Origin of the sequence: Sulfurimonas sp. (genome assembly GCF_029027585.1) — a bacterium.
Classification (GTDB): domain Bacteria; phylum Campylobacterota; class Campylobacteria; order Campylobacterales; family Sulfurimonadaceae; genus Sulfurimonas.
The window spans coordinates 1,903,162-1,960,832 of the sequence record NZ_CP093397.1 but is presented as its reverse complement, the minus strand read 5'-3'; the positions used below and the strand labels follow the sequence as shown (position 1 = coordinate 1,960,832).

The 57,671-nt window shown below is 30.1% G+C and carries 68 protein-coding genes and 1 tRNA gene (2 of these 69 only partly in view); 31 read left to right on the top strand and 38 right to left on the bottom strand.

From position 1 onward, the window contains the following. The 15 genes from MOV50_RS10170 to MOV50_RS10100 all read left to right on the top strand — a co-directional run. Window positions 1-23: the 3' end of a hypothetical protein gene (locus MOV50_RS10170; protein WP_321777798.1), read on the top strand. Its footprint begins 613 nt before the window's first position; the window shows 23 of its 636 coding nt (coding positions 614-636); its start codon lies off the left edge, out of view; its stop codon occupies window positions 21-23. 89 nt (window positions 24-112) lie between these two features. Then, window positions 113-352 (top strand): hypothetical protein, encoded by a 240-nt coding sequence (locus MOV50_RS10165; protein ID WP_321777797.1) that lies wholly within the window; start codon window positions 113-115, stop codon window positions 350-352. After that, a complete protein-coding gene (locus MOV50_RS10160; protein WP_321777796.1) occupies window positions 333-521 on the top strand; it encodes a hypothetical protein in 189 nt (62 codons plus the stop codon). Before MOV50_RS10165 ends, MOV50_RS10160 begins: the two co-directional genes overlap by 20 nt. A 3-nt stretch (window positions 522-524) precedes the next feature. Next, entirely contained in the window at window positions 525-719 is a 195-nt protein-coding gene (locus tag MOV50_RS10155; RefSeq protein ID WP_321777795.1) for a hypothetical protein, read from the top strand. Next, a complete protein-coding gene (locus MOV50_RS10150; protein ID WP_321777794.1) occupies window positions 719-850 on the top strand; it encodes a hypothetical protein in 132 nt (43 codons plus the stop codon). Before MOV50_RS10155 ends, MOV50_RS10150 begins: the two co-directional genes overlap by 1 nt. Window positions 851-964: 114 nt before the next feature. Next, a complete protein-coding gene (locus MOV50_RS10145) occupies window positions 965-2,614 on the top strand; it encodes a hypothetical protein (RefSeq protein ID WP_321777793.1) in 1,650 nt (549 codons plus the stop codon). Between the two features lie 2 nt (window positions 2,615-2,616). Then, window positions 2,617-2,901 (top strand): hypothetical protein, encoded by a 285-nt coding sequence (locus MOV50_RS10140; RefSeq protein WP_321777792.1) that lies wholly within the window; start codon window positions 2,617-2,619, stop codon window positions 2,899-2,901. Window positions 2,902-2,921: 20 nt separating this feature from the next. Then, window positions 2,922-3,371, top strand: a complete 450-nt coding sequence (locus tag MOV50_RS10135) for a hypothetical protein (protein WP_321777791.1) — start codon at window positions 2,922-2,924, stop codon at window positions 3,369-3,371. A 58-nt stretch (window positions 3,372-3,429) separates the two neighbouring features. After that, on the top strand, window positions 3,430-4,635 hold the full coding sequence (locus tag MOV50_RS10130; RefSeq protein WP_321777146.1) for an IS3 family transposase: 1,206 nt from the start codon (window positions 3,430-3,432) through the stop codon (window positions 4,633-4,635). A gap of 90 nt (window positions 4,636-4,725) precedes the next feature. Beyond that, window positions 4,726-6,069: a secretin N-terminal domain-containing protein gene (locus MOV50_RS10125; RefSeq protein ID WP_321777790.1), complete on the top strand. Its 1,344-nt coding sequence runs from the start codon at window positions 4,726-4,728 to the stop codon at window positions 6,067-6,069. Next, a complete protein-coding gene (locus tag MOV50_RS10120; protein ID WP_321777789.1) occupies window positions 6,062-7,252 on the top strand; it encodes a zonular occludens toxin domain-containing protein in 1,191 nt (396 codons plus the stop codon). Before MOV50_RS10125 ends, MOV50_RS10120 begins: the two co-directional genes overlap by 8 nt. A 73-nt stretch (window positions 7,253-7,325) precedes the next feature. Next, the gene (locus tag MOV50_RS10115; protein WP_321777788.1) at window positions 7,326-8,717 is read left to right on the top strand and encodes a hypothetical protein; all 1,392 of its coding nucleotides are present in this window, start codon (window positions 7,326-7,328) and stop codon (window positions 8,715-8,717) included. Between the two features lies 1 nt (window position 8,718). Then, a complete protein-coding gene (locus MOV50_RS10110; RefSeq protein WP_321777787.1) occupies window positions 8,719-8,973 on the top strand; it encodes a hypothetical protein in 255 nt (84 codons plus the stop codon). After that, window positions 8,970-9,194 (top strand): hypothetical protein, encoded by a 225-nt coding sequence (locus tag MOV50_RS10105; protein ID WP_321777786.1) that lies wholly within the window; start codon window positions 8,970-8,972, stop codon window positions 9,192-9,194. The genes MOV50_RS10110 and MOV50_RS10105 overlap by 4 nt, the downstream gene beginning before the upstream one ends. 46 nt (window positions 9,195-9,240) lie before the next feature. Beyond that, a complete protein-coding gene (locus MOV50_RS10100; RefSeq protein ID WP_321777785.1) occupies window positions 9,241-10,119 on the top strand; it encodes a site-specific integrase in 879 nt (292 codons plus the stop codon). A gap of 65 nt (window positions 10,120-10,184) precedes the next feature. Here MOV50_RS10100 and MOV50_RS10095 read toward each other — a convergent pair. Next, window positions 10,185-10,275: transfer RNA gene (locus tag MOV50_RS10095), tRNA-Ser, on the bottom strand. Between the two features lie 135 nt (window positions 10,276-10,410). Between MOV50_RS10095 and MOV50_RS10090 the strand changes: the two genes are divergently transcribed. Next, on the top strand, window positions 10,411-10,998 hold the full coding sequence (locus MOV50_RS10090; RefSeq protein ID WP_321777784.1) for a transglutaminase-like cysteine peptidase: 588 nt from the start codon (window positions 10,411-10,413) through the stop codon (window positions 10,996-10,998). On the opposite strand, the gene pyrF is transcribed toward MOV50_RS10090, so the two are convergent. The 9 genes from pyrF to MOV50_RS10045 all read right to left on the bottom strand — a co-directional run bounded on the left by pyrF (window position 10,995) and on the right by MOV50_RS10045 (window position 20,356). Further along, window positions 10,995-11,678: an orotidine-5'-phosphate decarboxylase gene (pyrF, locus tag MOV50_RS10085; RefSeq protein ID WP_321779661.1), complete on the bottom strand. Its 684-nt coding sequence runs from the start codon at window positions 11,676-11,678 to the stop codon at window positions 10,995-10,997. The genes MOV50_RS10090 and pyrF overlap by 4 nt on opposite strands. 44 nt (window positions 11,679-11,722) lie before the next feature. Beyond that, on the bottom strand, window positions 11,723-13,672 hold the full coding sequence (gene acs / locus MOV50_RS10080; protein ID WP_321777783.1) for an acetate--CoA ligase: 1,950 nt from the start codon (window positions 13,670-13,672) through the stop codon (window positions 11,723-11,725). Next, the gene (locus MOV50_RS10075; RefSeq protein WP_321777782.1) at window positions 13,673-14,221 is read right to left on the bottom strand and encodes a ribonuclease H-like domain-containing protein; all 549 of its coding nucleotides are present in this window, start codon (window positions 14,219-14,221) and stop codon (window positions 13,673-13,675) included. It abuts the gene before it with no gap. A 2-nt stretch (window positions 14,222-14,223) separates the two neighbouring features. Continuing rightward, on the bottom strand, window positions 14,224-14,889 hold the full coding sequence (locus MOV50_RS10070; RefSeq protein WP_321777781.1) for a CBS domain-containing protein: 666 nt from the start codon (window positions 14,887-14,889) through the stop codon (window positions 14,224-14,226). After that, window positions 14,886-16,451 carry a cation acetate symporter gene (locus MOV50_RS10065; RefSeq protein ID WP_321777780.1) on the bottom strand — a complete coding sequence of 522 codons (1,566 nt, stop codon included), beginning with the start codon at window positions 16,449-16,451 and terminating at the stop codon, window positions 14,886-14,888. The genes MOV50_RS10070 and MOV50_RS10065 overlap by 4 nt, the downstream gene beginning before the upstream one ends. Window positions 16,452-16,454: 3 nt before the next feature. Next, window positions 16,455-16,760, bottom strand: a complete 306-nt coding sequence (locus MOV50_RS10060; RefSeq protein WP_321777779.1) for a DUF485 domain-containing protein — start codon at window positions 16,758-16,760, stop codon at window positions 16,455-16,457. Window positions 16,761-16,904: 144 nt separating this feature from the next. Beyond that, on the bottom strand, window positions 16,905-18,311 hold the full coding sequence (locus MOV50_RS10055) for an OprD family outer membrane porin (RefSeq protein WP_321777778.1): 1,407 nt from the start codon (window positions 18,309-18,311) through the stop codon (window positions 16,905-16,907). A gap of 170 nt (window positions 18,312-18,481) precedes the next feature. Next, window positions 18,482-19,138 (bottom strand): response regulator transcription factor, encoded by a 657-nt coding sequence (locus MOV50_RS10050; protein ID WP_321777777.1) that lies wholly within the window; start codon window positions 19,136-19,138, stop codon window positions 18,482-18,484. Continuing rightward, entirely contained in the window at window positions 19,139-20,356 is a 1,218-nt protein-coding gene (locus MOV50_RS10045; RefSeq protein WP_321777776.1) for a HAMP domain-containing sensor histidine kinase, read from the bottom strand. Between the two features lie 66 nt (window positions 20,357-20,422). Between MOV50_RS10045 and MOV50_RS10040 the strand changes: the two genes are divergently transcribed. From MOV50_RS10040 to MOV50_RS09975, 14 genes are all read left to right on the top strand, one after another. Next, window positions 20,423-20,926: a peptidylprolyl isomerase gene (locus MOV50_RS10040; RefSeq protein ID WP_321777775.1), complete on the top strand. Its 504-nt coding sequence runs from the start codon at window positions 20,423-20,425 to the stop codon at window positions 20,924-20,926. A 62-nt stretch (window positions 20,927-20,988) separates the two neighbouring features. Continuing rightward, window positions 20,989-22,005: an META domain-containing protein gene (locus MOV50_RS10035; protein WP_321777774.1), complete on the top strand. Its 1,017-nt coding sequence runs from the start codon at window positions 20,989-20,991 to the stop codon at window positions 22,003-22,005. Window positions 22,006-22,091: 86 nt separating this feature from the next. Further along, complete coding sequence (locus MOV50_RS10030) at window positions 22,092-23,144, top strand: epoxyqueuosine reductase QueH (RefSeq protein WP_321779660.1); 1,053 nt, start codon at window positions 22,092-22,094, stop codon at window positions 23,142-23,144. 47 nt (window positions 23,145-23,191) lie between these two features. Beyond that, complete coding sequence (gene fabZ / locus MOV50_RS10025) at window positions 23,192-23,641, top strand: 3-hydroxyacyl-ACP dehydratase FabZ (RefSeq protein ID WP_321777773.1); 450 nt, start codon at window positions 23,192-23,194, stop codon at window positions 23,639-23,641. Between the two features lie 10 nt (window positions 23,642-23,651). Further along, entirely contained in the window at window positions 23,652-24,449 is a 798-nt protein-coding gene (lpxA, locus tag MOV50_RS10020) for an acyl-ACP--UDP-N-acetylglucosamine O-acyltransferase (protein ID WP_321777772.1), read from the top strand. Continuing rightward, window positions 24,449-25,693 (top strand): ATP-dependent Clp protease ATP-binding subunit ClpX, encoded by a 1,245-nt coding sequence (gene clpX / locus MOV50_RS10015; RefSeq protein WP_321777771.1) that lies wholly within the window; start codon window positions 24,449-24,451, stop codon window positions 25,691-25,693. The genes lpxA and clpX overlap by 1 nt, the downstream gene beginning before the upstream one ends. A gap of 11 nt (window positions 25,694-25,704) precedes the next feature. Continuing rightward, window positions 25,705-26,742, top strand: a complete 1,038-nt coding sequence (locus tag MOV50_RS10010) for a rod shape-determining protein (protein WP_321777770.1) — start codon at window positions 25,705-25,707, stop codon at window positions 26,740-26,742. Beyond that, window positions 26,735-27,496, top strand: coding sequence for a rod shape-determining protein MreC (gene mreC / locus MOV50_RS10005; protein ID WP_321777769.1), 762 nt, complete (start codon window positions 26,735-26,737; stop codon window positions 27,494-27,496). The genes MOV50_RS10010 and mreC overlap by 8 nt, the downstream gene beginning before the upstream one ends. An 8-nt stretch (window positions 27,497-27,504) precedes the next feature. Further along, window positions 27,505-28,233 (top strand): MipA/OmpV family protein, encoded by a 729-nt coding sequence (locus MOV50_RS10000; RefSeq protein WP_321777768.1) that lies wholly within the window; start codon window positions 27,505-27,507, stop codon window positions 28,231-28,233. Window positions 28,234-28,291: 58 nt separating this feature from the next. Beyond that, window positions 28,292-31,549 (top strand): carbamoyl-phosphate synthase large subunit, encoded by a 3,258-nt coding sequence (gene carB / locus MOV50_RS09995; RefSeq protein ID WP_321777767.1) that lies wholly within the window; start codon window positions 28,292-28,294, stop codon window positions 31,547-31,549. Continuing rightward, window positions 31,510-31,977 (top strand): Sua5/YciO/YrdC/YwlC family protein, encoded by a 468-nt coding sequence (locus tag MOV50_RS09990; RefSeq protein ID WP_321777766.1) that lies wholly within the window; start codon window positions 31,510-31,512, stop codon window positions 31,975-31,977. The genes carB and MOV50_RS09990 overlap by 40 nt, the downstream gene beginning before the upstream one ends. Window position 31,978: 1 nt before the next feature. Continuing rightward, window positions 31,979-32,425 carry a hypothetical protein gene (locus tag MOV50_RS09985; RefSeq protein WP_321777765.1) on the top strand — a complete coding sequence of 149 codons (447 nt, stop codon included), beginning with the start codon at window positions 31,979-31,981 and terminating at the stop codon, window positions 32,423-32,425. After that, window positions 32,418-32,990, top strand: coding sequence for a hypothetical protein (locus tag MOV50_RS09980; RefSeq protein ID WP_321777764.1), 573 nt, complete (start codon window positions 32,418-32,420; stop codon window positions 32,988-32,990). Before MOV50_RS09985 ends, MOV50_RS09980 begins: the two co-directional genes overlap by 8 nt. Then, window positions 32,987-34,165 (top strand): glutathionylspermidine synthase family protein, encoded by a 1,179-nt coding sequence (locus MOV50_RS09975; protein ID WP_321777763.1) that lies wholly within the window; start codon window positions 32,987-32,989, stop codon window positions 34,163-34,165. Before MOV50_RS09980 ends, MOV50_RS09975 begins: the two co-directional genes overlap by 4 nt. A gap of 4 nt (window positions 34,166-34,169) precedes the next feature. Here the strand turns inward: MOV50_RS09975 and pglF are convergent, their stop codons facing one another. The 14 genes from pglF to MOV50_RS09905 form a co-directional block, all read right to left on the bottom strand. Continuing rightward, window positions 34,170-35,900: a UDP-N-acetylglucosamine 4,6-dehydratase (configuration-retaining) gene (pglF, locus tag MOV50_RS09970; protein ID WP_321777762.1), complete on the bottom strand. Its 1,731-nt coding sequence runs from the start codon at window positions 35,898-35,900 to the stop codon at window positions 34,170-34,172. Next, window positions 35,891-36,325: a type II toxin-antitoxin system VapC family toxin gene (locus tag MOV50_RS09965; RefSeq protein WP_321777761.1), complete on the bottom strand. Its 435-nt coding sequence runs from the start codon at window positions 36,323-36,325 to the stop codon at window positions 35,891-35,893. The genes pglF and MOV50_RS09965 overlap by 10 nt, the downstream gene beginning before the upstream one ends. Further along, window positions 36,318-36,551 carry a hypothetical protein gene (locus MOV50_RS09960; protein WP_321777760.1) on the bottom strand — a complete coding sequence of 78 codons (234 nt, stop codon included), beginning with the start codon at window positions 36,549-36,551 and terminating at the stop codon, window positions 36,318-36,320. Before MOV50_RS09960 ends, MOV50_RS09965 begins: the two co-directional genes overlap by 8 nt. A gap of 77 nt (window positions 36,552-36,628) precedes the next feature. Beyond that, the gene (locus tag MOV50_RS09955; protein ID WP_321777759.1) at window positions 36,629-37,591 is read right to left on the bottom strand and encodes a glycosyltransferase family 4 protein; all 963 of its coding nucleotides are present in this window, start codon (window positions 37,589-37,591) and stop codon (window positions 36,629-36,631) included. Then, window positions 37,588-38,778: a glycosyltransferase family 4 protein gene (locus tag MOV50_RS09950; protein WP_321777758.1), complete on the bottom strand. Its 1,191-nt coding sequence runs from the start codon at window positions 38,776-38,778 to the stop codon at window positions 37,588-37,590. The genes MOV50_RS09955 and MOV50_RS09950 overlap by 4 nt, the downstream gene beginning before the upstream one ends. Next, window positions 38,771-39,904: a non-hydrolyzing UDP-N-acetylglucosamine 2-epimerase gene (gene wecB / locus MOV50_RS09945; RefSeq protein ID WP_321777757.1), complete on the bottom strand. Its 1,134-nt coding sequence runs from the start codon at window positions 39,902-39,904 to the stop codon at window positions 38,771-38,773. The genes MOV50_RS09950 and wecB overlap by 8 nt, the downstream gene beginning before the upstream one ends. Before the next feature lies 1 nt (window position 39,905). Next, entirely contained in the window at window positions 39,906-40,403 is a 498-nt protein-coding gene (locus MOV50_RS09940; RefSeq protein ID WP_321777756.1) for a WxcM-like domain-containing protein, read from the bottom strand. A gap of 20 nt (window positions 40,404-40,423) precedes the next feature. Next, the gene (locus MOV50_RS09935; protein WP_321777755.1) at window positions 40,424-41,008 is read right to left on the bottom strand and encodes an NAD-dependent epimerase/dehydratase family protein; all 585 of its coding nucleotides are present in this window, start codon (window positions 41,006-41,008) and stop codon (window positions 40,424-40,426) included. Continuing rightward, window positions 41,009-42,031 carry a polysaccharide biosynthesis protein gene (locus MOV50_RS09930; protein WP_321777754.1) on the bottom strand — a complete coding sequence of 341 codons (1,023 nt, stop codon included), beginning with the start codon at window positions 42,029-42,031 and terminating at the stop codon, window positions 41,009-41,011. It abuts the gene before it with no gap. Between the two features lie 47 nt (window positions 42,032-42,078). After that, entirely contained in the window at window positions 42,079-42,867 is a 789-nt protein-coding gene (locus MOV50_RS09925) for a glycosyltransferase (RefSeq protein WP_321777753.1), read from the bottom strand. Window positions 42,868-42,919: 52 nt separating this feature from the next. Continuing rightward, window positions 42,920-43,873: a GDP-mannose 4,6-dehydratase gene (locus MOV50_RS09920; RefSeq protein WP_321777752.1), complete on the bottom strand. Its 954-nt coding sequence runs from the start codon at window positions 43,871-43,873 to the stop codon at window positions 42,920-42,922. After that, the gene (locus MOV50_RS09915; protein WP_321777751.1) at window positions 43,870-44,964 is read right to left on the bottom strand and encodes a glycosyltransferase family 1 protein; all 1,095 of its coding nucleotides are present in this window, start codon (window positions 44,962-44,964) and stop codon (window positions 43,870-43,872) included. The genes MOV50_RS09920 and MOV50_RS09915 overlap by 4 nt, the downstream gene beginning before the upstream one ends. A gap of 17 nt (window positions 44,965-44,981) precedes the next feature. Next, on the bottom strand, window positions 44,982-45,257 hold the full coding sequence (locus tag MOV50_RS09910) for a hypothetical protein (protein ID WP_321777750.1): 276 nt from the start codon (window positions 45,255-45,257) through the stop codon (window positions 44,982-44,984). A gap of 184 nt (window positions 45,258-45,441) precedes the next feature. Next, window positions 45,442-45,930 carry a hypothetical protein gene (locus MOV50_RS09905; RefSeq protein WP_321777749.1) on the bottom strand — a complete coding sequence of 163 codons (489 nt, stop codon included), beginning with the start codon at window positions 45,928-45,930 and terminating at the stop codon, window positions 45,442-45,444. A 123-nt stretch (window positions 45,931-46,053) separates the two neighbouring features. Here MOV50_RS09905 and MOV50_RS09900 point away from each other — a divergent pair, with 123 nt between their 5' ends. After that, complete coding sequence (locus MOV50_RS09900; RefSeq protein WP_321777748.1) at window positions 46,054-47,805, top strand: acyltransferase; 1,752 nt, start codon at window positions 46,054-46,056, stop codon at window positions 47,803-47,805. A 9-nt stretch (window positions 47,806-47,814) separates the two neighbouring features. Here MOV50_RS09900 and MOV50_RS09895 read toward each other — a convergent pair whose 3' ends face one another. From MOV50_RS09895 to MOV50_RS09830, 14 genes are all read right to left on the bottom strand, one after another. Further along, window positions 47,815-48,246: a hypothetical protein gene (locus MOV50_RS09895; protein ID WP_321777747.1), complete on the bottom strand. Its 432-nt coding sequence runs from the start codon at window positions 48,244-48,246 to the stop codon at window positions 47,815-47,817. A 55-nt stretch (window positions 48,247-48,301) separates the two neighbouring features. After that, the gene (locus MOV50_RS09890) at window positions 48,302-48,703 is read right to left on the bottom strand and encodes a glycosyltransferase family A protein (RefSeq protein WP_321777746.1); all 402 of its coding nucleotides are present in this window, start codon (window positions 48,701-48,703) and stop codon (window positions 48,302-48,304) included. A gap of 32 nt (window positions 48,704-48,735) precedes the next feature. Continuing rightward, window positions 48,736-49,482, bottom strand: coding sequence for a cephalosporin hydroxylase family protein (locus tag MOV50_RS09885; RefSeq protein WP_321777745.1), 747 nt, complete (start codon window positions 49,480-49,482; stop codon window positions 48,736-48,738). Window positions 49,483-49,509: 27 nt separating this feature from the next. Further along, window positions 49,510-50,295, bottom strand: coding sequence for a TylF/MycF/NovP-related O-methyltransferase (locus MOV50_RS09880; RefSeq protein WP_321777744.1), 786 nt, complete (start codon window positions 50,293-50,295; stop codon window positions 49,510-49,512). After that, window positions 50,292-51,155: an NAD-dependent epimerase/dehydratase family protein gene (locus MOV50_RS09875; protein ID WP_321777743.1), complete on the bottom strand. Its 864-nt coding sequence runs from the start codon at window positions 51,153-51,155 to the stop codon at window positions 50,292-50,294. Before MOV50_RS09875 ends, MOV50_RS09880 begins: the two co-directional genes overlap by 4 nt. Window positions 51,156-51,157: 2 nt before the next feature. Next, window positions 51,158-51,562: a HEPN domain-containing protein gene (locus tag MOV50_RS09870; RefSeq protein WP_321777742.1), complete on the bottom strand. Its 405-nt coding sequence runs from the start codon at window positions 51,560-51,562 to the stop codon at window positions 51,158-51,160. Next, on the bottom strand, window positions 51,555-51,875 hold the full coding sequence (locus MOV50_RS09865; RefSeq protein ID WP_321777741.1) for a nucleotidyltransferase domain-containing protein: 321 nt from the start codon (window positions 51,873-51,875) through the stop codon (window positions 51,555-51,557). The genes MOV50_RS09870 and MOV50_RS09865 overlap by 8 nt, the downstream gene beginning before the upstream one ends. A 4-nt stretch (window positions 51,876-51,879) precedes the next feature. Then, window positions 51,880-53,094, bottom strand: a complete 1,215-nt coding sequence (locus tag MOV50_RS09860; protein WP_321777740.1) for a class I SAM-dependent methyltransferase — start codon at window positions 53,092-53,094, stop codon at window positions 51,880-51,882. Further along, the gene (rfbC, locus tag MOV50_RS09855; RefSeq protein ID WP_321777739.1) at window positions 53,084-53,653 is read right to left on the bottom strand and encodes a dTDP-4-dehydrorhamnose 3,5-epimerase; all 570 of its coding nucleotides are present in this window, start codon (window positions 53,651-53,653) and stop codon (window positions 53,084-53,086) included. The genes MOV50_RS09860 and rfbC overlap by 11 nt, the downstream gene beginning before the upstream one ends. Next, the gene (rfbG, locus tag MOV50_RS09850) at window positions 53,638-54,762 is read right to left on the bottom strand and encodes a CDP-glucose 4,6-dehydratase (protein WP_321777738.1); all 1,125 of its coding nucleotides are present in this window, start codon (window positions 54,760-54,762) and stop codon (window positions 53,638-53,640) included. Before rfbG ends, rfbC begins: the two co-directional genes overlap by 16 nt. Next, entirely contained in the window at window positions 54,731-55,504 is a 774-nt protein-coding gene (rfbF, locus tag MOV50_RS09845; RefSeq protein ID WP_321777737.1) for a glucose-1-phosphate cytidylyltransferase, read from the bottom strand. Before rfbF ends, rfbG begins: the two co-directional genes overlap by 32 nt. A 1-nt stretch (window position 55,505) precedes the next feature. Then, complete coding sequence (locus MOV50_RS09840; RefSeq protein ID WP_321777736.1) at window positions 55,506-55,883, bottom strand: hypothetical protein; 378 nt, start codon at window positions 55,881-55,883, stop codon at window positions 55,506-55,508. 399 nt (window positions 55,884-56,282) lie between these two features. Next, window positions 56,283-57,104, bottom strand: a complete 822-nt coding sequence (locus MOV50_RS09835) for a hypothetical protein (protein ID WP_321777735.1) — start codon at window positions 57,102-57,104, stop codon at window positions 56,283-56,285. A 57-nt stretch (window positions 57,105-57,161) separates the two neighbouring features. After that, on the bottom strand, window positions 57,162-57,671 hold the 3' portion of the coding sequence (locus MOV50_RS09830) for a GNAT family protein (protein ID WP_321777734.1). It continues 12 nt past the right edge of the window; the window shows 510 of its 522 coding nt (coding positions 13-522); the start codon falls outside the window, past its right edge; it ends in the stop codon at window positions 57,162-57,164.

The following is a 57,671-nucleotide window of genomic DNA, read 5'->3' as shown; positions in this document are numbered from 1 at the left end:
ATAAGTTAGGAAAAGTAGGCTAAAAAGTTTTCAATTTTGCTTTAAATGGGCGTTACACCCTTTAGAGCAGAGTTGTAACGAACTCTTGCAAAATTTAAAACAAGGATTTTTTATGTTTAATTCAATTAAAAAACATATGGCTCAAAATAAAGTTGCAACTGCTGTTGTTGGTTCTGCTCTCTTAAGTACACAATCTTTTGCATTAACTGCAACTGATATTGATTTTGGTACTACACAAGCTGATATAGGTTTAGTTTTAATCGCAATGATTGGTATTGGTGCTGTCGTTTGGGGTGGTCGTAAACTACTTGGTTTTTTTCGGGTAATCAATAGTGAAAAAGTACATCATTAATATTTTTATTTTTTTATTGATTGTTAGTGATGTACAGTCTGCTGTACTTGTTGCAAGTGATATAGACCCCTCAAATGCTAATGAGCAGATGGCTCTTATAGTTACTTCATTAGTTGCTTTTTTAGCCTTTATTATGGGTTCGAAAAGAGTATTAAAGTTTTTAGGATAGATTATGAAAAAGTTTTTTTATATATTTTTATTGTCATTTATATTTAGTACAAATATATATGCTTATGTAAATATGTCAAAAGTTAACGCTCGTGCTCGTGACTTAGGTATGAGAAAAAAAGACTATGTTTATGCTATGGCTATGAGTGGTGTCTTATGTGGTTCTATGTTTGGTCTTTTTCTTTGGAAGTCAAGATAATGCCTAGTTTTTTAGATTTTACAATTATTGGTGACCCTGCTTTTGATTTCTTTTTTTCTATTACAGCATCTATAAATCTTTTAATGTTTATTGCTTTTTCTGTAACGGCTCTTTTTCGTGGTCGAGTTTAAGGTGTTAATATGCGTTTAATTACTCTTATACTATATAGTTTAATATTTAGTTTCACATCACTATATTCATTAAATTTTCTAACTTTTTCTACAACAGATACATATGTTTACCCTTTGACTAAAACTCAGCTTTGTCTTTATTCTGTTTCGCAAAATTATCCAATTATTAGAACATCAGAAGCATTTCAGCAATGTCGTGACCACTTCGGAACTATTGTTGGTGGATATATAGGTTCTTCAATTAGAACTGCAACTAATTCTTTGGACTATTGTACTGATGGCGTATCTTTCTCTGAAACAATTTTACAAGAATGGCAATGTAACATAATATGTAATGACCCTCTTCAAACAGGTTATGAATTTAAAAATGGTACTTGTGAACAAATTCCCGTTGCTCCATCTCCTCCTGAGTGTAAACCTGAAGATAATCAAGATTTAAATACAACTACAAATTCTTGTGATTGTATTGAGGGTTTTGCTAGGCATAATGGTATTTGTGTTACAGATACTGATGGCGATGGTGACCCAGACATTACTGACCCTGACGATGATGATGATGGTATCCTTGATACGGCTGACCTTGATGATGATGGTGATGGTATTCTTGATACGGCTGACCCTGACCATCCTGATTATTCTCCTGTTAGTTTTTGTCAAGGAATGGATTTAACAACTAGAGTTTTCTTTGGAACTAAATTTAATATTCTTGATTATCATCCTAAAGGTTATAAATTTCCAAATACTTGTAGTTTATATTTATCTATATCAACCTATGATAGTGCTTTCGAATATAGTGATTTAAATCCTGAATGTACAGAAAGAAAATATTGTTATGTACATTACTTAAAAGAAGATGATAAAACAAAATGTAGTTATAGTTCTTCTGATGTTAAGCCAAAGGGCTATGTCTATATAAGTAATCTTAGTGAAGATGAATGTAGTGCAAAAGTTGATATGAAAAAATATATTGATAAAAAATATGTTTTTCCAAATTCATTATCTTGCCCTGGTGTCGCATATTGTTTTTTAAAACCAAAGGTTGATTTACCTCCAAATTCAGATTCTGAAGATGATGACCCTACGATGAATAAACAAGATTTGAATACAACTTCACAAGATAATAGAGCATTACTTCAAGCTTCAAATACTACTAATAGTCATTTAAAGGATTTAAAAGATAAAACAGATTTAACAAATAAAAGTTTAGAAAGAATTAATGAAACAAATACTAATTTATTGGCTTCCTCAAAAGATATAAATAAAAATTTATCTAATGTTAATAGTAACTTATCTAGTTCTTTGATTCAACAAAAGCTTATGAATAATACTTTAAGTAATATAAATAAATCTATAAAAGCAAGTACATTAGATACAAAAGGTCTTAAGTCTATTGCATTAAATAATAACTCACAACTTCAAAACATAGCTTCAAACAGTAGGGCTATGAACGAAAATTTACAAGCTGGTTTATTTGGAGATAATCCTTTTTCTGGTGTTGATTTTACTGATGATGGTTCTTCAAAATTTAGTGGCTTTCAAGGCGATGTTTCATCAGCATTTGATATTACAACTTATACTAATATTTTTGGTTTAAGTGGTTTGTCTGGTGGTGCTATCCCTGAGTATAGTGCATATATTATGGGTCATAAAATAATAGTTTTTGAGCCTAGTATGCTCAATGGTTTTCCATTAACTGAAATAAAAGCTTTGATTATGTTTATCTTTGCTCTTATGGGTTTTATACATACATTTAGGAGTGTTTAAAAATGGCTTTACCTTTATTATTTGCGGGATTTAGTGGCTTAGCTTCTTTAGCAGGTTTTATAATGAAACATCCATTTGTTTCTAAGATGATGATTTTTACAGTATTTACAGCGTTACTTACATTAGCTTTTTCACATTTAAAAGGTTTAGTTTCTCCTTATATTGTAGGTAATAGTTTAATGTCTTTGGCTGCTTATTTTGGTGTACTCGATGGAATAAGTATTTATTTAACTATCTTAGTTGCTGGATTTGGAGTTAAACAAGTTTTAGCCTTTGTAAGGTCTTAATTTAAATATAGGAGTGACACATGTTTAGGTATTTATTTGTAGTTTTAATTTTGGTATTTAGTTTAAATGCTAAAACATTGGTAAATGTAAATTTTTCAAATTTAAAAATCAATGAGTTTATAAAAATAGTTTCAAAGTTAGTCAATAAAAATATTTTAGTTACTGACATCATCAATGGTCAAGTAAATTTAGTTAGTAACGCTTCAATCTATGATAATGAGCTTATAGATATTTTATCATCTGTTTTAAAATCAAAAGGTTACACTCTTATTAAAAATGGCTCTTTTTATGAAATTATTAAAATTTCAAAAGCTATTAAAAGTGAAGCTAATTATAAAGGTAGTTTAAAAAATAATACTTTTATAGTGTCACAACTTATTCAAATCAATAATAACGATGTTGATGTCATTGCTTCTAAGCTCAAAAGCTTAACTTCTATGTATAATGAACCCCTAAAACTGAACCAGTAAAATTTGTTTTCTTATTTCAAAAATGATAAAATTGAAATAGAGAATATAGGAATTAAATATGAGTGCAAAAAGAAAAAGTTATAGTGCAAATTTTAAAGCAAAAGTAGTACTGGAAGTTTTAGAGGGTGAAAAAACTGTTAATGAAATAGCTAGTGGATATGAAGTCCTACCTCTAAGTTTAAGAAATTGGAAAAAACAGTTTCTTGAGAATATGTCATTAGCATTTGATAAAAGTACTGTTGTAAAAGAATACAAAGATGAAATTGATACTCTTAAATATGAAAAAGATGCAATTGCAAAAAAACTTGGAGAGACAATTGTTGAGAAGGATTTTCTTGTGGAAAAGCTAAAAAGCTTGGCCTCATCTAAAGAGAGAAAAACTCTACTTGATGCTAAGCATAAATTATCACAGAATAAGCAGTGTCAATTGCTACAGGTAAGTAAGTCGAGTTTGTACTATACTCCAACTAAACCGTTTAGTAGAGGTAAAGACTTGAAAATATTAGATGCTATAAATAATATATATTCAGACTTTCCATCATATGGAAGTAGAAGAATTCATGCTCAACTTTTAAGAGATGGGTATAGCATAGGGAAAAAGTTCGTTAAGAAAGCTATGAAGTATATGGGTATAGAAGCCTTGTATCCTAAGCCTAAGACCACTACAGCAAACAAAGAACATTATAAGTATCCATATCTCCTAAAAGATTTTAGAGATTATGCTGGACGTGTTGTAATTGAAAAAACTAATCAAGTCTGGAGTACAGATATTACTTATATCAAACTGGAAAAAGGCTTTGTATATTTAGCCGCAATAATAGATTGGCATAGTAAAAAAATACTCTCATGGAAACTTTCTAACACAATGGATATTTCCTTAGTTAAAAGTGTGTTAAATGAAGCACTCGCATTTTATCCTAAACCAGAGATATTTAACACAGACCAGGGAAGTCAATATACTTCAAAAGTTCATGTTGATATTCTCAAAAAACACAACATTAAAATTTCAATGGATGGAAAAGGTAGAGCTACTGATAATATTTGCATCGAAAGATTCTGGCGAAGTATTAAGTATGAAGAAATTTATCTGAATGAATATAAGAATATAAAATCTCTCAATCGAGCAATAAAAATATATATGAACTCTTACAACAAAAAAAGATTACATTCGGCGATTGGATATAAAACTCCAAATGAAGTTTATTATAAAGCTGTCAATAATTTAGATCCTAAAGGAGCAAAACTGTTACCACTGGTATCGTAAAGAGGTAAAATAAGAAAACTTGTTTTACTGGTCTTGAAAAAGGGAACCATTATAATGCACTCCACTTTCATAACTATAAAAAGCTCTAATATGATATTTATTAGTGATTATCCAAAGAATATAAAAGTGATAAAAAAGATAATTAAGAAAATAGATGTAAAGTTAAATAATATAGTTGTTATGTATGAAGTCAAACATATAAGAGCTAAAGAACTTTTGACATATCTTAACGAAAGTTCTAAATTTCTTTTTAACATTTCTTTAAAATCTGACAAGGTTAAAATTTTACTTCATGAGGATTTAAACTCTATCATTGTTATTGGTAAAAAATCTAATATTTTAGTAATAGAAAATTTAATAAAAAAGTTTGATGTAGCATCTACGAATAACCAAACATTAAAAGTTTTTAATCTTAAAAATGCTAAAGCTGATGAAGTTTTTAAAGCTCTTATTAATATTATAAATAATCAAAAATTTAGTGATGAATCTTTAAAACCAAATATTTCTAAAAGTGATGATATCAATTCTATTATAGTTGTAGGTGTTCCTCACATTATAAAGGCTCTTGAACCGCTTATAAAAGAGCTAGACAAGGAAAAGTATCAAGTATATGTAGAAGCTCGTATAATAGATATAAATAAAAAAAATTCAGAAGATTTAGGTATTAAATATAATTTTGATGGTGCTAGGCTTCTATCTAGTGGTGGATTGCTTTCTTTTAGTTCTAACTTTAGTGGTATTGTTCCTATTCAAGGTTTGATAGGTAAAAACTTATCATCTTCACTCGTTGGTGATGGTTTGGCTCTTGGTGCATCTATTGATTTTCTTCAAACAAATGGTGCAAGTAAATCAATCTCTAATCCTTCTATTCTTTGTGTTAATAATAAAGAATCATCTATATATGTTGGTAAAACTATTTCTTTACAAAGTGGCTCTGTTTCTGCTTCTGACAATGGTGTCACAAATTCCTATGTCAGAACTGATATAGGACTTACTTTAAAAATAATTCCTCGTGTTTCTTCATCTGACAAAGTCACCTTAGAAGTATCAATAGTTTTAGAAAATATAATTGATGATGGTAGTAATAACGAAACTGGTCAACCAGTAACCTCTAAACAAGAAGTGAAAACACAAACAATATTAAGACATGGCGAAAATATAATTATTGGTGGTTTAGTAAGAAGTTACACTTTGGATTCTAAGTCACAAGTTCCATTATTAGGAGATATTCCTTTTCTTGGTGCATTATTCAGAAGTACATCAACAACAAATGAGCAAGATAATTTAGTGATTATTTTGACTCCATATATTATTGATAATAGTGAGAAATTATCTCAACTTCAAAAGGATTTAGGAACATTATCAAAACTACAAGATGAGTATAATTTAAAAGCTTTTAATAAGTTTGAAAATCAAGGTTTTAAAGATGATTGATTATTTTTTTGGTAAACCTAGAACTGGTAAAACTTATAGAGCTGTTGACATTCTATATACCGATTATTTAAAAGATGAAAATATTTCTCCAAAGTTTACTAACATTATTACTAATATAGGTGGTTTTAAATTTAAAGAAGTAAATCAACTCTTTAGAGATAGAGGTTCTAAATCAGTAGCTTATAAATTAGTTTGGAAGGATTTATATATTCATCTGTCTAAGTTATATGAGATGGCACTTGACGACAAGAGTGATGAAGAATTAAATAGATATGCATATAGTCATAAAATAAATGACGCTCTAATAATTCTTGATGAAGCTTCTTTATTTATGAAGAGATACGATGATGTTATTTCGTGGTGGTTAGCATATCATGGTCATTTTAAAATGAGAATTATAATTATTGCTCAAAGTCCTAAACAGATAAATGCTGAGTACCTTGTACATGCTGAAATATATTATGAGGCTCAACCTCAAAGTAAACAATTAGCCAGTAATAAACTTAGGTATATACACTATAGTGAGCCTTACTTTGTGAAAGATAATAAATTTTCTTCTAATACTATTACTTCTGACAAAAAAATATTTGATTTATATAAAAGTGGAGAAGTTGATAAACCTAAAAAAATGTTAATTAGATTTATTGTATATATTTTATTAGCTCTTTTTATATCTGCTTCTTTTTTTAAATTTTTACTTTATAGACTTACTCCTGATACTCCTGATACAGTAGAAAACCAATCCAATAGTGTTACATCAACCTATGAAGATGTTGATTATCCACCTCCAAAGTCTGATGATTATTTATTGTCTGTTCGTTGCAATAAGCGTTATTGTTGGAATACTGATTCTAAATATGATGGTAACGAGATATCTTTAAACTATTTTAAATTTATAGTTATTAAGCACTCTTTAGAATTAGAATTTAGTGAGATTATAAATGAGGTTTATATACTTACTCCTTATTCAAAAGGTTTAAGTAAATCTACATTATCAAAGCTAACTGATTATTATTATTTCATACCTAAAGAGCTTAAAACAAAAGAGCTAAAACAGTTTTTTATTGCAAAAGAAATAGAAAAAAATAAAAGAAAAGAGTTTAATATCAATCCATTTAATATGAATATGAACGAAGAGAACGCAAGGACGAGCGCCTTAGCGAGGACGAGCAAAAGCGAGTGATAGAGAATTGCTTAGCAATTCTCCTTGGCTATCTATAAAAAGTTATCGTACAAAAATTTAAGGAGTGACACAAATGGAAAATTACGGATTAAGTTCTTATCAAAAAAATAAAGCTTTAAAAAAATTAGAGTTTAACAAAGAGTATATGCTTAGTAATGGCATACAATTAGACAATAAAATAGTTCCTTTTGCTGATTTTGTATGCAATAGCTATACAAATGCTGATAGATATATAGCTGAGTTACAACACAGAGCATGGTCTATCTACGACTATGCAAAAGAAAAAAATCTAAAAAATATATTTTTCTCTCTTACTCTTCCCTCTGTATGGCATTCTATGAAAACTATCAATTATGGCAAAAAGAACGCAAAATTAGTTTTTAATACAAAGTTTGGTGGTCGTAAAATTATCAAAGTTCACACTAAACAAAAAAACAAATATCATTTCTTAAATGCTCATGTAAAGCAAAATATTCCCTTCATTGAGCCTATATTAGATTATACTGATACAGTAGATAAATATTCCCCTCACAATGCTTCTAAAGAATTATCTAAAATGCTTAAAAAACTTTTCAATGAAAGAAGTTATAGGAACATAGAAAAAGATGATAGATGTTACTTTCGTGTTACTGAGCCACACAAGGACGGTACACCTCATTTACATATGAGTTTATATATCCCACAAGATAAAGTCGAAAGCATTGTAAATTCACTAAAAAGATTGTTTCCTTCCCCTCTTGGCGATATTGAAACAAATGTAAAAAGCCCTGTTTCTTATCTTATGAAATATGTTCTAAAAACTCTTGATGATTTAAGAGATGATTCTGAAAAAATAACAAACCTTACATTATGGTATTTGTTTCATGGAATAAGCCGTTTTTATACTTCTCGTACCTTTGTATCTTTAGAGGTGTATAGGAAGCTTAACGGCATGTACACGCTTACAGATTTAACAAAGGGCTATCGGGATGAAAGCTTATCAATCTACACCGATACAACTACTAAAAAAATTGTCCTTATCGAAAATGAGTACGGTACTATTTATGTTCCTAAACCCGTAAATTGGTATGATAAATTAATAGATACTGACCACACTTACTTAGAGGCTGAATTTGAGCCTATTTATCAAGAGCAAAACAAATCTGTTAAACCTATACAGATAAAAATAGATGATGAAGATTACATAATTCACCAGCATACTCTAAAAGAGCATAACCAAGAAAACGAAATACTCATTAAAAACAATAAAACTCCGTTATCTCTTAATGATGTGCTTATTAAACCAAAGATACAACCTTACCAGATGAAAGACTATCAGATTATACAATACTACGAAAATATCGACATGCAAAGTGTCAATCCCGCTCATTATGGTGTTACATATAACTTAATGGTAGAACGAGGCTTAATAGTGGGTGAGTTGCTGAAACCATTTAGCATGTATGAAGCTTTTGAGGTGTTTTAAGATGAGTATTAATAAAGAGTTTTTAGCATATATGGATATACATGAGTGTAATGGTCAATATGAGACTTGTTTAGAAGTACTTCATATTTCTTTAGTAATAAACAAAAAAAAATATATGAAAGTAAAAAGTGAAATAATATATAGCGTTGATATGCTTGATTTACACAACAATAAATATATTTATGAAAGAAATTTTATAAAGTACAGACATGCAAAAAAAGCATACAAAAAAATGATGAGAGGTATTTTAACATGATAGATGAAAAATTATTCTATAAAAGACATACTTGCATTATATGCAAAAGAAAACGATATGAGTACTATATGAAGTCTGTTCTAAAAAGTTCTTGGGCTTGTAAAGACAAATATCATTTTCAATATTGTTGTGATAATAAAGAAATCGAAATTGCTGAAAATATTAGACAAGAATTAAAAAAATTAAAATTTATAAAAATACAACATATTATAGGAAAATAACTCTAGTTATTGTCACTCCTGAACGGACAACATCTCAAGGATAAAAATGAAATTTTTTCACTACTCAAAACTATATTTAGAGTTTAAAAAGCATGAATTAAAATTCTCTACTTTAGACAAATATACTAATATAGTAAGAGATAGACTAAATCCTACTTTTGGTAATTTAGATATATCAGATATTAAACCTAGTGATATTAAAAAATGGCTTTATGATATTAATGATGTAGGTGGTAAATCTAAACGAATATATCTTAGTATCTTATCTGGTATCTTACAAGAAGCTCTTTATGATGAAGTTATTACTCGTAATCCCGTTAGACTTGTAAGGCTTCCTAAATTTGACACTCCAAAGATAAAACCTTTTACAGCTGATGAAGTAAAACAAATCATGTCCTTATCTAAAAACGACAACTATCGTTATTATCTAGCTATTGCATTTTATACGGGTATGCGTTCGGGCGAAATAATTGCACTCAAGAAGAGTGATATAGATTTTAAAAAGCAAATTATAACTGTACAGCGTACACGCTCACGCTATGGAGAAAGTACACCTAAAACAAAATATAGTATAAGAGATATTCCTATTATAAAACTCTTGGAGCCATACATCACAGAACTATACAAAAAACATGATAGTGAGTATCTATTTATTACTCAATATAAGAAACCTTATAAAGATAATCATGTGTTCGCTGAAAACTTTTGGAAGAAAGCACTTAAAGAGTTAAATTTAGAGTATAGACGACCTTACAACGCTAGACATACTTATGCTACAAATATGCTTTATAACAATTTAGTTACACCTTTGCAACTTGCTCAATTATTAGGTCATGCAAACGCTCAAATGGTCTTTGATGTGTATGTAAATTATATAGATTCGTTTAACGAAAATTTTGATAGGTCGATAAATATTTACATTTGAGGGGTACGCTAAGAAAAAAAGTGATTTTCAAAAAGGTTCTTCAAACCCCTAAATATAGGGCTTTATGGTGGACAAGGAGAGATTCGAACTCTCGGTAGGATTACTCCTACGCATCCTTAGCAGAGATGTGGTTTCAGCCAGCTCACCCACTTGTCCATTGTTTGAAGGCTGAAATTATATTCATATATTCATAATAATTAGCTTAAATAAAAGAAGTTTGTATTATAATATTTTAACTTCATAAAGGATTCAGCCATTAAACTCTTTATTTGCCTTTTTTTAACCACTTTATTGTTCTCAAATACTTATCCAAGCTTTAGTAAAAAAGAGCTGTCATCTATAAAAAAAGTTTCTGGAAATATCGCAAAAAATAGAGTACAAGACTATCAAAAAAACATAAACTCATACAAGCATCTACAAAAGAATAAACAACTTTTAAAAGTAAATTTTTATCTAAATCAACTTCTTCCTCAGTATGATGATGTTATACAAAAACAAGAGGATTACTGGGCATCTCCTAAAGAATTTCTTATAACAGGCTATGGGGACTGTGAAGATTATGTCATCATAAAATATTTCACCCTTTTAAAGCTTGGATTTGATAAAGACAAGCTCTACTTTACAACAGTTTATGAAAAATATATTGGAGGATATCACATGGTTTTGAGTTATTTTGAAGCAGATGGAAAGTCACCACTTGTTTTAGACAACCTAAGCTTTAGAATTTTACCTTTAAATATCAGAAAAGATTTAAAGGCAGATATATTCATAAACTCAACTGGCATCTACAAAATAAACAAAAACAACAAACTTTTTAAAGTTCAAAACAACTCTATAAAATTTCAAGAACTTATGAAAAAAGTAAAAAAAGAACGCTAAAGTTTTTTTAAAATCTTCTCTACTACTTCTGCAGGATTTTCAGCTTGATAAATCGGGCGACCAACAACTATGAAATCTACTTGAGCATCTTTTGCAAACTCTATATTTGCTACTCTTTTCTGATCACCAGCATCTTCTCCAAAAGGACGAATTCCTGGAGTTAAGGTCATAAAACTACTTGCAGTTACATCTTTTATAGAAGCACTCTCAAAAGCACTACAAACTACTCCATCTAAGCCACTTTCATGTGCATCTATCCCAAATTGGTCAGCTTTTTCATTTATACCCTTTTCATAAACTCTAACAAATTCATCTTCACTAAACGATGTAAGAGCTGTGACAGCTAAAACTATTGGTCTAGATGCATAAGCGTCCAATCTTTTCATAACTTCACTCATTGCTCGTTTTCCTGCACTTGCATGTACATTAAACATATCAACACCAAGCCCCATTATCGATTGGGCAGCATCTGCCATAGTATTTGGAATATCATATAGTTTTAAATCTAAAAATATTTTAAAATCAGGATTTATTTGTTTTATTTCAAGCAGGAAATCTTCTCCATCTCTTATGAAAGTTCTTAGTCCGACTTTTAGCCAAACATCATACTCTTTTATTTTGTGGATTAAATCTAGGTTTTCTTGTTTTGTGGGTAAATCGAGGGCAACGCATAATTCCATCATATCTCTTTATATTAAAGTGATGGAATTATAACATTTTTGTACTAGGAGTTAACCATCTTATTTATTGTATCAACTACACCTGGATCTTCAAGTGTTGAGATATCTTGAGTAATTTCTTCACCTTTTGCGATTGAACGAAGGATTCTTCTCATAATTTTACCTGAACGAGTTTTAGGAAGTCCTGGAACAAAAACCATATCATCACAAAGAGCAATATTACCTATCTCTATTTTAATGATTGCATTGATAGCTTTCATTTCTTCAAGCTCATCAGCTACACCGTCATCTTCTTTTAAAAGAATATAAGCAAAAATACCTTCACCTTTAAGTGGATGTGGTTTACCAACTACTGCAACTTCTGCTACATTATCATGTTTTTTGATAGCCGCTTCAACTTCAGCAGTTCCCATTCTGTGTCCAGAAACATTGATAACATCATCCGTACGACCTGTTATAGTGATATATCCATCATCATCATAAACAGCACCATCACCTGTAAAGTAAACTGGTTTACCATCTTTTTTAACATCACCAAAGTATGCTTTTATAAATCTTTCTTTATCTCCCCAAACACCACGAATCATCGCTGGCCATGGACGAGTTATACACATAAGACCTTTTTCTCCAACTGGAGCTTTATTGCCTTCATCATCTAAGATTTCTGCCATGATTCCTGGAAGTGGGAATGTAGCACAACCTGGTTTAATAGGAGTTGCACCTGGAAGTGGAGATATAACATGTCCACCTGTTTCAGTTTGCCAGTAAGTATCAACGATGGCACAGTTATTATTTCCAACTGCTTCATAGTACCATTTCCATGCTGGAGGGTCAATAGGCTCACCAACTGTTCCTAAAACTTTTAGAGATGATAAGTCATATTTTCCTGGCTCATCTTCACCCATTTTATGAAGTACACGAATAGCAGTAGGTGCAGTGTAAAATTGGTTAATTCTATACTCTTCAACCATTTTCCAAGGACGACCAGCATCTGGATAAGTTGGGACACCTTCAAACATTACTGTTGTCGCACCCATTGCAAGTGGTCCATAAACTATGTATGTATGACCTGTAATCCAACCAACATCAGCAGTACACCAGTAAGTATCGTTTTCTTTAACATCGAAAACCCATTCCATAGTCATTTGAGCCCAAAGTATATAACCAGCTGAATTATGTTGAACACCTTTTGGTTTTCCTGTCGAACCTGATGTATAAAGTAAGAAGAGTGGATCTTCACTATCCATAGGTTCAGGGTCACAGTGAGAACTTTCTAAATCAATAAGTTCGTTATAAGAGTAATCTCTTCCCGCTACCCACTCTACATCTTCAAAGTTTCTTTGAACAACTAGAACTTTTTTAACAGGTGTTGCACCTTCTAGTGCCTTATCAACAACTGGCTTAAGCATATAAGGCTTATCTTTACGAAATGCTCCATCCGCTGTGATAATAATTTTAGCATCTGCATCTTTAACTCTATCTTTTATAGCTTCAGCAGAGAAACCACCAAAAATTACAGAGTGAATAGCACCAAGTCTAGCACAAGCAAGCATAGCATAAGCAGCTTCTGGAATCATTGGCATATAGATGATAACTCTATCACCTTTTTTAACATCAAACTTATTTTTTAGTAAATTAGCAAATTTATTTACATTATAGTAAAGTTCAAGATAAGTAACTATTTGCTTATCTCCACGGTCACCTTCAAAAATAATAGCTGCTTTGTTCTTTTTAGTATCTAAATGACGGTCAATACACTGAGAAGAAACATTTAGTTTACCACCCTCAAACCAATTAACAAACGGAAAGTTTGAATCGTCCATTACTTTTGTAAATGGTTCCATCCAATCCAGTTTTTCTTTACCATAGCTTCCCCAAAAGCCTTCATAATCTTCAGTAGCCCAATCCTGTAAATCTTGGTATTCACACATATTTTTAATGAGTGCATTTTTTGCAAACTCTTTGTTTGGTTTAAAAACTTGTTTTTCTGACATCTATCTTTCCTTTGTTAATTTTAAATATATCATTGCCATCATTATTGCATCGTTAACAGCATTATGAGCACCCATATATGGAATACCACATCTGCCTAGTATTGTATCGAATCGTAAATCAATATTACCTTGTGGAATAGATTTTATTGTCTTATTATAATAAATTTCTGACACTTCAATCATTTTATTTGGTAAAACTATACCAATTTTCTTCTTTATATACTTGTTAATCATAGCTACATCAAACTCCAGATAGAAGCCTATTAAAGGGCGTGAACCTATGAAATATAAAAAATCTTTTACCGCTTCATCTATTGTTTTTTCTTCATTTATTACTGCTTCAAAAGTATGTGAAGTTATTACACGGTTACCTTTTATTTTTACTGCTCCTATTGATAAAATATCATCTTTTCTTATATTATAACCTGTGGTTTGAGTATCAAAAACAATAAATTCTTCACTTTTGTCTTTTTCAAACAAAAAATTGTACTCTCTTTCTTTAAGACCCGCATGATTTGATTTGGTTTTAAACTCGGAAAAAAAAGACAATATTATGCTCCCACATGTGAGTTATTTGAAAAGTAACTAAGTAAATCTAACTGTTCTAAGATATCCACAATCTTTCCATCTTTTGTTACTACAACTCTATTTGTTGCATTATTTACCATTATAAGAAGCGCATTAAATAAAAAATCATCGGCATCTATACTTACTATCTCTTTTTGTTTAACTAATGCTTCATATATTGTTCTATCTTTTTCAGTCATACAAACTTTATACGAAACTATATCAGACACTTTTAAGCTTAAATAATCATCTTTTGAATTATTATGTCTTGTTACTAAATCTTGTAAAAAATAACTTTGCACTTTTTTACACTGCATAAGCTCTAAAAAGTCATATTTTTGTATCTCATAACAGATAAGGTCATTATCTACCACAAACTTACCTTCACATTTTGAGTATATGAGAGCATCTGCATCAAAACTATCTCCTGGTGAGTAAACATTGTGAACTTCATCGTCAATATACTCAGTGACACAACCTTTTATAATGATATAAAAAGCTATAGAAGGAAGTTTTTTAGACATAAGTAGCGTTCCAATTGGATAATACGCTATATCTATCTTTGTCATCAAATTATCTAACTCATTTGAGTTAAGTGTGTCAAAAGGACGGATAGATTCAACTAGTTTTCTTTGATCAAGTATGCTCATAATATTCCTGTTTGACTTCTGATAAACTGTGCTTCAAAAGCCATTCTTTCATCTTGTGCTTCATCTGAAGTATCACTAATAGAAAAGAACCAGATAGAGAGAAAGGCAGCACTTACAGAAAAAAGTGCTGGATACTTATATGGAAATATAGCTTGTGCATTCCCAAAAATATCAACCCAAACAATAGGACCTAGTATAACAAGTAAAACCGCCGTAGCTAAACCAATAGAACCACCCAAAACAGCTCCTCTTGTTGTAAGTTTTCTCCAGTATATTGAAAGGAAAAGTATAGGGAAATTTGCAGATGCTGCTATAGCAAAGGCAAGACCAACCACAAAGGCAATATTTTGATTTTTAAACATAATACCCATCACAATCGCAACACCACCAATAGCAACAGTAGCATATTTTGAAACTCTTATCTCTGTCATGTCATTTGCCTTTCCATATTTGAATACAGATGCATAAAGGTCATGGCTAATTGCGGATGCACCTGCTAGCGTTAAACCTGACACAACTGCTAAGATAGTAGCAAAAGCAACCGCAGAGATAAAACCTAAGAAAAAGTCCCCACCAACAGCGTGACTTAAGTGGATTGCCGCCATATTGTTTCCACCTAGTATAGGAAAGCCTGAGTTTACAGCTTGACTAACAGCATCTAGATAATTTGGATTTTGATAAACCATAACAATCGCACCAAATCCAATAATAAAAGTTAGCACATAAAAGTAACCTATGAAACCTGTTGCGTAAAAAACAGACTTTCTAGCTTCTTTAGCATCTTTAACTGTAAAAAATCTCATAAGGATATGTGGTAAACCAGCAGTCCCAAACATCAAAGCAACGGCTAAAGATATAGCAGATATAGGGTCAGACACAAGTCCTCCAGGGCTCATGATAGCCTCTCCTTTTAACTCAACAGCGTGAGCAAACAAAGAACCAAAGTTGAAATCATGATGTGCCATAACAGCTACAGCCATAAAAGTAGCACCTGAAAGAAGTAAAAAAGCTTTTATGATTTGAACCCAAGTAGTGGCGAGCATACCACCAAAAGTTACATAAAGCACCATCAAAACACCAACTAAGATAACTGCTACTTCATACTCTAAACCAAAAAGGAGCTCTATGAGTTTTCCTGCTCCTACCATTTGTGCTATTAAGTAGAGTATCACAGTAGCTATGGAGCCAACTGTTACAAGTGTTCGTACAGAAGTTTGAGAGAGTCTGTATGAAGCTACATCCCCAAAGGTATATTTTCCTAAGTTTCTAAGTGGTTCTGCTATCATAAAAAGTATGATAGGCCAGCCAACTAAAAAACCTATGGAGTAGATAAGTCCATCATAACCTTTAAGATAAACAAGCCCAGATATCCCAAGAAATGAAGCAGCAGACATATAATCTCCTGCTATTGCCATTCCATTTTGAAAACCTGTAATCTTTCCACCTGCAGTGTAAAAATCTTTTGTACTTTTAGTTTTGTTTGAAGCCCAATAAGTTATGCCTAAAGTTCCTGCTACAAAAAGCAAAAACATAACTATCGCTGAGAGATTTAAACTATGCATATTTTATAAGGCTTGCTTGATTTTATTTGTTAAATCATCAAACTCAGAGTTTGCTCTTAAAGTATAGATGCCAGTTAAGACAAAAGCAAAAACGATGACAAAGATACCAACAGGAATACCAATAGTTGTAACAGAGTCGCTAGAAATGGGTGTTGCTAAAAATGATGGAAAAAATGCGATAATAGTAATAAAAGCAAAATAAACTAAAAGCATAGAAACGGAGAGTTTTATAGAAAAGCTAGTTCTTTTAGATACTAGTTCTTGATAATGAACATTATTCTTTATCTTGTCAACTAGTTTTTGATTCACAGTATTTCCTCGCATCAATGATAAGTTTATATTTTATCATCTGAGTGCTTAATTAAAAGCACTCAAAGAATAAAACAGGATATTCAACTCTTTAAAGAATAGATATGAAGCTATTCTTTAAGAGATATAAAATTCTAGAGTTTTCTAGAAAGTGTAGTTAGCTATGAATCTGTACTCAGACCAATCACGAGTTTCACCCGTAGTTTTGTCACTCCAATCAGTTACATAGTTTCCACGAAGACGAAGTTGTAAGTTTTTAGCAAAACTTGTGTTATAGATAATATCAAAACCTTTTTCAGTTGTGCTATCAATAACTTTTACTGTATTATTATAGTAACCATTGTTTTTATCTAAATCAGTTTTAATATAATAACCAACAACTTTTAAATCTGGACCCATTTTTTTGAAACTATATGCAAGAACAAATTTCATTGCTTTTGAACCAGCAAATGTCATGTGACGAGTAACCATACCTTGAGTATATATAGGGTAACCACCTGACATTAGAACGATTGCATTAGTTGCAGAACCTTCATTTACTAAATCTGAATCACTGTTAGCACTTGTAGAAGAGTATGCTAAGTAAGTTGTAAAACCAGAAACAGAAAGTCCAGCTTTAAGACCATAATACATACCTTGTAGTTTACCATTAGTACTAAATGCAGCATTTTTAAGTAACTTCTTACCAGCATCACTTTGTTTGATAAACTGAGCTGCTACAAATGGAGAAATTGAACCAGTTTTCATTTTATAAGAAACATCACCATAAATAGTGTTTGAGATATCATGAGAGATATAGTCCCAAAGTTGAATCTTAAGACCTTTAACACCTGTATAAGTAACACCTAAAGTAGTAATACCTGCAGTTTCTTCACCAACAGCATAATCACCAAAGTTATGGAAATCTCCAGGACGGAAACTTGATACAGCAGTATAACCAGCAGTTGCACCAATGATAGAACCACCAGCACCATAAGCATTAGAGAAAGTACCATTTGCCATTTCAGTAGTATGATTTAAATTAAATTTAACTCCATCTAAACTTGTGTTAGTTAAGTTATAAGAAGTATATAGATTTGGAATCATTCTAACATCATCAGCACCCATTAATGGGTTATTGATTTTTTGACGACCAGCAGTAAATGTTGTTTTACCATAAGTATATTTTAAATATGCTTCACCTAAGATAGAATAACCATCAGCATCAGCATTTAATACTGTGTTATTTGGTCCTTTAGTTTTGTCAGTACTCGTATCAGATTCTCCACCTATACGGTTAGTTGTATAAAGTGCAGTACCAAAACTTAAACCTTTATAGTCAGCAGTTTCAAACTTCAACTTACCACCAAGAGCATGTGAGATATTATCTGCATCTACTAATGAACCAGTACCTTCGTTCCATTTAGTATATCTAGCGATACTAAACTCTCTGATTTGACCACTTGCTTTTCCATCTTTAAACATTGTGCTTAAAGCATCATCTGCTGATATAGCGCTAACTGAACCTAATAGTGCAACAACTACTGCACTTAATACGATATTTTTCTTCATATATTTCCCTTTTGAAATGAATTTACTCTCAAATACTAAAAGACAAACATAGCATTAACATAGCAAAATTGCTATTTTAGGCAAAAGTATCTATTTTTCGGTTGTTTGGGAAGAAAAGTAACATTTTGGTAACATAATTTAAGCTATCATGAACTCAAATCTTTTTTAAACTAAGGCTTATCTATCATATACCCCATACCACGGACATTGACCAGTACATCTTCTTGTAAAAACTTTTTGAGTCTGTTTATTTCTGCTCTTATGGTAGCGTTGTCTATGATGTTTTCATCCCAAACATAGATGCGAAACTGTTCAAAATCAACTACCATGCCTCTGTTTCTTGCAAGAAGGTCTATGATTTGTGATTGTTTTTTGGTTAGGACTTGAGGTTCGTTGTTAAAAAGAAGTAAACTATGCTCTTGGTCATAACTATAATTTGCTGAGAGTCTAAGATGCACCCTAGGAGTTTCTTTATCTACTTTTACTCTATCGATGCGAAGAGTTAACTCTTTTAAATGAAATGGTTTTTTTAAGTAATCATAGCAGCCAAGATTGTAAGCTCTTGAAATATCTTCTATATCTACTAAAGCACTTATATATATAGAAGGAACATGGATTTTAAGTTTATGAAGTTGTTCTAAAAAACTAAGCCCATCAATGCCAGGAACATTGATATCTAGTATAAGTAAATCATATGAGTTTTCTTTTATGGACTCTAAAGCATCTAGCCCATCTAAAAAACTATGCATCTGGTGTCCAACAGCATCTAGGTATTCACAGATGGATTCATTTAACATTATCTCATCTTCTAAAAGTAGTATTTTCAATTACTCTCCCATCATTTTAAATCTGTACTTAAATATAGTGCTAGCATCACTTGAAGACAAAGATATTTCCACCTTTTCTTCATCGCAAATAGTTCTAATAAGTCTAAGTCCTATACCAAAACCACTATTTGTTTTTTCTTCTTGATAGTACTCATCAAACACCCTTGAAGTATCTTTGATGATTTTTGATTTTGAACTCATAGAAAAATCAAGGTATGCTCCAACTTGAACTAGCCTTACATAAACTATTTCATTTGGAAGTGTGTATTTTATAGCATTTGTGATTGTGTTGTCAACTATGCGTTGAAGTTTTGTACCATTAAAATAGATGTGTGCATCTGGCGCATCTGTAATATAATTAAACTCAACTCTTGAATGCCCAGCAACTTCACTAAAAAAATCAATGCGTGAGCTAATATAATCATGAAAATTGATAACAATTTTTGGGTATTCTATTTGATCTTTTTTAACTAAGTAACTCAAATCATCATAAATATTAAAAATATTTTTAACTGCTGCTTCTATCTTTGATAGTTGTCTATCTTTTGGATGCTTCATCACATAAAGTTCTATGGAAGTTAAAATCACGCTTAGTGGCGTGTTTGTTTCATGAACAGTATATCTTAAAAACTCTTTATGTGATTTTACCAAATCTTGAGAAAACTTCTTCTCTTCTTCTAGGTTTTTATTTATGCGTAACAAATCAGCAGTTTTTGTTTGAACTCTATCTTCTAAACTCGTATTCATATCTTGAAGTGCATACTTTTGTGCGTTAATCTTCTCAACCATTTTGTTTGCATAACCAACCATGACTTTAAAATCTTTAAAAAATATAGCATCTGGGTTTATTACTTGGTCATTATGGGCAGCTTGTTCAAAGAAGTCCAAAAAAGTTTGGGTATCTTTATTTAAGAGTTTATTAAAAAGGTTATTTAATCCTAAAAAAAGTGCAAAAAGTATGAAAGAAAGGGTTACAACAACTAAAACAGTTTTTATCATTAATGTTTTTAATTTTTTATGTTTTTGCTCTAAAATATCTTCTTGAGATAATAGGTTTCCATCTACTATATAACTCTGTTCTAGTGCGATTTCATAGTCTTCATACATTTCAGCAGTTAGCAAACCAACAAAAATCGTACTAAAGAAAAACATAATTGTAATAGTAAAAACATTTGCTTGTCTTGTTGTTACATTTGCATAAACTGAACTTAATCTCATGCTACCATTATACTAAGATTTATAAAATTTAACTATAATTGCATCACTAAAATTTAAAGGTATAAAATGTTTGGAACAACTGAGTTAAAAAAATACGATTTGAGTGCTGATGAGTTAGCAAAACTTCAATGGGCAAAAGTAACTACAAGTAAGGGTATTATCTGGTTAAAACTTTTTCCAGAGCAAACTCCAAATACTGTTGCAAACTTTGCACATTTAGCAAACACAGGTTTTTATAATGACCTTATTTTTCATCGTGTTATCCCCGGTTTTATGGCTCAAGGTGGTTGTCCACAAGGAAGCGGAATGGGTGGACCAGACTGGGCGATAGAGTGCGAAACAGCACAAAACACATCTAAGCACACAAAAGGAACACTATCTATGGCTCACGCAGGACCAAACACAGGTGGAAGTCAGTTTTTCATAACTTTTGTTCCAACACCACATTTAGATGGTGTTCACACTGTTTTTGGTGCGATTGATGAAGATGACGCTGAAAGTTTTGCAGTTTTAGATAGCGTAGAAGATCAAGATGCTATCAATAGCATAGAAGTTTTAGAGAGTAACTAATATCTTCTCTCGTAACACCTCTCCTTGGGTGTTACATATCACTCTTCTTCTTAGGAAAAAATATGAAAAAATATATATATTTAATTACACTTAGTATAAGCTTATTTTTTTCGTCATGCTCACAACAAATACCACAAAAGCAAAACCTAGAATTCAGCTCTTACCCTGTACACTTTCTTGGATTAGTAAGTGGCGCTAACTGCACGATGAAGTATCAACTTGATTTAATATCAAAAGATAACTACTACTTAAGAACAGTATGCTTTAAAAATTCCAAACCCAGCAAATCTTCTGATGACATAGGGAAGTGGCTAATTGATGATAAAAATACAATAGTGCTTAGTGGCATAAAAGAATCCCCCAAATATTTTTATATTATCGATAAAAAAACCATAAGCTCTGAACTAAATCATAAACTTGAAATATCACTTACTGCAAAAACTCTTGAACCAAGAGTTCTTTTAAGCGGAATGTATAGCTATATGGCTGATAGTGGGATTTTTCAAGAGTGCATAACTGGTATAAAATTTCCAGTAGTTTTTGAAGATGAAAATATAGCACTTGAGCGGGCTTATCTAAAAAATATAAGCATTGCTGGAGAAAAAATTAAAGTTCACCTAGATGCACAGATTTCATCACGAAAAAAGGTAGATAGCAATGATAAAATAGACAATATTATTGTAAAAAAATTCATTAAGATTATCCCTAAAGAACGCTGTAAAAACTCATCTTCAAAAGCAAAACTTGAAAATACTTACTGGAAATTGACAACTGTAAATAACAAAGCCGTAAACAAGAGCTTAAGAAGAGAAGCTCATATGATTTTAAACGATGGTAAAATCAAAGGCAACGCTGGGTGCAATGGCTTAGGAGGAAGTTACAAACTAGATGGAGATAAAATCTCATTTAGTGACAAGGACATAGCTATGACAAGAATGTTTTGTCAAGACTCTCCTGAAATAGACTTTATCAAAGCTTTAAAAAATATGCACACTTATAAAATACAAGGTGAATACCTCGAAATATTTGACAAAGATGGACTTAAACTAGCACGCTTTGAATCTGTCTATCTTTACTAAAATTAGCTAGTTTTTAGAACTACTCCTACACCTCAGGAAAGGTGTAGCAAGAAGATGATAAACTTCAAAAAATACAGGAGAAACCTATTTTAGTACATATTTGCTGTAGTGTTGACTCACACTTTTTTTTAGAAAAACTACAACTTGATTTTCCAGATGAAAAGCTAACAGGCTTTTTTTATGATCCCAATATTCACCCATATTCAGAATACCAGCTAAGACTTCTTGATGTACAACGCTCATGTAACAAACTTGGTATTGAAGTGATTGAAGGTGAGTATGACTTTGAGGCTTGGCTAGAAGCTGTGAAAGGTTTAGAAAATGAGCCTGAAAAGGGAAAAAGATGTGAAGTCTGCTTTGATAAACGCTTTGAAGTAAGTGCAAAAAAGGCCCTTGAATTAGGCGAGAAAAAAATCACTACGACTCTTTTAGTAAGTCCACTTAAATCTCAAGAACAACTAAAACAAAGTGGCAATGCTTTTTATGAAAAATATGGTGTTGAGTTTATAGCGGTTGATTATAGAGCAAAAGGCGGAACACAAGACCAAAGTAGAGTTACAAAAGAAGAACAACTTTATCGACAAGACTATTGCGGATGCATCTATGGTTTAACGATGCAAAGAGAACAACAAGACCGTTTAATGGATGAGATGTTTTCTCCTATTTCTGCTCAAATATTACCAGCATCTATTGAAGAACGCTTAGAGATGTACAAAAAAAGAATGCAACTTGAAGATGAAGGTAAAAAATATAAAATAATTAAACAAAAGTTTCTAAATTATAGACAATTTTCTCTAAGAGTTACAGAAGATAAAAATACAAATATCCCTGCTTATGCTCTATCTTATTCAACTTTACCAAGAAAAAAAGTTCAAGGAAACAGAGTAAAAGAAGAAGTAATTTTAATAACTTTAGATGCTTTCAATATTGCTTCAAAACAAGAATATAAAAACATAACAGAGCTTATATATAATCCCCCTACTTTTGATGAAGAACTAAAAATAAAAGAGCATCTAGGCTCTTGTGCTTATGACTTAAGTCCAATCATCATACTTAAAGAAATCCCAACAAAAAAACTCACCATAGAGTTAGAAGCTCTAACTTACGAAGATGTAAAAGAAAAACTAATCATAATCTAATCATTTTTTAGCTAAAATAACCAAAATTATTTATAAGGCTATACCTAATGACTATGGATGTTATAGAAATACAAAAAATTATACCTCATCGTTACCCTTTTTTACTGCTAGACCGTGTTACTGACCTTGTTCCAAAAGAGTCAATTGTAGGCTTTAAAAATGTAACTATTGGTGATAATATTTTTCAAGGTCACTTTCCTGGACACCCAATATATCCTGGTGTTATGATTTTAGAAGGTATGGCTCAAGCTGGTGGCATTTTAGCTTTTAAAAGTATGGGTGATATGACAGAAGAAGAAGTAGCTTCTAAAGTTGTTTATTTTATGAGTATAGACAAAGCAAAATTTCGTAAACCTGTAAAGCCAGGAGATAGATTAGAATATCGTATAAGCGTTATAAAAAACAAAGGTAGCATCTGGGTACTTGATGGAAAAGCTTTCGTTGATGATGTTTTAGTTTCTCAGGCTGAATTAAAAGCTATGATTGTTGATAAATAGGAAAACTGATATGTCACAAATTTCCCCCCTTGCAATAATCGAAGATGGCGCAGTCATAGGAAAAAATGTTCAAATAGACGCTTTTTGTTTCATCTCATCTCAAGCAACTATTGGTGATGGAACAACTATCGCCCAAGGCTCTTGCATCTACGGAAAAACAACTATTGGAAAAAACAATACTATTTTTTCTCATGCAGTTATTGGTTCAATCCCTCAAGATTTAAAATTTGCGGGTGAAGATGTTGAGCTTATTATTGGCGATTACAACAAAATAAGAGAATTTACCCTTTTTAACCCAGGAACTAAAGGTGGCGGTGGAAAAACTATCATCGGAAGTCACAATCTTTTTATGGGTTTCGTGCATCTAGGACATGATGTTATCATTGGAAACCACTGTATTTTAGCAAATGCTGCAACTTTAGCTGGTCATGTTGAAGTTGGAGATTATGCAGTTATTGGTGGTATGACTCCTATTCATCAGTTTGTTCATATTGGTGATTATGCCATGATTGGCGGGGCATCTGCACTTGCTCAAGATGTACCTCCTTTTTGTATGGCTGAAGGAAATCGTGCATCTCTTAGAGGGCTTAATCTAACAGGACTAAGAAGAAACTTATCTCGTGAAGATATAAATGAGTTAAAATCTGCATATAGAGAACTTTTTGAATCAGGAAAACCCCTTAAAGATACAGCAAGTGCACTTTTAGAGAGTACAAAAAATCACTATGTAAATGACTTATGTGACTTTGTACTAAAAACAAAGAGAGGTATTCCATTTGATAGAAAACCAATACAAGAGGATCAATAATGATGAGTAGACATTGTAGTTTTTGTGATGCAACTGAGAGCGAAGAAAATCCTCTTATTGCAGGAAACGGTGTATATATTTGTAAAAACTGTGTGTTTTCAGCATACAAAATAATGTTTGGAGATGAAAAACAAAGTAGCGATACAAATAAATCTGAGCTACTTGAAGCAGTAGATAACTTAATGACTCCTAAAGAGTTAAATAATTTTTTAAGCGATTACATCATAGGTCAAGAAAAAGCAAGAAAACTTTTAAGCGTTGCTGTTTATAACCACTACAAAAGAATCTTTAAAACACATGAAGTTAGTGATGATGACACAGAAATAGCAAAGTCAAATGTTTTGCTAATAGGACCTACTGGAAGTGGAAAAACTCTTATGGCTCAAACTATTGCTAGAGTTTTAAATGTTCCTATCGCTATCACAGATGCTACTAGTCTTACAGAAGCTGGATATGTTGGAGAAGATGTTGAAAATATCTTAACAAAACTTATCCAAGCGGCAGACGGAGATGTTCAAAGAGCGGAAAAAGGTATAGTTTTTATAGATGAAGTTGATAAAGTAGCTCGTATGAGTGAAAATCGTTCAATCACTAGAGATGTATCTGGAGAAGGTGTTCAACAAGCACTACTAAAAATCATAGAAGGCGCAGAGGTAAATATTCCACCAAAAGGTGGAAGAAAACATCCAAACCAAGAATTTACTACTATTGACACTAAAAATATTTTATTTATATGTGGTGGTGCTTTTGATGGACTTGAAGATATACTAAAAAGAAAACAAGGCGACAATATTTTAGGTTTTGGACATGAGAAAAAAACTAAAGATGAGCAAAAACCAACTTATGATATGGTTGAGCCTGATGACTTAGTTTCTTATGGTCTTATTCCAGAGCTTATAGGAAGGCTTCCTATCATAGCTTCACTTCAAGAAATAAGCGAAGAAGATATGGTACGAATCTTAGTAGAGCCAAAAAATTCACTTGTTAAACAGTATAAAAAATTATTTTCTATTGATGGGGTAGACCTATCTTTTGAAGATGAGGCACTAAAAGCAATAGCAGCAAAATCAATAAAAAGAAAAACTGGGGCGCGTGGACTTCGTGCTATTTTAGAAGAAAATATGATAGACATCATGTATGAGCTTCCTGAGTATGAAGGTTATGAAGTTTTAATAACAAAAGATGTAATTGAAAACAACCAAGACCCTGTATATATAAAAAAATCAAATCAAAAAATAGCATAAGGTAAAGTAAAATGATATTTAACAAACTAATAGGACTTTTTTCAAATGACTTAGCAATTGACTTAGGAACGGCCAATACAATCGTAATTTCAAAAGGTCGTGGAATTATTATTAATGAACCCTCAGTGGTTGCAGTTAAAACTGAAAAATTTGGTCATACTAGAGTTTTAGCAGTTGGGCAAGAAGCTAAAGAAATGGTTGGTAAAACTCCGGGAAATATAAGAGCCATTCGTCCAATGAGAGATGGAGTTATTGCTGACTTTGATATGACTGAAAAAATGATTAGAAAGTTTATAGAAAAAGCTCACGGAAGAAGTACTTTAATTAGTCCTAGAATTATTATTTGTGTTCCTTATGGACTTACTCAAGTAGAGCGAAAAGCTGTAAGAGAATCAGCTTTAAGTGCTGGAGCTAGAGAAGTTTTTCTTATAGAAGAGCCAATGGCAGCAGCAATAGGTGCAGGGATTGACATTCGTCAACCACAAGGAAACTTAGTTGTTGATATTGGTGGTGGTACTACGGAGATTGGTGTTGTTTCTCTTGGTGGTCTTGTTTTATCTAAGTCTATTCGAGTTGCTGGAGATAAAATGGATAAAGCAATCGTTGATTATATAAAGAAAAAATACAACCTTCTTATTGGTGAGCGAACTGCTGAAGAGATTAAAATCAACATAGGAACAGCCGTTTCTTTGAATGAAGATTTAACTATGGTAGTAAATGGTCGTGACCAAGTTGAAGGACTTCTTAGTTCCATTGAGCTAACAAGCGAAGATGCTAAAGAAGCTATGAAAGACCCTCTAAAAGAAATTGCCGAAGCGCTAAGAGAAGTCATAGAAAAAATGCCTCCTGATTTATCTGGTGATATTGTAAATCATGGTATTATTTTAACTGGTGGGGGAGCTCTTATTCGCCAACTAGACAAGTATTTATCAGATATTGTAAAAGTACCTGTTTATGTTGCTGATGAACCACTTTTAGCAGTTGCAAGAGGAACAGGTCGTGCACTTGAAGAGATAGACTTATTACAAGAGTTATTTGAGAATGAATAAAGAGCTACTTGGCTTTTTTTCACTTTTTATCGCACTCTTCGTGGGTGCACTTTTTTATACAAACACTATACAAGGTCCATTTATTTCAGTTTTAAACTCTTTTAAAATTGTTTATCATGATGCGACACAAATTATCCAAAACAATATCGATAGACACACTTTTCAAGCCAAAGAAATTACTTTACTCAAAGAAAAACTACAAAAATATGAGAACAATCATCTTGTAATGCAACAGATGGCTTCAGAGGTAAACGACCTCTTTAAAGCAAACAACTCAAAACTAAAAATAAACCCAAAAGTTGAACTAATTAGAACTATCTCTTATGAAAAATTTGGTAATTTAAACAGAGTTTGGATGGAAGTAGAAGACTACAACGCATCTAAAATTTATGGACTTACCTATAATGAATTAGTCGCGGGAATTGTAATAGAAAAAAATTCTAAAGCGTTAGGACTTTTAAATAGAGATATTCAAAGTTCTTACGCCGTTTTTGTAGGAAAAAGAAAAGCTCCTGGAATTGCTCATGGTAACAACTCTAAAAATCTTATAATAAAGTTTATCCCAGCATGGTTTAAAATAGAGATAGGCGATGAAGTTGTAACATCAGGACTAGATAAAATCTTTTTTAAGGGTTTAAAAGTTGGAAGAGTTTTATCTGTTAAAACATCTCAAGGTTATCAAAATGCAGTTATTGAGCCTTATTATAAGGCTAATGACCCAGATTATTTTTATATGATAAGGAGAGTAAAATAAAATATTTATTGTTAATTGTACTTATTTTTTCAACATTAATAGCAAAGGAAGAAAAACAAAAAGTAACACTTGGTCTGGGTCCTTACATCCAGACTCAACCTTACAAAGATGTAGATGACATTGTTATACCATCTCCTGTTATATTTTTTGATAATGGTATCGTTTATGTAAGGTGGAGTAGAGCAGGAATCTATTTTTTAGGTGATAAAACAGATGATTTTGCATGGGGATTATCAGTAACTTTTCAACCAAGGGTTGACGGATATACATCTTCTGATATAGCAGGAATGGACGATAGAAAAAAAACACTTGAAGGTGGAATTGCTTTTAGTTTAAAGATGGATAAAGCATATATGGAAACTATGCTTTTAACTGATGTACTTGACAGATATGAAGACTTAATATTTAAAACTGAAATTGGATATGACTTTGAATTTGAAAAATTTTCAATCTATCCAAGTGCAATTATAGTTTACCAATCATCAAGCTTTATAGATTATTATTATGGTGTAAAAAAAGAAGAAGCAACTCGTACTAACTTCGCCAAATACTCGCCAAATGGTGGACTGCAACTAGGAATGCAAACTTATATTAAGTACCCCTTTACAAAAGAAATATCCGCACTTATCAATCTAAGAATTGACAAAATAGCTAACGAAGCTACTTCTAGTCCTATCGTAGAAGAAGATTATATCTATTCAGGATTATTTTCACTTATTTATACTTTTGAGTATTAATTAAGTGCCTTTTGGCTATAATCTCTAAATTTTTAAAGATATTTTCAAGAGGTAAAAAATGCCAAAACGCACCGACATAAAAACTATTTTACTTATAGGCTCAGGTCCGATTATCATCGGTCAAGCTTGTGAATTTGACTACTCAGGAACTCAAGCCGTTAAAACTTTAAAAGAGCAAGGCTATCGCGTAATTCTTATAAACTCAAACCCTGCAACAATCATGACTGATCCAGAATTTGCTGATAGAACTTATATAGAACCAATCAAAGAAGATGTAATTGCAGAAATCATCAAAAAAGAAAATGTTGACGCTGTTCTTCCAACTATGGGTGGACAAACTGCACTAAATGTAGCAACTTCTATGTATGAGAAAGGGATGCTTGAAGGAATAGAGTTTTTAGGTGCAACTCCAGAGGCTATTCATAAAGGTGAAGACCGTTCAGCTTTTAATGAAGCGATGATAAAAATCGGTATGGACTTACCAAAGAGTAAGAATGCATACACTGTTGAAGAAGCTATCCTAGCTGTTAAAGAGATTGGTTTTCCAGTAATCTCTAGAGCTTCATTTACACTTGCAGGTGGTGGTTCTGGTGTAGCATATAACATGGAAGAGTTTAAAAAACTAGCAGAGGAAGGTCTATCTGCTTCTCCTGTTGGTGAAATAGAAATTATGGAGTCCATGCTTGGCTGGAAAGAGTATGAGATGGAAGTAATCCGCGACAAAGCTGACAACTGCATCATCGTCTGTGCAATTGAAAACTTTGACCCTATGGGTGTTCATACTGGAGATAGTATAACTGTTGCTCCTGCTTTAACACTAACAGATAAAGAATACCAAAGAATGAGAAATGCCTCTTTTGATATTTTGAGAGAGATTGGTGTTGATACTGGTGGATCTAATGTTCAGTTTTCAATTTGTCCTAAAACAGGAAGAATGATAGTAATCGAGATGAATCCTCGTGTATCTCGCTCTTCTGCTCTAGCATCTAAGGCTACTGGTTATCCTATTGCCAAGGTAGCTACACTTCTTGCTGTTGGTTATACTCTTGATGAAATTACAAATGATATTACAGGAACTCCGGCATCATTTGAACCTGTAATTGATTATGTAGTTACCAAAATTCCTCGATTTACATTTGAAAAATTTCCTGAAGCTCTAAACACTCTAAGTACAAGTATGAAAAGTGTTGGTGAAGTCATGGCAATAGGAAGAACTTTTAAGGAGTCTATTCAAAAAGCTCTTTGTTCACTAGAAACTGACCTTTGTGGGTTTGATGAGATAGACGCAACAACAGAGTTTGTAAAACATGAGATTCGTCGTCCAAATGCTGATAGAGTTCTTTATGTTGCAGAAGGTTTTAGGCGAGGAATGAGCATAGAAGAGATGTTTGATACTTGTCAAATCGACCCTTGGTTTCTTTACCAACTTTATGAAATCATAGAAGATGAAGGTAATATTACAGACAAGATTTTATTTAATTCTGAATTAATGAGAAAAGCAAAAGTCGATGGTTTTTCTGACAAACGAATAGCCCAACTAATAGATAAAAATTCTAAACAAAAAGTTAGTGAAAATGAAGTATATGAAAAAAGAAAAACACTTGGTGTGTCTTTAGAATATAATGAAGTTGATACTTGTGCCGCGGAGTTTGAAGCACTAACACCTTATCTTTACTCAACTACAAATATCACTGCATCTCCAGATGCTAAAAATAGAGTAAGTGATAAGAAAAAGGTTCTTATCTTAGGTGGTGGACCAAATAGAATTGGACAAGGTATAGAGTTTGATTACTGTTGTGTTCACGCTGCCTTTGCTCTTAAAGAGATGGATATAGAGTGTATTATGTACAACTGTAACCCTGAAACAGTTTCAACTGACTACGATACTTCTGATGTACTTTACTTTGAACCAATTGACTTTGAACATGTTAGAGAAGTTATTGAAAATGAACAACCTGATGGAATCATAGTTCATTTTGGTGGACAGACTCCACTTAAACTAGCAGATGCACTTACTAAAATAGGAGCAAAAATTGTTGGAACTCCTTCAAGTGTTATTGACTTAGCAGAAGATAGAGAGAAGTTTTCTGATTTTGTAAACAAATATAGACTTAAACAACCTCAAAATGGCTTAGCACGAACAAAAGAAGAAGCTCCTGCAATCGCAGAGAGATTGGGCTTTCCTGTTCTTGTTCGCCCTTCTTTTGTTCTTGGTGGGCGTGGAATGAAGATAGTTTACTCTCAAGAAGAACTTGCTCAGTATATGACCTTGGCTATCTCTGTTTCGCATGAAGCACCTGTTTTAATAGACAAATTTTTAGACCAAGCGATAGAACTTGATGTAGATGCTATCTGTGATGGAACTGATGTATATATTGGTTCGGTTATGCAACATATAGAAGAAGCTGGGATTCACTCTGGAGATAGTGCTTGTTCTCTTCCTCCTGTAAACTTAAACCAAGAGATGATTGAAAAAGTCGAACAACAAACAAAAACTATTGCTCTTGGACTTGGTGTTATTGGACTTATGAATGTTCAGTATGCGATTTATCAAGATGAGATTTACCTTATCGAAGTTAATCCTAGAGCATCTAGAACGGTTCCATTTGTTTCTAAAGCAACAGGAATGCCATTAGCAAAAGTTGCTACTCGTGTAATGGTTGGAGAAACTCTTAGAAGTTCACTAGAATACTATGACAGATACGATATAGTTGAAGAAAAAAATGGCTTACTAAAACCAAAGCTTAAAGGTCATGTTTCTGTAAAAGAAGCTGTATTCCCTTTCCATAAACTTTATGGTGCGGACTTAGTTTTAGGACCTGAAATGAAATCAACAGGTGAAGTAATGGGTATAAGCTCAAACTTTGGTGTTAGTTTTGCAAAAGCTCAACTATCAGCAGGAAATAAAATCCCAACTGAGGGAACTTGTTTCTTATCTTTTGTTGATAGTGATAAAGTTCATGCTGAAGAAATTGCACGCGGATTACATAAACATGGCTTTAAACTTGTAGCGACTAAAGGGACACAAATCATTATTGAAGAATCTGGGATTCCATGTGAGAGAGTTCTAAAAATCTCTGAAGGTCGACCAAATATTGAAGACAGTATGAAAAATGATGAGATTTCAATGGCAATTAATACTTCGGATAACAACACATCTAAAAAAGATGCAGTAGTAATCCGTCAAGAAGTTTTAAGAAAAAGTATTCCATATTTCACAACTTTAAGTGCAGCAAGAGCACTTATCTTAGCACTAGATGAGATGGGTGATGGTTCATGGACAAGTTCAACTGCACTTCAAGACTTTCTCGCATAAGCGAGAAGGTTGTCCTTTGCCAAAGCGATACTACTGTCGGTTTTTCATCTCAAAATGCTAAAAAACTTCAAGAGATAAAAAACAGGAAACCTTCTAAAAGTTTTATAAAAATTTTTAAAGATTTAAAAAAACTTAACAAACTTGGTCCAAGAATTCCAGAGAAATTTAAAAACTCTTTGCGTCGTGCAAACAAAAGTAGCTTTATTGTAAAAAACATAGCTTTTAGAATAGCCAACAACTCCATAAACTCTCAAATCTTTAGAGATATATCTTGGCATTACTCAACTTCAGCAAACGAAACAGGTAAAAATTTCAATCGTGAATTTTGTGAAGAAAAAGCTGATATAATAATAGAAAATAAAGATGGTTTAAGAGAGCTAAGTTCTTCTTCTCTTTTTAAAATAAACCAAATAAAAAGGAAAAAATAAGATGACAAAAATTTTTCAAGCATTTTTAACAGGTATTTTCTTCACATTTATTTTAGATTTTTTTATATTTTTAGGGATTAAACAAGGTTATATCGACTTTTACAATATTGACTTGTATTACAATATTTTATTTGCGGATAATCAAAACATTTTCATTTATACTCTTTTTAGTGCCATTTTAGGCTTTATAGTGACATATATTGATAATAATAAATTTAGTTTTATAGTTATTGGAGTTTTATTTACTATTTCTTTATCAACTCTTATTCCATCTATTGGTCATTCTTTGGGAGAGATGTTGCTTATGAAAAAAAATGTTGTATTAAAAGATGCAAAACATATATTTTATGGTGATATTTATTATGATGGAAGAACTCAAATAACCTTTTATGATAATGACCTTAAAAAAATAATACTACTAGATAAAAAGGATTTAATTGATGAATAATAAACATATTTCAAGTATAGTTGGTGGTGTTGCACTTGGTAGTGCCGGTGTAATGATGATGAGCGTTTTAACTGGCTGTGAAGCTCCACAAGAAAAACAACAAAATCGTTACTTAGTTATAGAGCAACAAACAAATGGGAAATATATAGTAGTTGAAGAGATGCCAACAGAGGGACCAAACAGAGCAATCATTCGTGAAAAAGATTTAGATGGAAACACTATTGAGCGTTTTATGAATGAAGATGAGATGAAAGCTTTAGCAGACCAAGAGTATCAAAAAGTTCAAAACGGAACTTCTGAAACTACACAAAGTGGAAACGGAAGTGGAGGTATGGGGCTTGGTGGAACTATTTTAGCAGTTGCAGCAGGTTCACTTCTTGGAAATATGATTGGTAACTCTTTGATGAATAATAAAAACTTTTCTCAACGAGCGTCTAGTGTAAATAAAAGTGCCTACAGTCGCTCAAGTAATTCAAGAAGATCTGCTAAAAGTTCTTCAAGAAAGAGCTTTTTTGGTGGAAATTCTAGATCATCATCGTATGGAAGTAGAAGCTACGGCGGATGATAAAACTTCAAAAACTAAATCCACTAAATGATGAAACACTAGAAAAACTTGGCTTTACTTGGCACACAGATAGCGATGGAAGTAAATATATAAATGATGAACTAGTAGTTATATCTCAAGGTGAAGCAGAGGCCTATTATAAAGCAGGTAACGAAGTTTATGATATGTTTGTTGAGGCAGCAGAGCATGTCATAGAAAATGACCTATTTTTTGAACTTGGCATTCCTTTTAATCTTGTTGAAATGATTAAACAAAGTTGGGAAAATGATGTTCACTGGCATATTTATGGCCGTTTTGATTTTTCTGGAGGCATAGATGCTAAACCTATAAAACTTATAGAGTTTAATGCAGATACTCCAACTTCACTTTTTGAAACTGCCCTACTTCAATGGGCGCTACTCAAAGAAAATAATATGGATGAAAATAAACAGTTTAACAATGTTTACGAAGCTATTAGTCAGAATTTTAAAAGACTAATAACATTAGATGAAGATGTTACAACATTTAATGATAATTATGACGGTTGGAAAATACTTTTTTCTTGTGTACAAGGCGATGATGAAGAAGAAGCTACAACAAGACTACTTCAACAAATGGCAACAGATGCTGGGTTTAATACAAGTTTTGAGTACTTACAAAATGTTACATTTGATAAAGATGGAATCTTTGATGCAAATGAAAATAACTATGAATACTGGTTTAAACTCTACCCTTGGGAAGACATAGGAACTGATGAAAGTGAACTTGCTGTTACGCTAAGTGATGTTATAAAAAATCAAAAAGCAATAGTACTAAATCCTGCATATACTCTACTCTTTCAGTCTAAGGGTATTATGAAAATTATGTATGATTTATTTCCAGATTCTCCTTATCTTTTAGAAACTTCTTTTGAGCCACTCAAAGGTGTAAAACAAGTAGAAAAAACTCTCTTTGGTAGAGAAGGTGCAAATACAAAAATCATAGACGCTAATGGAGCTATAGTTGAGCAAAGAGATGGACCTTACGACAACTACAATAAAATATATCAACAATATGTAGAATTTGCTGAAGATAAAAACCAAGACAAATATCAAGCAGGAGTATTTTTTGCCTATGAAGCTTGTGGACTTAGCTTTAGAAAAGGTGGTGAAATTTTAGATAATATGAGTAAGTTTGTGGGGCATGTTATAGTTTAAACTATTATATATTTGTCTGATGATTAAACTCAGGAACAATATCTTTTAATTTTGCTAACTTATCCTCACAATTTATTAGCTCTTTTATATCTCTATTTAACTTATTTATGTCATAAAGCGTTGGCTTAGCTACTGTTATGGACTCATAATCTGTTTTACAATCACTCTCATCTATGAGTAGTTCTTCATAAAGTTTTTCGCCTGGACGAAGACCTGTGAACTCAATATTAATATCAGTAGAGCCACTTAAATCAATCATTTTTTGAGCTAAATCTACTATCTTAATAGGTTCTCCCATATCTAGTATAAAAATCTCTCCACCACTCCCAATAGCTCCAGCTTGAAGCACTAACTCACAAGCTTCTGGAATGAGCATGAAATATCTTGTAATGTCTTTATGAGTTACAGTTATATTTTGACCTTTTTCTATCTGGCTTTTAAACTTGGGAATCACACTTCCGCTAGAACCAAGTACATTGCCAAACCTAACTGCTACTATATCAGTGCCATTACCATTTGAATTTTGCGCATAAAGTTCACAGATGCGTTTTGTTGTTCCCATTACATTTGTAGGTCTTACTGCTTTGTCTGTAGAAATCATAACAAACTTTTGGACACCATTGTTTATAGATGCATCTATAACATTTTTAGTACCTTGCACATTATTTAAAATACCTTCATGTATATTTGCTTCGACAAGTGGGACATGTTTATAAGCTGCTGCATGGATTACAATATCTGGCTTGTGTGTTTTAAATGTAGCATCTATACCATTAAAATTTACTACACTCTGCATCACGCAAACATTTTGTATATTTTTAAGTTCTTGTTCTATTGCATAAAGATTATATTCACTATGATCGAGTAATATAAGCTTTTTAGCACCAAATCTTTCACACTGCCTACATATCTCACTACCGATGCTTCCTCCAGCACCTGTAACTAAAATGGTTTTATTTTCTAAAAAATTCTTTATTGTTTTTTTGTCTAAATCTTTTGGATGCCTAGCAAGTAAATCTTCTACCGAAATATCTTGAAGTTGAGTAGAAAAATCTTTAGAATCGAGTATCTCATCTATTGAAGGCAAGATTTTTATCTCATTAAAATACTCATTTAAATCATTATATATTTCTTTTATAACTTCTTTTTGAGCTGATGGCATCGCAATAACTAACAAATCATACTTAGCATCTATCATATTTTGTTTTAATGTGTCTTTTGAGATAACCTTAATAGCATCTATGGAACGATTTTGAATAATCTTATCATCATCAATAAAAAATCTCACCTTATACTCACTATTAGAAAACTCTGATTCTAGCTTTATACCAGCCTTTCCTGCGCCATAAATAACAACAAATTTTGTCTTTTGAACTCTACTTTTATTTATCAAATAATAATAAGCATACATAGTAAAATTTATAGTAAAAAGGTATATAAAAAGCTCGGACACCATAAAAGAAAATCTAATTTTTCCATAAAAAATTGGTAAATAAATCAAAAAAGCTGCTATATTTACTATGCTTTTTATAAGAAATGATTTTTGAGAAGCCTTTGACCATGAGAGAGAATAATCATTGTATATAAGTCTAGATGCTATCATACGGATTATAATTACACTTATTACAATACCAATATCAAACGACTGATGAAATATAAAAAATGTCCACCAAAATGTGATGAAAGTAAAACTAATAATTACTAAAAAATTTAATATTCTTTTATCTATATCCATTTTAGATACTCACGACAAAAAATTTCACTATTCATAAGTTTTATTTCCTCTGAATAAAAGTTTTTATCATTAGATATTATAAGTTTACAATTTAATTTTTTTGCTAATATATATTGTATAGTATCTTCTAAGTCAGTGAAATTATTGTTTTTTTTCATTAACTTACAAGTTTGAGATATTTCTTTATTTGAAAATTCAATTACTTTACAAATTTTATTAATTTGTTCAATCCCATTAAGTGCATTTAATTTACTTTTTTTTGAAAGAATATAGTATATAGTTGTAATTAAATCGCAACTTGTATATATTTCAATCTTGTTTAAAGTTAAATAATTTAATAGCTTTAGGCTATTTTGATATGTTTTTCTATCTCTATCATTTATATCTATAAAAATATTTGCATCAATAAATACTTTCTTATACATCCATATTCGCTTTTATCTTTTGAATCGTTAAATCTCCATAAAGACCTGTTCCACTACCGGCAAAGGCATGAAGTGCTTCTAGCTTCTCTTCAACAGAAATCTCATCATACTTCTCTTCTATCAAGTTTTTAACAACTTGAGTTTGAGTAGTATTTTCCTTTTTAGCAATTTCTTCTAGATGCTCAGCTATTTCATCATCAAATAAAAAGTTTTTTCTAACAGTCATAACTTACTCCTTATGTATCTATTATACATATTATATCATACATATAAAGATTGCAGCTGCGAAGGTAGCACGGCAGTCTAGTTAAAAGTTTTGCAACTATCCACAAATTTCACAATAGTATAAAGTAATATAAGCGATATAAAAAATGCTATAAAAACATTAGATATAAAATAAACTAAACAAAACAATACAATATTCACAAAGATAGAATACATAACAACCTTATCATGTGACCAACCACTTTGATTGAGTCTTTGGTATGCATGCTTTTTATGTGCTTGACTTAATTGTTCACGATTTTTATATCTTCTAAAAAGAGTCAAGGTAGCATCAAACCAAAAGACTCCAAAAAGAGTTATCCATATCCAAAGATTTATTGCTTCTTGATTTGCATAGTAAACGCTAAATATTGCTACATTGTAACCAAGTAAAGTACTACTAACATCTCCCATAAATATTTTAGCTTTATGCCAATTCCAAACTAAAAAACCAAGAACTGCAAAAACCAAAACTAAAAAATGATTTCCGCCAAGAAGAATGTATCCGGCTAAAGCTAAAAAGATAGCCTCACTTCCAGCATATCCATCTATACCATCTAAAAAATTATATAAATTTATAAACCAAATTATCATAAAAAATGCAAAGATATTTGTAATAATTTGATTTTCAAAAGAGAAAAACCAAAGGTCTAAACTATCTAACCCACCTAAAAAATATAAACCTAAAAATGCAACTAATGCTTGAGTAAATAACCTTACTTTTGCACTAAGCTCATGTAAATCATCTACATAAGAAACTACTGAAATAATCACACCAACTAATAAAGCTAAATATAAAGGGCTATCCATAGCATCTGTAAAATAAAAGTATGAAATACCTAAGAACCAAGTTATAGCTATAGCTATTCCTCCACCATGAGGTGTTGGAGTAGAGTGAGAACTTCTATCAGTAACCTCTACATAAAGTGACTTTTTAATTGCATGATTTTTTATGAAATATGTAAGAATTAAAGATGCTAAAAATATGATTAGATATATCATAAAAGTGCCTCAAGAGAGTTAATAATTTTTTCCTTATTAAAAGTATTTTCACTTAAATACTCACAATTCTTTGTAAGTTTATCTATCTCATCTTTAGTTAAGTATATACACTTTATAAAAGCTTCTTTTATCTCTTGTATATTATTTGGATGTGCATAAAAACCTAGGTTGTTTTCTCTTATAAGCTTTGCTGTATCTCCATTAATAACAGCTAAGATTGGTTTTTTTGCTGCTATATATGTTTGTGTTTTTGCTGGAACTGTTACTTTAAAAATTGGTTTATCAACTAAAGAAACTATTAAAAAGTCACTCCCTTGATAATACATCGCCATATCTTCCCTTGGTTTTTTTCCATGAAAAACTATATTTTTAGAATCATTACTAATTATCTTTAATTCATCTATATTTGAGCCATCACCTATAATATTTAATTGCGATTTATTTTTACATACTTCTGGAAGTTGAGTAAAAGCATTTATAATATTTTCAAGATTTTGCACTTTTCCAATATTTCCAGCAAATGTAAAATGAACTTTTTTTTCTTTACTAAACTCAAAAGCATCTAGACTCATATCTAAGTCATCTGCCCAATTTGGAAGATAATGAAACTCTAAATCATTTTTTATATATGGTCTTAATTTTTCTTCAAAACCTTTGCCAGATATAGCGATAGAAGTTATATTATGGTACATAAACTTTACAAATTTATCTAAAAAAAATGAGAGTGTTTTTGTTTTTTTAAATCCATAAGCATAAACACTATCTGGCCAAATATCTTGCGTCCAAAAAGTTAAACGCTTTTTATATAATTTTTTTATCAATACTGCTGGAACCATTCCGGTTAAAGCAGCCATATTTAAACCAAAAATATAATCATATTTTTTACCAATAAACAGAGCTACTAGACTACCAAAAAACATAAAAGAAAAATATTTAAGTAACTTTTTAAATAGGCTCTCTTTATATCCTGTTACAGCTTTTACTCTATAAATGTTTATACCATTGTAGTTATCTTTTTGATAAAATTTATTATTATAATCCTTATATATTTTACCTTCTGGATAGGTAGGAACTGATGTTAATACGTCAACATCATATCCCTTATTTTTCCATTGTTGTGCAATATCATTTATTTTAAATTCTTCAGGGTAAAAATATTCTGTGACTATTAATATTTTTTTATTCAAACTTTTTCCATACCGTTTTATTTACATAATCAGTATATGATAATATTATTCTTATAACTTTGTCAGAAACATTTGGCATACTATAATCAGCTACATTTCTTAAAATATTTTCTTTTTGAGTATCAATTATTTCTAAAGCTTGCAATACTCTAGTTTTTTCTAAACCCACCATCATAACACTCGCTTCTTCCATAGCTTCTGGTCTTTCATGAGCTTCTCTAATATTCAATGCAGGAAATTTCAATATTGAAGATTCTTCACTAATAGTTCCACTATCACTAAGAACTGCTTTTGCATCTTTTTGCAATTTAACATAATCGTTAAAACCCATTGGCTTCATTAATGAAATCAAATCATTGAATTTAATATCTAATTGCTCTATTTTATTTCTTGTTCGTGGATGCGTGGATATAATTACTGGTAGTTTATAAATATCTGCAATAGTATTAATAGTATCAACTAAATCTAAAAAGTTTTTATCTGAACTTATATTTTCTTCACGATGAGCTGATATTACAAAATACTGTCCTTTTTCAAGATTTAATCTATTGACAATACTGGAAGCTTCTATATCATCTAATTTATTATTTATCACTTCAAACATTGGACTACCAGTTTTTATAATTCTATCTGCCGGTAGACCCTCTCTTAGTAAGTACTCTCTTGCTATATCACTATATGTCATATTTATATCACTAATGTGATCAACTATTTTTCTATTTGTCTCTTCTGGTACTCTTTGATCAAAGCATCTATTCCCAGCTTCCATATGGAAGATAGGAATATGTCTTTTTTTAGCAGGTATTGCACAAAGACAGCTATTTGTATCACCTAATATTAGAACTGCTTCAGGTTGTTCTTTTTCCATAATTGGATCAACTGCTATTAAAATTCTACCTATTGTTTCAGTTGCACTTTCAGTAGCCGCATTTAAAAAATAATCAGGTTTTCTTAAATTAAAATCATGAAAAAAGACTTCATTTAACTCATAGTCATAATTTTGTCCGGTGTGTACAAGTATATGTTCTATCGCATTAGATTCTTCAAGTTTAGCGATTACAGATGACAACCTAATAATCTCTGGTCTTGTACCGACTATAGTCATTACTTTTAATTTTTTTATCATTTTATACCTCTAGAAAATATGTATCAGGATTTTTATCGTCATAGTTTTCATTAGCCCATAAAAATAGTAGCATCTCTTCATTACCTGTATTGGTAATATTATGTGTATACCCAGGAATCATCTCCACTATCTCCATTTTTTTTTCACTTACATCATAACTAATTTTTTCATTTGTTACAATATGTCTAAATTCAATAGTAGCCATCCCTTTAACAACTAGAAATTTTTCATTCTTTGTATGATGATAGTGTCCACCTCTAACTATACCAGGTGCCGTTGTAGATAAAGAAAACTGACCGTTGTCAATAGTTTTAAGAATTTCATAAAATGTTCCTCTATTATCTTTATGCCCTTTTAAAGTATATGAAAAATTATTAGTTGATAGATAACTTAAGTATGTAGCATACAAAGCTCGTTTAAATCCACTTCCAACTTCTTGCATAACTAATGTATGTCTATTCACTCTAAACTTATAAAGTAGATTTTCAATATCACCCAAAGTTTTTTTATAAACTATATCTATATCAAAATATCTTTCGTTTCTTTGGTATTTAACTTATTTATAAAAGATTTAATTACATCATCTACATAAACTAAACTTAATTTTGTTTCTTTATTATTCACTTGTATTTCTAAATCATTTGCAATATTATAACACCAAGTAGCTAGCACAGAATTATAGTTTGGTTTACACCATTTACCAAATACATTTGGTAATCTATAGATATAGATATTGACATTCATTTTTTTTGAATAATCTAATAATATATTTTCAGCTTCTAACTTACTTCTCCCATAATCATTGTCTAAAATGACTTGAGTTGATGAGGATAGTAAAATTGGAGTTTTTTTATTATTTTTTATTAAAATATCTATAATATTTTTTGTAAAACTAGCATTACCTTCATAAAATTCATTTATTCTTTCAGGTCTATTAACACCGGCTAAATGGAATATAAAATCAACTTCTTTCAAGTATGCTTCTAAAATAATTTTAGAATCTTTTTTACTATATAAATATAATTTAATATTCTCATCTCTTATTAAATGTTCTATTAAATTTTTAGCAATAAAACCTTCTGAACCTGTCACAAGTATTTTCATTTATACTATTCCAAACTCTTTGAGTTCATCTTGTACTTCATGCAGGTTCAATATCATCTCTCTCATTTCATCTTTATTTAATCTATTTGTATTATGAGAATGGTAATCTATAGCTTCTGTTATCACTTCTCCATCTATAAAAAACTTACTATAATTTAAATCTCTTGTATCAGATGGTATTCTATAATATTTATCCATATCTATTGCACTTACCATCTCTTCCCTCGTCAGTAGAGTTTCATACAATTTTTCACCATGTCTTGTACCTATAGTTTTTATAATATGATCAGGTCTTTTTAATATATTTTTTAATGTATTCGCTAAAAGTTCAATTGTAGCAGCCGGTGCTTTTTGTACGAATATATCCCCATTCTTGCCATTTTTAAATGCAAACATAACTAAATCAACTGCGTCATCTAAACTCATCATAAATCTAGTCATATTTGGGTCTGTAATAGTTATCTCTTTCCCTTCTCTAATCTGATTTATAAACAATGGTATCACAGAACCTCGACTTGCCATAACGTTTCCATATCTAGTACAACAAATAGTTGTTTCATTATCATTTAAATTTCTTGATTTTGCTACTGCAACTTTTTCCATCATTGCTTTACTTATTCCCATAGCATTAATAGGATATACAGCTTTATCTGTACTTAAAACTATAACTTTTTTTACCTTGTATTTTATAGCAGTATTTAGAACATTCTCAGTTCCAATTACATTGGTTTGTACTGCTTGCATAGGGTAAAACTCACAAGATGGTACTTGCTTAAGTGCCGCTGCATGAAAAATAAAATCAACATTTTTTATAGCATCATCTAAAGAATTAGTATCTCTTACATCACCAATGTAAAATTTCATCTTTTCATTATTATATTTTTTTCGCATATCATCTTGCTTTAACTCATCACGAGAAAAGATTCTTATCTCTTTTATATCAGTATCTAAAAAATTACGCAGAACTGCATTTCCGAATGAACCTGTTCCGCCTGTTATCAATAGTATTTTATTTTTAAACATTTTTGTACCTTTTAATTTTGATATTATACACTCACAATTTGTTGTTTTTATGGATTAACTTTATGTAACAACAGTTTTCTTAATAATAAGTTGATTTTATCTGCATAAGGAATAAATGATAATAAATATTTTAACATATACATAAAAAATTGTTGTTTTGAATATGACCCATAATTGTCAATCTGAATTAATCGACTTTCTAATGCTTGTTTAATAGCATTTCTTGTCTTAAAAGATGTCCCATCTTGTACAAAATATGATAAATATTTGTCTAAATCAAAATGAAATGAAATATTATTAAGATAGGCTTTTAAAAAGAAATCATAATCTGAAGCGACCATATATATTAAATTATGTTCCCCTATTTTATTAAATACATCTTTTCTTATTAATGTACTCTGATGAGGAATACAGCTACGCTGTTTTAAAATAGACAAATCTATAGAAATTTTTCGAGCATTTGAAATATTTAGATTAGGGTCTAATGGAATATAATTATATACTAATATATCTGACTTAGTATTTTCCTCGATGCTCAATTTATGGAAAACATCTGTTTGGAACATATCCCCTGAATTTAAAAAGACAATATATTCTCCAGAAGCCATTTTAATACCTTTGTTCATGCCATCAAATATACCTTTATCTGGTTCACTAATATATTTAATATTATTTTTAGTAGGTAATTTAGCTAAGTATTGACTAGTTCCATCTGTTGAATTAGCATCTACTATAATCCATTCACAGTTCTCTGGAAGTGGGAAAATAGATTCTTTTGTTCTTTCTAGTCCTTCAACATTGTTATATGCAACTGTAACAATAGATAAATAATACATTTTATACCTTTTTTTTTTAATAATAACTAAATGATGAAATATCAACATTATATTATTGTGCCATTTCCTCTTCTATCAAAATATCCAAAATATCGTAAAAAGAATCATCATAGTTCCAATCCAAAATATTTTTGGCTTTTGAATTATCTCCATAAATATCTTTAATTTCATTTGGTCTAAATAAGCTATCATCAACAACAATCAATTTTTTACTCAAATTCATTCTATCAAAAATATAATCTACAATATCTCTAAGTAAAACTGATTTACCTGAGCATATAATAAAATCATCAGGTTCATCAAGTTGCATCATTTTCCACATAACTTCAACATACTTAGGAGCATACCCAAAATCTCTTTTTACATTAAGATTTCCTACTCTTAATTCTTTTAAAGTGTTATTCTTTATAGCTATAGAATCTCTAATAACTTTCTTAATAAAAAAATTACCACTACGGAGAAAAGACTCATGATTAAAAAGTATTCCATTTGAAGCATATATATTATATGATTCTCTATATGTTGTAACCATAAAATGAGCAGCCATTTTAGAAACCCCGTATGGGCTTATTGGATGCATTGGAGTTTCAATTCTAATTGGCATATTTTCAACTCTACCATACATTTCACTACTAGAAGCTTGATATAATTTTGTATCTGGACTAAAAAGTCTTATACTTTCCAATAAGTTATTTACAGATATTGTATTAAATGAAAAAGTTCCTATAGGTTGGGAGTAAGATAAGCCTACTGAACTCTGCGCTGCTAAATTATATATTTCATCGGGTTTATATTTCTGAATTATTCTAATTATATTTGCCATATCTAAAAGATCAAGTTCTTCTAAAATAATATCTTTTTCAATACCAAGATATTGAAAACTTTTTGTGTTGGTGCATCTATTACTTCTAACTGTACCAATAACCATATAATTTTTTTCAAGAAGTAATTTAGCTAAATATGCACCATCTTGTCCTGTAATACCTGTAATTAATACTGTTTTCATTTCATAGTACTTTCATAAACTTTTTTAGTCTCTAATGCTGTTTGTTCCCATGAAAAATATTTTAATCTCTTAGTACCATTTTCTACTAATAATTTTCTTTGTTCTTCGTTCTCCAATACATTTTCTATAGCTTGATAAATTGATAATTCACTATATGGATCAAAATATTCCGCAGCATCTTCAGCAACTTCAGGGAATGAACTAGTATTGCTACATACGAGTGGACACTGACACGCAAATGCTTCTAAAATTGGAATACCAAAACCTTCGTATAAAGAAGGGAAAACGAACATCAAGGCATTTTTATAAAACTGGGATAAAGACTCATCATCCAAGTCAAATTGTAAAACTTTATCTTTTATACTCAACTCATTAAATAAATTTATTTCATCAGATGTAAATTTACCTGCACCTACACATAAAATATATAAATCCATTTCTTTATCTATAATTTTAGATACAGCCTTAATAAATTTGCTAAAATTTTTATATCCTTGTCTTGTTCCAACAAAAAGAATATATTTACTAGGAAGTTTTATTTTTATCTTAAAATCATTATTAATCTTCATTGAGGTTGCAAGATGAACAACAGTAATTTTCTCCGCACTTATCTTAAAAATTTCTATCAAATCCTTTTTTGTATTTTCAGAAATTGCTATAATTTTAGATGCTTTTTCAAGTAATATTTTTTTATTATTAGCTGCTAAATCATTTTTAGAAACAAATTCACTAAATTTTTCGTGTATCATATCATATACAGTCAATATAAATGGTGTTGCACCAATATATTTTAAAAAATACGGATCATAGTATGTTGGGTGAAATACATCATAGTTTTTCATTTTAATTTTCTGAATTGAATTGATTTTATTTATTGGTGCAAGAAGCCTATGTTTTCCTCTAAACTCTTTATTTGGAAGTAAATTAATATGTTGTACATATCTTTTATCTGATATATAATGATTATTTGACACTAGTAACGGAACTTTTACTTCAATATTTTCAATACACTCATATTGCTTAATAAGCTCATAAAAATATCTGGATATACCACCATATTTTTGTAGAGAAAATATTTGATAATCATACAACACTTTCATTTTCTAACCTAAATCTTTAATAATTTAGATAATGATACCAACTCGCCATTATCTAAATTTATCACAGGCATTGACTTTATTAAATTAATGCGCTCACCATCTCTAAGAAAAGTCAGATTACCATTTTCATCCCTAGACTCTCTAAATTTTGACATTTCCATATCTTCATCAAGTGTTGTTACAAGCTCTGGAATATATTTATTTGCATATTCACTTTTAACAAAAAATGCATTTACAGAATTTTTATTTGTACCAATAAACTCATAACCTTTTGATTTTGCCAATGTATAGAATGCCTTTATAGAGGCCCCAAAGTACAAGTTAGAATAGTGTTTTTTTGTTCTAACAAATTGATCATCATATGGAACTGTAATACTAGATTTACTTCCAAATACAGAATTATATTCACAAATAACAATCACTGGATCGATTGAATCTATAGCATCCCAAATATAATAATCATTTCCATCAATATCTACACTTAATAAAACCTATTTCTTTGTCAAAATCATGGTTTGTCATATAATTTTCAATAGTATCGTTTATATTATCTTTAGTTATAAAAATATCTTTTGCTAATAAATCATATTTCCAATATATATGATTGTTTTTTATTTGATTTATATTATCTATAGAACCATCCATTACTAAACCAGACCAATTGTCATTTTCTAGTAAAAATCTTGTATTTGATTCTGTATAATCTTCAACACCAAATTCAATAAATACTTTATTTTTAATAGGTAATTTATTTATCAAGTATTGAATTATTCCATCTTCACCCCATTGTGAAAATACTTTAAATTCTGCATCTTGTATATTTAAAAACATACTATTTTTATTTTCTCTTACGAGAGTTTGTGCCAATAAAATTTTCGAATCATCAATCTTTAAATTAGATGACTTTAAATCAAATGCTTTTCGTAATATTTCTTTTATAAATTTTTTAAATATCATATTATTATTTACCTTTCAATTGTAGATTGTATTATATAGATTATTTTTTAATCCTTAAATTATTGTGTATATGATATATTTTGATATAATTCATAATTAAACTTAAATAAAGTAAGGAATTGGATGAAATATAGAAGTGACATTAATGGATTACGCGCATTAGCAGTAATCCCTGTACTATTCTTTCATGCTCATCTTCAAGGATTCGAAGGTGGATTTTTAGGAGTAGACATTTTTTTTGTGATAAGTGGATTCTTAATCACGACCTTAATATTTAATGATTTAGAGAATGGAAAGTTTTCAATTTTATCTTTTTGGAATAAGAGATTAAGAAGAATATTACCAGCATTGATCTTTATTTCCTTAATTACAACTATTATCTCTTTTTTTACAATGTTGCCGTATGATTTAAAAAATTATGGACAATCTCTAGTAGCTACAATCTTATCAGCGAACAATATATTACTTTACTTAACATCAGGTTATTGGAGTTTAGCAACTGAGTTTAAACCACTTTATCACACTTGGTCTCTTGGAGTTGAAGATCAATATTATTTTTTCATACCATTAATAATGATTTTTATTTATAAAAAATTCAATGCCTTAGTATTATTGATTGTTTTATTGTTTATAAGTAGTTTTACTTTATCATATTTTAGTGATAATAAAGAACTGAATTTTTTAATTATAACTCATAGAATGTGGGAATTACTGGCTGGTTCATTGGTTACTTTATTTCTATCTAAATATAAAGTAGCTCCCAATAATTTAATAGCAACAATAGGTTTAGCTTTTATTGTTTTTTCATATATATTTCCATATTATATTTCTAACAATCAAGCTATCTATACTCTTTTACCAGTTGTTGGAACAGTTATTATTATTTTATATTCATCTAATAGTACTAAGATAGGAAAAATATTATCAATTAAACCATTACTATTCTTAGGTACTATAAGCTATAGTATTTACTTATTCCATATGCCATTATTAGTTTTTTTGAGACTTAGTGTTGAAGGAGAAGCTGAAGTATATTTACAGTCTATATTTGTGTTATTTTCAATCCCGTTGGCTTATTTATCATGGAGATATGTTGAGAATGTGTTTAGATATAAAAATAAAATCTCCAATAAAAATTTCTATACTATTTTAATTTTTTTGAGTACAATATTGTTTGTTATTGGATTAAGTTTACATTATTCATATGGATTTCAATCTTATTCAAAATATAATTATGGAAAAAACCCACAAAAATATTGTGATGAACCAAACAAATATATTAAAACTAATTTTATTTCAAATAAATCACACTTATTAATAATTGGTAATTCGTTTGCTAGAGATTTTATAAATATGATAAGGGCTAATGATAAATTAGATAAATTCGAAATCATATTACTACCATCAGCACAACAAGGCAACGCAATAAATTTAATCAAACAAGCAGATATAGTAATTGCTGTATCTTCTGCTGGTATGACAAATGTAATCAATAAAAAAGAGCTTATAATTAATTCTAAAAAATTATTTCAGCTACTTAAAATGGAAGCTAAAGGTAAATTTTATCTGGTTGGAACAAAAAACTTTGGATTCAATAATAACTTCTTGATTAATAAGGATTTTCAAAATATTCCTAAATATAGTGTGAGTGTAAATAGTAGTACATTTATTGCTAATGAAATAGAGAAAGAGATTTGGAGAAATCATTATATAGATATTCTTAAATTAATAATGAATGACGATAAAAAAGTTCCAGTTTTTACTAATAATGGTAATTTCATTAGTTTTGATACAGAACATGCAACGAAAGATGGTGCCAAATTTATTGGTAATATTTTATTTACCAAAACTCAACTAAAAGATATTTTTCTATAAAGTTAGTTTTTATTTCTTTTTAATAAAGTCATAAATACCAACTTTTTTTATTATTCTAACTAACCAATATCTAATAATCATTTTATATGCTTTCATATTTTCAATAAAAATCTTAATGAATAAAATAAGTTTCTCTTGAAATAATATATCTTTTGATTTCATAATCATAATAATAACATCTTTTGAAAAATCATATAATGGAAATATATAATGTATTGGTTTAGTTTGCCAAGTTGAAATATAATCAGGGTTCGAACTTTGTCCTTTACCAACTACTAGCAAACCATCACTTGATCTTTTAAATTCACCTTTAAGAAGCTGTCTTACTATAAATGCATTATCAAATGCGATATAATAATTTGTTAATTTTTCTACACCTTCCATTGCTGAACGACGAAATAGTCCATAAAAGCAAGCATGTGATTTCATATAAAGTTTCATATACTTTGATACCCTCTCATATACTGTACCTTCAAAAGAAAACCTATAAAAATTTTCAGGATGTTCTTCTTCTCCAATCCAACAATTTGGAGTCACGGCAAATGTGCACTCTGGATTTTTTTTTTAGTACATCTAAACTATTTTCAATAAAATCTAAACTTCTACTATAGTGAGCAGGTGCCCACATAAAAAACTCACCTTTTGCTTTTTCATAAACATATACAAAATTATAAAGTCCTGTATTTTTTTTCTGTCGTGTATAGGTAATACGAGAGTCTTTTTCTGCGAAACTATGACAAATATCTTCTGTTCCATCAGTGGAAGCATTATCTGAAATAATTAATTCAAAATCACTAAAACTTTGATTCAATATTGTATCAATAGCTTCTGAAATAGTCTCTTTATTATTATACACTGGCATACCAATACTAACAATAGGTTTTAGCTTTTCATCCAACATATTCCTTTAGGTTAATCTAATTAATAAATTTATTTTATTCTTTTTAAATATCCATCAGGAGCAACAGAAATTAATAATTTATTATCTATCTGCTTGTCTATTTCAAAATTATCATTTTCTTTTAGATATTCCCATACAGCTGTCTTTGCATTATCACCTTTATCCCATGGTCTATCATAAAATCCTTTAGGCATATCTTCAATTAATGTATCAAATACTATACAATAACTACCAATACTAGCTAAATTTGCATAAGCTCTGAGTTCTGCCAATACATGTTCATGAGTATGATTACTATCTAAACAAACTAATATTTTCTTACCTCTTTTAGCGAATTCATGAACTTTAGCAATCATTACATCATCTATACTTGAGCCTTCAAACATAGTTATCTTTTTACTCATAGGATGAGTTTCAATTGCTTCTTTATTATGCGCTCTTATGTCTATATCAATACCTAAAACTTGACCATTTTCTATCTCACCGCAAGCTTCCAAAAGGGTAAGCATTGATGCAGAAAATATTAAAGACCCTCCATGTGCTATACCAGTTTCTATAATCAAATCTGGCTTAACTTCCCAAATTATTTCTTGCATTGCTATGATATCTTGAGGGTATTGAATTATAGGTCTGCCCATCCATGAAAAATTATATGAATAATTTACTGCTGCCGATTTTGTTAAAAAATCAATGGCTGAAGTTTTTAAACTCTTATTTACTTCGTTTGATTTTATGAGCTCAACTCTTTCATTTTCAAATTTTTCTATTTCATCCATTTTAGTTCCTTTTAAATAATTGTTTTGTTAAAACGGTTTTATTAATAACCCTTGTCCAGTAGGAAGAGTTGCAATTTTCACACCTTTACTTTCCGCAAACAAATCATGAGCTTTCTTTTGTGCATGATATACTGCCCAGCCATAGTCATCAAAAATAACTATACCACCTTTAACTAATTTATCCCAAAAATATTTTAATGCTTCCGATTCAGGAAATACACAATTCATGTCAATATGTAAAAAAGAGATTTTATCTGACTTAACTTGATCAAGTGTTTCTGGAATCATGCCCTGTATTATTTCTACATTACGATATTCTCTAAAATTCTTTTTTACAATATCAATACAAGGCTCATAAATTTCACCTTTTTTGTTTTTTTCTGCATCACTCAGTAGGTCTTCAACTAAGCCTTCGAAAGTATCCATAAGATAATACTTTTTATTTAATGTATCAAAATTTAAATAATCAATAATTATTTTTGATGAAAAACCCTTATTAACACCGCATTCAACGAAATCTCCTTCCAGATTAGAACTTATTGAAGCAGCCCAACACAGCATATGTAAACGCCATCTTATAGTTGGGGATACGTATAAATTTTTTTCAACTGCATTATTATATGCGTCCAAAAAAGATTTTTCTTTTAAAAAATCTAAATTTTTATCAGTAACTATTAAAGAATCTTCATGATATGTACCAACATTATTTATCATAACAAATGAATAATCTTTCCTAAATATTCTCTTTTGTATAAAATATATTAATTCTGGCATTAAATATTTACCTAATACTTTTTTCACATTTTCTATCATTTACTTTTTCCTTTTATTTTTTTTAATTTTGCATTATCTCCCCAAAAAGCCATTGCCTCATAGTTTGGATAAGGGTAATAACCTAAATTTAAGTTAAGATTGTAGTTTCTTTCTTTTAGATAGTTTTCTACCAAAGTCCTTACGGATAGTGCTTGCCCACTACAACAATTTATAGCCTGATTAGTATATTGTTTTTGATTTACAATTAAAACAATATTTTTCACAACTTCACTAATATGTAAAAAATCTCTTAACTGCTCACCACCGGACATATTAAACTCTTTATCACTATTTTCTATTGCTTTATCCAAAAGAGATATTAATGATTTTTCTGATTGACCGTCTCCATACATATAAAACAATCTAATCCATTTATAACTAAAATCGAATTCTTTGTTTAATTCAACAATAAATTTTCTTAATGTATCTTTTGCTATTGCATAAGAATTTGATGGATTTGGATTTGTATTCTCAGATAAACAACCATTCTTCATGCCATATTCAAGACATGTTCCAGTTATTGTTATATCTTTTAACCCATTTTTAATTAAATTCTTAATAAATTTATAATTTTTTAATAAGTTCTTTTCTATGTGTATTAAATCATTATAATGAGGAAGTCCTTCCCAGCCTAAATGAATTAACATATCTGGCATATTAAACAGACTATATAAATCAATATCTATATTTTTGGAGTTTATATCATACTCTATGTAATCTACTTTATTATACCAATCACATCTTTTAGCTTTTTCAATATTTCGTGATGTCGCAATAATTTTATTTTCTTTATCTTTTAATAATTCATTAATTAGATTATTTCCAATAAAACCCGTAGCACCCGTAACTAGGATTTTCATATTTATACTTGAACTTCTGATAAATTAATATCTACAATATTACAAACTTTTTCAAACAACTTTTCTGTAAAATCCAAAACCTCTTTTATCTCTTCTCTTTTAGGCAAACTATAATTTGAATTTGGATATCTATCTTCCTTTAAATATTCTGTCGCAATTTCTAAAATTTTTATCTCATATTCTTCAAAAGTTATTTCATTTATTAAATCATAAATCTCATATAAGTCGTGAGTTTTAGGTATTTTTTCATTTTTAAATGCAATTATTGATTTTAATATTTTTTCTATAGATTGTTGCAGGTCACCACCTATACTATCTGTATAATGATTTGCATCATATAAAATCTGAGCCGATTTAAAATCATGAAAAGCTATGGTCAACCATTCTAAAGAAGCAGGCTTATTCATAAATAATTTTCCCATTTTCTAAAATATCTTTTTTATAAAAATAATCTTTTCTACTTTTGACAAATGTTTCACTTGCTACTAATAGATCAAAACCTACTTTATATTTAGATATCAATGTTCTTATACTTTGTCTTGCTTTTAATTTATATTCTCTTTGTAAATGTCTATCAATATCTTTAAATATAAACAAATCAATATCACTATCTTCATTTGGAATACCATAAGCATAACTACCAAACAATATAATCTTGTCAGGATTTAAAGGCTTTAATCTTTCAATAATTTCAGGTTTTATCTTTTCTATATCAATCATAATTCTATATTATAGCCAATTTTGGTACTGCAACCACAAACTTACAATCCCATTCTTTTGCATAATCTAATTGAAGCATTACTTCACCTTTAATATTCCAAGGCAATATTATAATATAATCAGGTTTCATTTTTTTTATTTCATCTTCTGCTAATATAGGTATATGACTAGCGGGTAGAAATTTTCCTTGCTTATACGGTGATTTATCTACTACAAATTCTATTAAATCATTTTTTACACCAGCGTAATTTAAAAGTGTATTTCCTTTAGCAGCAGCTCCATACGCTATCACTTTTTTATTTTCTTTCTTAGCTTGTAGTAAAAAATAAAGTAAATCATATTTTACTTTATTAGCTTTTTCTTGGAAGTTATTATAAATTTCTATATCAAAAAGTCCAAAGTCTTTTTCTTCATTAAGTAAATTTGCTACATTATCAAATATATCTTTTTTTTCATTCTCAAGGTGTGTAGCATAAATCCTTAAACTTCCACCATGAGTAGGAAGCTTTTCCACATCATATAGTTTAAGTCCCTGCTTTTCAAATATTTGTTTTACAGTATAAAAAGAAAGGTAAGAAAAATGCTCATGATATATAGTGTCAAATTGGTTCTCTTTTATGATATTTAAAAGATGAGGAAACTCCATAGTAATAGTTCCATTTTCTTTTAATGCTATTTTTAACCCATGAACAAAATCATTTATATCTGGAACATGCGCTAATACATTATTACCGAGAATCAGGTCTGATTTTTGTAAGGTATCAGCCAATTTACTACCAAAAAAATCTTCTATAACATTTATACCTTTCTCTTTTGCAACTTTTGCAGTACTTGAAGTTGGTTCTACTCCTATACAAGGTATATTCTTCTCTTTAAAATATTGTAATAAATATCCATCATTTGAAGCTATTTCAGTGACTATAGAATTAGTATTTAATGCTAATTTATTTATCATCATATCAACATAGTTTTTTGCATGTTCCAACCAACTTGTAGAAAATGAACTAAAATAAGCATAATCTTTATCAAAAATATCATCTGATTTTTTATACTCGTCAATTTGAACAAGTTTACACTCTCCACAAACATATATTTTAAGTGGATAAAAAGTTTCAGGTTCATCTAGTTGTTCTTGTGTCAAAAAGGAGTTAGATGCAGGTGCATTCACCAAATCAACAAAAACTTTATTTAACTCAGCTTTACAAAATCTACAATTCATTTATTTCTATTCCTTTAAAGTTATTATCTACAAATTTATGTTCATTGTCTTTTTTTGAAAGATTGATTATATCCAAAGGCCACTTTATGTTTAACAATGGGTCAATCACATTTAATGCACCTTCATTTGATGGTGTATAAATAGTACTATGAAGATAAAGTAATTCTGTATCATCTTCAAGTGTTTGAAAACCATGAGCAAAACCTTTTGGTATATATATCATTTTCTGATTCTCATCTGTTAATTCTATTGAAAAAGTTTCTAAAAATGTAGGTGAACCTTTTCTTATATCAACAACAACATCAAATACTTTTCCTTTGATACACTTTACCATCTTAACCTCAGCATTAGGTTCATACTGAAAATGCATACCTCGAACTGTGCCTTTATCTTTACTAATAGAATGGTTTATCTGTTTTATAGAAATATCTGAAATTTCTTTAAGTTCTTCTTCACAATAAACTCTAGAAAACGAACCTCTATCATCGGTAAATTTATTTGGTTTTACTACAAACAATCCATCTAAATATGTAGAAATTATATTTAATTTTTTGCCCACTCTAAACCTTTATTTTTTGCATCAGATATATAACTTTGTAAATCTTGAGAAGTTAAAGTTGTTTTATCTTCTTCATAATATGCCTTATACCACTTAACAGTTTTTTCAAAAGTTGTAGCACTATTCCATACATCTTTCCATTTTAAAATAATATGAGCCTTTGAACAATCTAGCTTTAGTAAATTTGCTTCATGTAATTGATTTGGATTCCTATGAATTTCATAATCTATTTTACCCCAATGATTTTTTACATTTTTCACTACTTCCTCTACTGTTATACTTCCTTCATCTGATGGTCCAAAATTCCAAGCGTCTCCAAACTCTACTTTTTCTTCAAGAAGCTTTTGACCAATATGTAAATACCCACTAAGTGGTTCAAGTACATGCTGCCATGGTCTTGTAGCGTGTGGACTTCTTATACTTACCTTTTTACCTTTAGATACTGAAACCATAATGTCAGTAATCAACCTATCTTTCGCCCAGTCCCCACCACCTATAACATTTCCTGCTCTACATGAGGCAAGAAGTGTGTTATGCTTTTTCTTATACTCTATTACATTAAAATAAGAATTGCGGTAAGAGTTAGCTAGTAAATCAGCACATCCTTTTGATGAACTGTATGGATCATATCCACCCATCGAGTCATTTTCTCTATACCCCCATATCCATTCTTTATTCTCGTAAGCTTTATCGCTTGTAATATTTACTATAGCTTTTACATTATTTTTTCGACAAGCTTCAAAAACTTTTAAAGTACCAATTACATTAGTCTCATATGTTTCTATTGGATTATCATAGGATAGTCTTACAAGTGGCTGAGCTGCTAAATGAAATACAATTTCTGGTTTATACTCTTTAAAAACTTTATTTAATTTCTCAAAGTCTCTAATGTCACCAATAATAGAAATCATATCAATATCTAAAAGAGATATATGGTTTGGATTTGTCGGTGCTTCGAGTGAATAGCCAACCACATTAGCACCCATTTTAACTAGCCAATAACATAGCCATGAACCTTTAAATCCAGTATGTCCAGTTACTAGCACAGTTTTATTTAAATATATACTACTAAAAAGATTAGTCATTCCACACTTTCCATTTTGCTTCATTCTTGTCCCACATCTCATTAAGGCTTGTTTTATCTCTTAATGTATCCATACATTGCCAAAAACCACTATGTTTAAATGCACTGAGTTCACCTTCATTTGCAAGTGTTTGCAAAGGATATTGTTCAAATATAGTAGCATCAGATTCTATTAAGTCAAGTACTTCAGGTTCACAAACCATAAAACCACCATTTATCCAGTTTCCATCACCTGCAGGTTTTTCTACAAACTGATTAACAAGATTAGTTTTTATATCTAATGCTCCAAATCTTCCGGCAGGTTGAATCGCAGTCATTGTCGCTTTTTTATTATTTTTATTATGAAACTCTACAAGTTCCTTGATGTTTACATCACTAACTCCATCCCCATATGTAACCATAAAAGCTTCATTACCTATATATTTTTTAGCTCTTTTAATTCTACCACCTGTCATACTATCTAAACCCGTATCAATCAATGTGACTTTCCATGGTTCACTACTATTATTATGTATCTCCATATTATTATTTTTCAAGTCAATTGTAACATCACTTTGATGCAAAAAATAATTAGCAAAGTACTCTTTTATATAATAGCCCTTATATCCAAGTAGTATAACAAAGTCATTAAATCCATAATGCGAATAACTTTTCATAATATGCCATAATATAGGTTTACCACCAATTTCTAGCATAGGCTTAGGTTTTATATCTGTCTCTTCACTCAATCTTGTTCCATATCCACCTGCTAATAATAATACTTTCATCTCAATCCTTTTTAAAATGCTTACTTTCTAGAACAAAATCCCCAGAATCTATAAATGAGTTTAATGCTAATATTTTTTTGTTATGCTTTAAAGAAGTAAATTTTTGCATCCAATATTCATACATCTTTGAGGTAAACTGTTCAGAATAGCCTCCTAAATCTTTTATCATTTGGTCATGATCATCAAACAACCATTTATCATATCTATACAGATGTCTCATAAAATAGTATTCATACACCTCATTTTTATCAATATTCAAATTTATTTTATCTAGATCATATAACATTTCAGAGTATTCTTCAACACTTTTTGGATGCAAATTAAAGTTATATGCGATATGTGGATTATTTAAAGATGCATTGATAACAGGTACTCCCAATGCTGCATATTCAAAACCAATGGTTCCATAAGTAGTTAATGCGACATCAATGCCCTCTTCTATAATCTGATGATGGGAACTATCAGAAGGTATTAAATTGAATTTTGTATATTTTTTCAGAAATTCATTTATAATTAGTGTATTACCTGGTAAAAAGTCTGGATGTGTTTTCAGATACCAATCATATTCTGTTTCTTCAGATATATTACCTAAAAAATCTAACCATTCATAAAAATCTGGAAATAGATTATATCCATACGAATGAGGACTATCAAAAAAACAATGTAGAGCTATAAAAACTTTTTTTCTTGGCTTTCTTTTATTAATCGTTCATTTTTATGTTGTGTATATGCTGACTTACTAGAGTAAGCCATATCAACACCTACCTTTCCTTGAAATCTAAGTTCTATCTTTTGTTTTGCTAGTTCTAAAGCATTTTTTTTGAATATCTACAGAAAGTTTACTAAATATTTCTTTCGTTCCAAAAAAATCTGTATACGCATGTGTATTATTTTTATTTAAGCTATATACATATGCTGGAGAAACTTGAAATGCTGGAATCTCTTTGCTAATTGCAATTCTAAGTGGAATTGCTAGATTATAGACACAATGACTTACATTTATCGCTTTTATTTTATGCGTGTCAAAATAATTTTTCCAAAAAGTATATATATCTAATGAGTTTTTAAGGGAATCTCTAAAGTTATTATCTTCTATATCTACTGTTGGTTTACTCATTGACCGAAGATATGAATCATAAATAAGGTCACCAATTAATACACCATCAATAGTAATATTTTCTACATCTCTCTTTGTATTTAATGAAGTATATACTTTTTCATATAAAGTATAAGACTCACTTTGTAAGCTCTTATCGAGTTTAGTATAAACTATCTTAGACATTCCAAACGATGCATATACTTTTTCATAAACACGTTTTAAAAAACCATATAAAGTCTTCCAATTAGGTTTAGATAAATAATACCCTACAATTTTTGATTGATATTTTTCACTTAATGCATTTGCTAAATAACTACTTGCTATTGCTGCACTATGCATACCATTTAGTTCAAAAAGAATTTCTCCATCTAAATTTTTTTCTTTATTATTAAGTATTTTCCATACTTTACGATTATGATTGATAAATAACTTGGTCATATTATCAAGGTAATAAGCGTAATATTTTGATTTTAACAATTTATAAATAGCAAGTTTTTTCATCTAATATTTTCCATCATAAAGCTCCTCATTTAAATCATTCAATCTATTTTTTAGTGTTTAATTGTTTATTATCGCATATAAATATATATCAGCATATTGATCGTTTTTAATCATTGCATCTACCAATACACCCTCTTGTTTCATCCTTAGATTTAATACAAGTTTTTGCATTGCGACATTATGTTGACTAACACCACAGTAAACACGATGGAACTTTAATATATTAAATGCATAATCTATAATAATTTCTACAGCTTCTTTACCTATACCTTGACCCATAAAAGAAATTTCACCAATTAGAATTGCAAATTCTGCGCATCTATTTTTTTGAGATATGTTATGAAGAGCTATATTACCTATATGATTATTCGTTTTTTTATCACATATAGCATAAACTTCATCTATGTTTGATGCTTCTATCATCTTAATATAGTCAATCGCCATTTGTTTAGTATATAAATAATCTCCATGTGAATTATATTTGCAAACTATTGGATCATTAAACCAATGTGGATAGTTACCATTTGAATCATTAAATTCTATAGGCCTTAGATATATATTTTTTCC

Bases quoted from the DNA above. Each gene is read 5' to 3' on its own strand.
- MOV50_RS09905 (WP_321777749.1), bottom strand. From the start codon at position 45,930: ATGATATTTAAAAAATTTATAAAAGAAATATTACGAAAAGCATTTGAT.
- mreC (WP_321777769.1), top strand. From the start codon at position 26,735: ATGAATAAAGAGCTACTTGGCTTTTTTTCACTTTTTATCGCACTCTTC.
- MOV50_RS09930 (WP_321777754.1), bottom strand. From the start codon at position 42,031: ATGTTTAAAAATAAAATACTATTGATAACAGGCGGAACAGGTTCATTC.
- MOV50_RS09860 (WP_321777740.1), bottom strand. From the start codon at position 53,094: ATGAATTGTAGATTTTGTAAAGCTGAGTTAAATAAAGTTTTTGTTGAT.
- MOV50_RS09880 (WP_321777744.1), bottom strand. From the start codon at position 50,295: ATGATAGAAAATGTGAAAAAAGTATTAGGTAAATATTTAATGCCAGAA.
- MOV50_RS10035 (WP_321777774.1), top strand. From the start codon at position 20,989: ATGAAAAAATATATATATTTAATTACACTTAGTATAAGCTTATTTTTT.
- MOV50_RS09935 (WP_321777755.1), bottom strand. From the start codon at position 41,008: ATGAAAATACTTGTGACAGGTTCAGAAGGTTTTATTGCTAAAAATTTA.
- MOV50_RS09875 (WP_321777743.1), bottom strand. From the start codon at position 51,155: ATGAAAATCCTAGTTACGGGTGCTACGGGTTTTATTGGAAATAATCTA.
- MOV50_RS10150 (WP_321777794.1), top strand. From the start codon at position 719: ATGCCTAGTTTTTTAGATTTTACAATTATTGGTGACCCTGCTTTTGAT.
- rfbG (WP_321777738.1), bottom strand. From the start codon at position 54,762: ATGAAGCAAAATGGAAAGTGTGGAATGACTAATCTTTTTAGTAGTATA.
- MOV50_RS09955 (WP_321777759.1), bottom strand. From the start codon at position 37,591: ATGATATATCTAATCATATTTTTAGCATCTTTAATTCTTACATATTTC.
- MOV50_RS09975 (WP_321777763.1), top strand. From the start codon at position 32,987: ATGATAAAACTTCAAAAACTAAATCCACTAAATGATGAAACACTAGAA.
- MOV50_RS09980 (WP_321777764.1), top strand. From the start codon at position 32,418: ATGAATAATAAACATATTTCAAGTATAGTTGGTGGTGTTGCACTTGGT.
- MOV50_RS10070 (WP_321777781.1), bottom strand. From the start codon at position 14,889: ATGAGCATACTTGATCAAAGAAAACTAGTTGAATCTATCCGTCCTTTT.
- fabZ (WP_321777773.1), top strand. From the start codon at position 23,192: ATGACTATGGATGTTATAGAAATACAAAAAATTATACCTCATCGTTAC.
- MOV50_RS10130 (WP_321777146.1), top strand. From the start codon at position 3,430: ATGAGTGCAAAAAGAAAAAGTTATAGTGCAAATTTTAAAGCAAAAGTA.
- MOV50_RS10040 (WP_321777775.1), top strand. From the start codon at position 20,423: ATGTTTGGAACAACTGAGTTAAAAAAATACGATTTGAGTGCTGATGAG.
- MOV50_RS09920 (WP_321777752.1), bottom strand. From the start codon at position 43,873: ATGAAAACAGTATTAATTACAGGTATTACAGGACAAGATGGTGCATAT.
- MOV50_RS09835 (WP_321777735.1), bottom strand. From the start codon at position 57,104: ATGAAAAAACTTGCTATTTATAAATTGTTAAAATCAAAATATTACGCT.
- MOV50_RS10115 (WP_321777788.1), top strand. From the start codon at position 7,326: ATGGAAAATTACGGATTAAGTTCTTATCAAAAAAATAAAGCTTTAAAA.
- wecB (WP_321777757.1), bottom strand. From the start codon at position 39,904: ATGATAAAAAAATTAAAAGTAATGACTATAGTCGGTACAAGACCAGAG.
- pglF (WP_321777762.1), bottom strand. From the start codon at position 35,900: ATGGATATAGATAAAAGAATATTAAATTTTTTAGTAATTATTAGTTTT.
- MOV50_RS10110 (WP_321777787.1), top strand. From the start codon at position 8,719: ATGAGTATTAATAAAGAGTTTTTAGCATATATGGATATACATGAGTGT.
- MOV50_RS10045 (WP_321777776.1), bottom strand. From the start codon at position 20,356: ATGAGATTAAGTTCAGTTTATGCAAATGTAACAACAAGACAAGCAAAT.
- MOV50_RS09865 (WP_321777741.1), bottom strand. From the start codon at position 51,875: ATGATTGATATAGAAAAGATAAAACCTGAAATTATTGAAAGATTAAAG.
- clpX (WP_321777771.1), top strand. From the start codon at position 24,449: ATGATGAGTAGACATTGTAGTTTTTGTGATGCAACTGAGAGCGAAGAA.
- MOV50_RS10120 (WP_321777789.1), top strand. From the start codon at position 6,062: ATGATTGATTATTTTTTTGGTAAACCTAGAACTGGTAAAACTTATAGA.
- MOV50_RS10065 (WP_321777780.1), bottom strand. From the start codon at position 16,451: ATGCATAGTTTAAATCTCTCAGCGATAGTTATGTTTTTGCTTTTTGTA.
- MOV50_RS09870 (WP_321777742.1), bottom strand. From the start codon at position 51,562: ATGAATAAGCCTGCTTCTTTAGAATGGTTGACCATAGCTTTTCATGAT.
- MOV50_RS09885 (WP_321777745.1), bottom strand. From the start codon at position 49,482: ATGGATGAAATAGAAAAATTTGAAAATGAAAGAGTTGAGCTCATAAAA.
- rfbF (WP_321777737.1), bottom strand. From the start codon at position 55,504: ATGAAAGTATTATTATTAGCAGGTGGATATGGAACAAGATTGAGTGAA.
- lpxA (WP_321777772.1), top strand. From the start codon at position 23,652: ATGTCACAAATTTCCCCCCTTGCAATAATCGAAGATGGCGCAGTCATA.
- MOV50_RS09900 (WP_321777748.1), top strand. From the start codon at position 46,054: ATGAAATATAGAAGTGACATTAATGGATTACGCGCATTAGCAGTAATC.
- MOV50_RS09925 (WP_321777753.1), bottom strand. From the start codon at position 42,867: ATGTATTATTTATCTATTGTTACAGTTGCATATAACAATGTTGAAGGA.
- MOV50_RS09965 (WP_321777761.1), bottom strand. From the start codon at position 36,325: ATGTATAAGAAAGTATTTATTGATGCAAATATTTTTATAGATATAAAT.
- MOV50_RS10105 (WP_321777786.1), top strand. From the start codon at position 8,970: ATGATAGATGAAAAATTATTCTATAAAAGACATACTTGCATTATATGC.
- MOV50_RS10125 (WP_321777790.1), top strand. From the start codon at position 4,726: ATGATATTTATTAGTGATTATCCAAAGAATATAAAAGTGATAAAAAAG.
- carB (WP_321777767.1), top strand. From the start codon at position 28,292: ATGCCAAAACGCACCGACATAAAAACTATTTTACTTATAGGCTCAGGT.
- MOV50_RS10100 (WP_321777785.1), top strand. From the start codon at position 9,241: ATGAAATTTTTTCACTACTCAAAACTATATTTAGAGTTTAAAAAGCAT.
- MOV50_RS10135 (WP_321777791.1), top strand. From the start codon at position 2,922: ATGTTTAGGTATTTATTTGTAGTTTTAATTTTGGTATTTAGTTTAAAT.
- MOV50_RS10155 (WP_321777795.1), top strand. From the start codon at position 525: ATGAAAAAGTTTTTTTATATATTTTTATTGTCATTTATATTTAGTACA.
- acs (WP_321777783.1), bottom strand. From the start codon at position 13,672: ATGTCAGAAAAACAAGTTTTTAAACCAAACAAAGAGTTTGCAAAAAAT.
- MOV50_RS09985 (WP_321777765.1), top strand. From the start codon at position 31,979: ATGACAAAAATTTTTCAAGCATTTTTAACAGGTATTTTCTTCACATTT.
- MOV50_RS09895 (WP_321777747.1), bottom strand. From the start codon at position 48,246: ATGAAACTTTATATGAAATCACATGCTTGCTTTTATGGACTATTTCGT.
- MOV50_RS10165 (WP_321777797.1), top strand. From the start codon at position 113: ATGTTTAATTCAATTAAAAAACATATGGCTCAAAATAAAGTTGCAACT.
- MOV50_RS09960 (WP_321777760.1), bottom strand. From the start codon at position 36,551: ATGACTGTTAGAAAAAACTTTTTATTTGATGATGAAATAGCTGAGCAT.
- MOV50_RS09990 (WP_321777766.1), top strand. From the start codon at position 31,510: ATGGACAAGTTCAACTGCACTTCAAGACTTTCTCGCATAAGCGAGAAG.
- MOV50_RS10140 (WP_321777792.1), top strand. From the start codon at position 2,617: ATGGCTTTACCTTTATTATTTGCGGGATTTAGTGGCTTAGCTTCTTTA.
- pyrF (WP_321779661.1), bottom strand. From the start codon at position 11,678: ATGGAATTATGCGTTGCCCTCGATTTACCCACAAAACAAGAAAACCTA.
- MOV50_RS10055 (WP_321777778.1), bottom strand. From the start codon at position 18,311: ATGAAGAAAAATATCGTATTAAGTGCAGTAGTTGTTGCACTATTAGGT.
- MOV50_RS10010 (WP_321777770.1), top strand. From the start codon at position 25,705: ATGATATTTAACAAACTAATAGGACTTTTTTCAAATGACTTAGCAATT.